Annotated in this window: 59 protein-coding genes and 1 tRNA gene (2 of these 60 cut by a window edge); 31 read left to right on the top strand and 29 right to left on the bottom strand. The window is 35.5% G+C overall.

Annotation, left to right across the window (positions count from 1 at the left end):
- A protein-coding gene (locus tag LB450_RS02025) for a DUF2254 domain-containing protein (protein ID WP_224486177.1) crosses the window boundary here: on the bottom strand, nt 1-924 show its 5' portion. The gene continues 393 nt to the left of window position 1, outside the view; only the first 924 of its 1,317 coding nucleotides appear in the window; its start codon is at nt 922-924; its stop codon lies off the left edge, out of view.
- 79 nt (nt 925-1,003) lie between these two features.
- On the opposite strand from LB450_RS02025, the gene LB450_RS02020 reads away from it, so the two are divergent.
- Complete coding sequence (locus LB450_RS02020) at nt 1,004-1,570, top strand: class I SAM-dependent methyltransferase (RefSeq protein ID WP_224486176.1); 567 nt, start codon at nt 1,004-1,006, stop codon at nt 1,568-1,570.
- A gap of 86 nt (nt 1,571-1,656) precedes the next feature.
- Here the strand turns inward: LB450_RS02020 and murA are convergent, their stop codons facing one another.
- The 3 genes from murA to LB450_RS02005 are packed head-to-tail and all read right to left on the bottom strand — an operon-like array spanning nt 1,657 to nt 3,961.
- Complete coding sequence (gene murA / locus LB450_RS02015) at nt 1,657-2,970, bottom strand: UDP-N-acetylglucosamine 1-carboxyvinyltransferase (protein WP_224486175.1); 1,314 nt, start codon at nt 2,968-2,970, stop codon at nt 1,657-1,659.
- A complete protein-coding gene (locus LB450_RS02010) occupies nt 2,971-3,612 on the bottom strand; it encodes a DUF4290 domain-containing protein (RefSeq protein WP_224486174.1) in 642 nt (213 codons plus the stop codon).
- A 52-nt stretch (nt 3,613-3,664) separates the two neighbouring features.
- A complete protein-coding gene (locus LB450_RS02005) occupies nt 3,665-3,961 on the bottom strand; it encodes a DUF493 family protein (protein WP_224486173.1) in 297 nt (98 codons plus the stop codon).
- A gap of 65 nt (nt 3,962-4,026) precedes the next feature.
- On the opposite strand from LB450_RS02005, the gene LB450_RS02000 reads away from it, so the two are divergent.
- The 5 genes from LB450_RS02000 to LB450_RS01980 all read left to right on the top strand — a co-directional run bounded on the left by LB450_RS02000 (nt 4,027) and on the right by LB450_RS01980 (nt 8,551).
- Nucleotides 4,027-4,575 (top strand): AAA family ATPase, encoded by a 549-nt coding sequence (locus LB450_RS02000; protein ID WP_224486172.1) that lies wholly within the window; start codon nt 4,027-4,029, stop codon nt 4,573-4,575.
- Nucleotides 4,575-6,491, top strand: a complete 1,917-nt coding sequence (locus LB450_RS01995) for a RecQ family ATP-dependent DNA helicase (RefSeq protein WP_224486171.1) — start codon at nt 4,575-4,577, stop codon at nt 6,489-6,491. Before LB450_RS02000 ends, LB450_RS01995 begins: the two co-directional genes overlap by 1 nt.
- The gene (gene fmt, locus LB450_RS01990; protein ID WP_224486170.1) at nt 6,488-7,441 is read left to right on the top strand and encodes a methionyl-tRNA formyltransferase; all 954 of its coding nucleotides are present in this window, start codon (nt 6,488-6,490) and stop codon (nt 7,439-7,441) included. Before LB450_RS01995 ends, fmt begins: the two co-directional genes overlap by 4 nt.
- 164 nt (nt 7,442-7,605) lie before the next feature.
- Entirely contained in the window at nt 7,606-7,878 is a 273-nt protein-coding gene (locus tag LB450_RS01985) for an HU family DNA-binding protein (protein ID WP_003438613.1), read from the top strand.
- Nucleotides 7,879-7,987: 109 nt separating this feature from the next.
- The gene (locus LB450_RS01980; protein ID WP_224486169.1) at nt 7,988-8,551 is read left to right on the top strand and encodes a YqgE/AlgH family protein; all 564 of its coding nucleotides are present in this window, start codon (nt 7,988-7,990) and stop codon (nt 8,549-8,551) included.
- On the opposite strand, the gene LB450_RS01975 is transcribed toward LB450_RS01980, so the two are convergent.
- A complete protein-coding gene (locus LB450_RS01975) occupies nt 8,548-9,402 on the bottom strand; it encodes an aminotransferase class IV (RefSeq protein WP_224486168.1) in 855 nt (284 codons plus the stop codon). The two genes, LB450_RS01980 and LB450_RS01975, sit on opposite strands and share 4 nt — an antisense overlap.
- A gap of 13 nt (nt 9,403-9,415) precedes the next feature.
- On the bottom strand, nt 9,416-9,808 hold the full coding sequence (locus LB450_RS01970) for an START-like domain-containing protein (RefSeq protein WP_224486167.1): 393 nt from the start codon (nt 9,806-9,808) through the stop codon (nt 9,416-9,418).
- A 129-nt stretch (nt 9,809-9,937) separates the two neighbouring features.
- Here LB450_RS01970 and LB450_RS01965 point away from each other — a divergent pair.
- Nucleotides 9,938-10,011, top strand: a tRNA-Met gene (locus LB450_RS01965).
- A 128-nt stretch (nt 10,012-10,139) separates the two neighbouring features.
- On the opposite strand, the gene LB450_RS01960 is transcribed toward LB450_RS01965, so the two are convergent.
- The 7 genes from LB450_RS01960 to rpsF form a co-directional block, all read right to left on the bottom strand.
- Nucleotides 10,140-10,343: a hypothetical protein gene (locus LB450_RS01960; RefSeq protein WP_224486166.1), complete on the bottom strand. Its 204-nt coding sequence runs from the start codon at nt 10,341-10,343 to the stop codon at nt 10,140-10,142.
- 73 nt (nt 10,344-10,416) lie between these two features.
- The gene (gene hisS / locus LB450_RS01955) at nt 10,417-11,793 is read right to left on the bottom strand and encodes a histidine--tRNA ligase (RefSeq protein WP_224486165.1); all 1,377 of its coding nucleotides are present in this window, start codon (nt 11,791-11,793) and stop codon (nt 10,417-10,419) included.
- A gap of 36 nt (nt 11,794-11,829) precedes the next feature.
- Nucleotides 11,830-12,303 carry a DUF6495 family protein gene (locus LB450_RS01950; RefSeq protein ID WP_224486164.1) on the bottom strand — a complete coding sequence of 158 codons (474 nt, stop codon included), beginning with the start codon at nt 12,301-12,303 and terminating at the stop codon, nt 11,830-11,832.
- 66 nt (nt 12,304-12,369) lie between these two features.
- The gene (locus tag LB450_RS01945) at nt 12,370-15,534 is read right to left on the bottom strand and encodes a TonB-dependent receptor (RefSeq protein ID WP_224486163.1); all 3,165 of its coding nucleotides are present in this window, start codon (nt 15,532-15,534) and stop codon (nt 12,370-12,372) included.
- A gap of 84 nt (nt 15,535-15,618) precedes the next feature.
- A complete protein-coding gene (gene rplI / locus LB450_RS01940; RefSeq protein ID WP_224486162.1) occupies nt 15,619-16,068 on the bottom strand; it encodes a 50S ribosomal protein L9 in 450 nt (149 codons plus the stop codon).
- 13 nt (nt 16,069-16,081) lie between these two features.
- Nucleotides 16,082-16,378 (bottom strand): 30S ribosomal protein S18, encoded by a 297-nt coding sequence (gene rpsR / locus LB450_RS01935; RefSeq protein WP_003438584.1) that lies wholly within the window; start codon nt 16,376-16,378, stop codon nt 16,082-16,084.
- A 2-nt stretch (nt 16,379-16,380) separates the two neighbouring features.
- Nucleotides 16,381-16,719 carry a 30S ribosomal protein S6 gene (gene rpsF, locus LB450_RS01930; protein ID WP_224486161.1) on the bottom strand — a complete coding sequence of 113 codons (339 nt, stop codon included), beginning with the start codon at nt 16,717-16,719 and terminating at the stop codon, nt 16,381-16,383.
- A gap of 140 nt (nt 16,720-16,859) precedes the next feature.
- Here rpsF and deoC point away from each other — a divergent pair, with 140 nt between their 5' ends.
- Genes deoC through LB450_RS01915 form a run of 3 tightly spaced genes read left to right on the top strand, consistent with a single transcriptional unit; the run spans nt 16,860 to nt 19,063 of the window.
- On the top strand, nt 16,860-17,516 hold the full coding sequence (deoC, locus tag LB450_RS01925) for a deoxyribose-phosphate aldolase (protein ID WP_224486160.1): 657 nt from the start codon (nt 16,860-16,862) through the stop codon (nt 17,514-17,516).
- A 10-nt stretch (nt 17,517-17,526) separates the two neighbouring features.
- Complete coding sequence (gene deoD, locus LB450_RS01920) at nt 17,527-18,228, top strand: purine-nucleoside phosphorylase (RefSeq protein ID WP_224486159.1); 702 nt, start codon at nt 17,527-17,529, stop codon at nt 18,226-18,228.
- Nucleotides 18,218-19,063 carry a DUF1853 family protein gene (locus LB450_RS01915; RefSeq protein ID WP_224486158.1) on the top strand — a complete coding sequence of 282 codons (846 nt, stop codon included), beginning with the start codon at nt 18,218-18,220 and terminating at the stop codon, nt 19,061-19,063. The genes deoD and LB450_RS01915 overlap by 11 nt, the downstream gene beginning before the upstream one ends.
- A 3-nt stretch (nt 19,064-19,066) precedes the next feature.
- Here LB450_RS01915 and LB450_RS01910 read toward each other — a convergent pair whose 3' ends face one another.
- Nucleotides 19,067-19,627 (bottom strand): pseudouridine synthase, encoded by a 561-nt coding sequence (locus tag LB450_RS01910; RefSeq protein WP_224486157.1) that lies wholly within the window; start codon nt 19,625-19,627, stop codon nt 19,067-19,069.
- A 48-nt stretch (nt 19,628-19,675) separates the two neighbouring features.
- Between LB450_RS01910 and LB450_RS01905 the strand changes: the two genes are divergently transcribed.
- The 5 genes from LB450_RS01905 to LB450_RS01885 all read left to right on the top strand — a co-directional run bounded on the left by LB450_RS01905 (nt 19,676) and on the right by LB450_RS01885 (nt 23,728).
- The gene (locus tag LB450_RS01905; RefSeq protein WP_224486156.1) at nt 19,676-20,314 is read left to right on the top strand and encodes a Crp/Fnr family transcriptional regulator; all 639 of its coding nucleotides are present in this window, start codon (nt 19,676-19,678) and stop codon (nt 20,312-20,314) included.
- Between the two features lie 94 nt (nt 20,315-20,408).
- Entirely contained in the window at nt 20,409-20,681 is a 273-nt protein-coding gene (locus LB450_RS01900; RefSeq protein ID WP_322962458.1) for a heavy-metal-associated domain-containing protein, read from the top strand.
- Between the two features lie 14 nt (nt 20,682-20,695).
- Nucleotides 20,696-22,039 (top strand): MBL fold metallo-hydrolase, encoded by a 1,344-nt coding sequence (locus tag LB450_RS01895; RefSeq protein ID WP_224486155.1) that lies wholly within the window; start codon nt 20,696-20,698, stop codon nt 22,037-22,039.
- 74 nt (nt 22,040-22,113) lie between these two features.
- Nucleotides 22,114-23,163 carry a thioredoxin-like domain-containing protein gene (locus LB450_RS01890; RefSeq protein ID WP_224486154.1) on the top strand — a complete coding sequence of 350 codons (1,050 nt, stop codon included), beginning with the start codon at nt 22,114-22,116 and terminating at the stop codon, nt 23,161-23,163.
- Nucleotides 23,164-23,197: 34 nt separating this feature from the next.
- Nucleotides 23,198-23,728: a porin family protein gene (locus LB450_RS01885; RefSeq protein WP_224486153.1), complete on the top strand. Its 531-nt coding sequence runs from the start codon at nt 23,198-23,200 to the stop codon at nt 23,726-23,728.
- On the opposite strand, the gene LB450_RS01880 is transcribed toward LB450_RS01885, so the two are convergent.
- A complete protein-coding gene (locus LB450_RS01880; RefSeq protein WP_224486152.1) occupies nt 23,706-24,002 on the bottom strand; it encodes a carboxypeptidase-like regulatory domain-containing protein in 297 nt (98 codons plus the stop codon). The genes LB450_RS01885 and LB450_RS01880 overlap by 23 nt on opposite strands.
- A 32-nt stretch (nt 24,003-24,034) precedes the next feature.
- On the opposite strand from LB450_RS01880, the gene LB450_RS01875 reads away from it, so the two are divergent.
- The gene (locus LB450_RS01875; protein ID WP_224486151.1) at nt 24,035-25,687 is read left to right on the top strand and encodes a M1 family metallopeptidase; all 1,653 of its coding nucleotides are present in this window, start codon (nt 24,035-24,037) and stop codon (nt 25,685-25,687) included.
- 6 nt (nt 25,688-25,693) lie between these two features.
- Here the strand turns inward: LB450_RS01875 and LB450_RS01870 are convergent, their stop codons facing one another.
- The 7 genes from LB450_RS01870 to mtaB form a co-directional block, all read right to left on the bottom strand.
- Nucleotides 25,694-26,788: an AMP-binding protein gene (locus tag LB450_RS01870; RefSeq protein ID WP_224486150.1), complete on the bottom strand. Its 1,095-nt coding sequence runs from the start codon at nt 26,786-26,788 to the stop codon at nt 25,694-25,696.
- Nucleotides 26,789-26,866: 78 nt separating this feature from the next.
- On the bottom strand, nt 26,867-27,811 hold the full coding sequence (locus LB450_RS01865) for a CPBP family intramembrane glutamic endopeptidase (RefSeq protein WP_224486149.1): 945 nt from the start codon (nt 27,809-27,811) through the stop codon (nt 26,867-26,869).
- Nucleotides 27,808-28,848, bottom strand: a complete 1,041-nt coding sequence (locus tag LB450_RS01860) for an o-succinylbenzoate synthase (RefSeq protein ID WP_224486148.1) — start codon at nt 28,846-28,848, stop codon at nt 27,808-27,810. Before LB450_RS01860 ends, LB450_RS01865 begins: the two co-directional genes overlap by 4 nt.
- Before the next feature lie 82 nt (nt 28,849-28,930).
- The gene (gene ettA / locus LB450_RS01855; RefSeq protein WP_224486147.1) at nt 28,931-30,622 is read right to left on the bottom strand and encodes an energy-dependent translational throttle protein EttA; all 1,692 of its coding nucleotides are present in this window, start codon (nt 30,620-30,622) and stop codon (nt 28,931-28,933) included.
- A 15-nt stretch (nt 30,623-30,637) separates the two neighbouring features.
- A complete protein-coding gene (locus tag LB450_RS01850) occupies nt 30,638-30,814 on the bottom strand; it encodes a CAL67264 family membrane protein (protein ID WP_224486146.1) in 177 nt (58 codons plus the stop codon).
- 920 nt (nt 30,815-31,734) lie between these two features.
- A complete protein-coding gene (locus LB450_RS01845; protein WP_224486145.1) occupies nt 31,735-32,361 on the bottom strand; it encodes a peroxiredoxin in 627 nt (208 codons plus the stop codon).
- A gap of 152 nt (nt 32,362-32,513) precedes the next feature.
- Nucleotides 32,514-33,845, bottom strand: a complete 1,332-nt coding sequence (gene mtaB / locus LB450_RS01840; protein WP_224486144.1) for a tRNA (N(6)-L-threonylcarbamoyladenosine(37)-C(2))-methylthiotransferase MtaB — start codon at nt 33,843-33,845, stop codon at nt 32,514-32,516.
- 102 nt (nt 33,846-33,947) lie between these two features.
- On the opposite strand from mtaB, the gene LB450_RS01835 reads away from it, so the two are divergent.
- The 6 genes from LB450_RS01835 (at nt 33,948) to LB450_RS01810 (ending at nt 40,491) form a co-directional block, all read left to right on the top strand.
- Entirely contained in the window at nt 33,948-35,549 is a 1,602-nt protein-coding gene (locus LB450_RS01835) for an ABC transporter substrate-binding protein (protein ID WP_224486143.1), read from the top strand.
- Nucleotides 35,550-35,609: 60 nt separating this feature from the next.
- The gene (rmuC, locus tag LB450_RS01830; RefSeq protein ID WP_224486142.1) at nt 35,610-36,935 is read left to right on the top strand and encodes a DNA recombination protein RmuC; all 1,326 of its coding nucleotides are present in this window, start codon (nt 35,610-35,612) and stop codon (nt 36,933-36,935) included.
- A gap of 10 nt (nt 36,936-36,945) precedes the next feature.
- Nucleotides 36,946-37,488, top strand: a complete 543-nt coding sequence (locus tag LB450_RS01825) for an acyl-CoA thioesterase (protein WP_224486141.1) — start codon at nt 36,946-36,948, stop codon at nt 37,486-37,488.
- A gap of 239 nt (nt 37,489-37,727) precedes the next feature.
- The gene (locus LB450_RS01820; protein ID WP_224486140.1) at nt 37,728-38,066 is read left to right on the top strand and encodes a P-II family nitrogen regulator; all 339 of its coding nucleotides are present in this window, start codon (nt 37,728-37,730) and stop codon (nt 38,064-38,066) included.
- Nucleotides 38,067-38,089: 23 nt separating this feature from the next.
- Nucleotides 38,090-39,328, top strand: a complete 1,239-nt coding sequence (locus LB450_RS01815) for an ammonium transporter (protein WP_224486139.1) — start codon at nt 38,090-38,092, stop codon at nt 39,326-39,328.
- 98 nt (nt 39,329-39,426) lie between these two features.
- Entirely contained in the window at nt 39,427-40,491 is a 1,065-nt protein-coding gene (locus tag LB450_RS01810) for an outer membrane beta-barrel protein (protein ID WP_224486138.1), read from the top strand.
- A gap of 197 nt (nt 40,492-40,688) precedes the next feature.
- Here the strand turns inward: LB450_RS01810 and LB450_RS01805 are convergent, their stop codons facing one another.
- On the bottom strand, nt 40,689-41,411 hold the full coding sequence (locus LB450_RS01805) for a DUF4294 domain-containing protein (protein ID WP_224486137.1): 723 nt from the start codon (nt 41,409-41,411) through the stop codon (nt 40,689-40,691).
- Nucleotides 41,412-41,519: 108 nt separating this feature from the next.
- On the opposite strand from LB450_RS01805, the gene LB450_RS01800 reads away from it, so the two are divergent.
- Complete coding sequence (locus LB450_RS01800) at nt 41,520-42,590, top strand: M42 family metallopeptidase (RefSeq protein WP_224486136.1); 1,071 nt, start codon at nt 41,520-41,522, stop codon at nt 42,588-42,590.
- A gap of 74 nt (nt 42,591-42,664) precedes the next feature.
- On the opposite strand, the gene LB450_RS01795 is transcribed toward LB450_RS01800, so the two are convergent.
- A complete protein-coding gene (locus LB450_RS01795) occupies nt 42,665-43,378 on the bottom strand; it encodes an SDR family oxidoreductase (RefSeq protein ID WP_224486135.1) in 714 nt (237 codons plus the stop codon).
- A gap of 131 nt (nt 43,379-43,509) precedes the next feature.
- Between LB450_RS01795 and LB450_RS01790 the strand changes: the two genes are divergently transcribed.
- Nucleotides 43,510-45,813, top strand: coding sequence for a transglycosylase domain-containing protein (locus LB450_RS01790; protein ID WP_224486134.1), 2,304 nt, complete (start codon nt 43,510-43,512; stop codon nt 45,811-45,813).
- 1 nt (nt 45,814) lies between these two features.
- Here LB450_RS01790 and LB450_RS01785 read toward each other — a convergent pair whose 3' ends face one another.
- Nucleotides 45,815-46,666, bottom strand: coding sequence for an SdiA-regulated superfamily protein (locus tag LB450_RS01785; RefSeq protein ID WP_224486133.1), 852 nt, complete (start codon nt 46,664-46,666; stop codon nt 45,815-45,817).
- A gap of 69 nt (nt 46,667-46,735) precedes the next feature.
- Between LB450_RS01785 and LB450_RS01780 the strand changes: the two genes are divergently transcribed.
- The 3 genes from LB450_RS01780 (at nt 46,736) to LB450_RS01770 (ending at nt 49,928) form a co-directional block, all read left to right on the top strand.
- A complete protein-coding gene (locus LB450_RS01780; RefSeq protein ID WP_224486132.1) occupies nt 46,736-48,022 on the top strand; it encodes a mechanosensitive ion channel family protein in 1,287 nt (428 codons plus the stop codon).
- The gene (locus LB450_RS01775) at nt 48,019-49,230 is read left to right on the top strand and encodes an MFS transporter (protein ID WP_224486131.1); all 1,212 of its coding nucleotides are present in this window, start codon (nt 48,019-48,021) and stop codon (nt 49,228-49,230) included. Before LB450_RS01780 ends, LB450_RS01775 begins: the two co-directional genes overlap by 4 nt.
- A gap of 77 nt (nt 49,231-49,307) precedes the next feature.
- On the top strand, nt 49,308-49,928 hold the full coding sequence (locus tag LB450_RS01770; RefSeq protein ID WP_224486130.1) for a YqaA family protein: 621 nt from the start codon (nt 49,308-49,310) through the stop codon (nt 49,926-49,928).
- Between the two features lie 147 nt (nt 49,929-50,075).
- On the opposite strand, the gene LB450_RS01765 is transcribed toward LB450_RS01770, so the two are convergent.
- Nucleotides 50,076-51,575, bottom strand: a complete 1,500-nt coding sequence (locus tag LB450_RS01765; protein WP_224486129.1) for a DEAD/DEAH box helicase — start codon at nt 51,573-51,575, stop codon at nt 50,076-50,078.
- A gap of 223 nt (nt 51,576-51,798) precedes the next feature.
- Here LB450_RS01765 and LB450_RS01760 point away from each other — a divergent pair, with 223 nt between their 5' ends.
- Together LB450_RS01760 and LB450_RS01755 are read left to right on the top strand one after the other, a co-directional pair.
- Nucleotides 51,799-52,182, top strand: coding sequence for a hypothetical protein (locus tag LB450_RS01760; protein ID WP_224486128.1), 384 nt, complete (start codon nt 51,799-51,801; stop codon nt 52,180-52,182).
- Nucleotides 52,183-52,190: 8 nt separating this feature from the next.
- Nucleotides 52,191-52,901 carry a YebC/PmpR family DNA-binding transcriptional regulator gene (locus LB450_RS01755; RefSeq protein ID WP_224486127.1) on the top strand — a complete coding sequence of 237 codons (711 nt, stop codon included), beginning with the start codon at nt 52,191-52,193 and terminating at the stop codon, nt 52,899-52,901.
- Between the two features lie 51 nt (nt 52,902-52,952).
- Here LB450_RS01755 and LB450_RS01750 read toward each other — a convergent pair whose 3' ends face one another.
- Together LB450_RS01750 and LB450_RS01745 are read right to left on the bottom strand one after the other, a co-directional pair.
- A complete protein-coding gene (locus LB450_RS01750; protein ID WP_224486126.1) occupies nt 52,953-53,435 on the bottom strand; it encodes an Lrp/AsnC family transcriptional regulator in 483 nt (160 codons plus the stop codon).
- An 86-nt stretch (nt 53,436-53,521) separates the two neighbouring features.
- Nucleotides 53,522-54,670, bottom strand: coding sequence for a M14 family zinc carboxypeptidase (locus tag LB450_RS01745; RefSeq protein ID WP_224486125.1), 1,149 nt, complete (start codon nt 54,668-54,670; stop codon nt 53,522-53,524).
- 296 nt (nt 54,671-54,966) lie between these two features.
- Between LB450_RS01745 and LB450_RS01740 the strand changes: the two genes are divergently transcribed.
- Together LB450_RS01740 and LB450_RS01735 are read left to right on the top strand one after the other, a co-directional pair.
- Complete coding sequence (locus LB450_RS01740; RefSeq protein WP_224486124.1) at nt 54,967-55,392, top strand: helix-turn-helix transcriptional regulator; 426 nt, start codon at nt 54,967-54,969, stop codon at nt 55,390-55,392.
- A gap of 42 nt (nt 55,393-55,434) precedes the next feature.
- Nucleotides 55,435-55,809 carry a DNA topoisomerase IV gene (locus LB450_RS01735; RefSeq protein WP_224486123.1) on the top strand — a complete coding sequence of 125 codons (375 nt, stop codon included), beginning with the start codon at nt 55,435-55,437 and terminating at the stop codon, nt 55,807-55,809.
- Here the strand turns inward: LB450_RS01735 and LB450_RS01730 are convergent.
- Nucleotides 55,806-57,671: the 3' portion of a DNA gyrase/topoisomerase IV subunit A gene (locus LB450_RS01730; protein ID WP_224486122.1), read on the bottom strand. Its footprint extends 726 nt past the window's final position; only the last 1,866 of its 2,592 coding nucleotides appear in the window; its start codon lies beyond the right edge, outside the window; the stop codon is at nt 55,806-55,808. The two genes, LB450_RS01735 and LB450_RS01730, sit on opposite strands and share 4 nt — an antisense overlap.

Raw genomic sequence — 57,671 nt, 5'->3', positions numbered from 1 at the left:
AGCTCTGCAGGCAATCTCCACCATTTGATGAATGGAATGTTCCGCATCCTGCTGAGTAGTTCTGGAACTTCCCAGAACATAATTACTTTCAAAATCTATAGAAGAATCTTCCGTAAATTCAGTTTTGGAATGAACGCTAATAATAGGCTCACCTTTTACGATGTAGCCACCTACTCTATAATGCGAAACTATTAGATACTCGTTGGCCTTAGCGGCTTCAAAAAGAGATATGTTATGAAGATACTGTAAATAGCCACTTTTAGAAGACTGTAAAGTTTTAGAATATGAAAAGTCCTTTAGATAATGGTCTAAAGGTTTAGTGTTTTTTTCAAAAGAAGGGTCCTCATCTTCTAGTTCTTCAGAAAAAATCCGCTCTATATTTTTCATTAATGTCACAGAAATATCAGAGACAACATGGTCTGCCTGTATGCTAATCGAAATCGAATGTATAAAAATGATTAAAAGAATAATATTCCCAATAGCAGCCAAAATGGCTAATAAGATCGATAAGGAGGGAATAAAAACCTGAGCTTCATTGTCTTTCACAACATTTAAAACGATAAGGCAGTAGGCATAAGTAGACACATAAGTTCCTAAAACCACCTGATTGAGGCGCTCGTGCATAAAGTTTTTAAGCAAACGCGGACCAAACTGAGACGAAGCAAGCGTTAAAGCAACAAGTGTAATGGAAAATACAGTTCCTGCTACGCCAATCATAGCGCCAGAAATAGTAGATAAAACACTTCTCGCAGAATCTGCACTTTCGGTAAGGATATAATTCAGGAATTTAACTGAACGGACGTCGACAGATCTATCTATATAAATCAACAAAGTAGCTAACCCAATAGAAGCAATAATGATAAGTATTGGTATAAACCAAAAACTTCCTGTGAGCTCCTGCCATAAAAACTTGATTTTACTCATAACTCTTTTTTAGAATTTAAATGTAAACTTTTTACCGCTTTTATGCATAGCTCTTTATAGATTGCATAAAAAATTTAAAATGTCTCTTTACAACATTATTACTCATGTAAAAGATAAGCGCCGAAATGTTTCCAAAGCAAAATTGATAGGAGATTTTTTAAATCAAACTGAAACTATTGTAGATATTGGAACAGGAAGCGGTGGATTGGCGAAGTATTTGACGCAACATCATTTTGAAGTTACCGCTGTGGATATTATAGATAAAACAGTTCATCGTGATATCAATCCAATTATCTATGACGGTCTTCATCTCCCCTTTGAGAACGAAAGTTTTGATACCTCTATGTTGATCACCATTTTGCATCATTGTTCTAACCCTGAACAGGTATTTGGTGAAGCTGTTCGCGTTTCCAAAAAGAAAATTATAGTTCTGGAAGACGTGTATTCCTCCTGGCTGATGAAACACCTAACCTGGTTTATGGATTCTCTGGTCAATATGGAATTTAAAAGCCATCCTCATTCCAATAAGTCTGAAGCTCAGTGGGAAGATTTGTTTCATGAACACAATTTAAAAGTCAGAAAAAAGACCAAAACAAAAGTTCTGGCCATTTTCACACAGGTGATGTATCATTTAGAAAAACAATAAAACAAATAACCCCGGGACTGAGCCATAGGGGTTATCTAATCTGATTTAAATTTATTATAAGGTTCGAGAAATGAAACTTTCGAGACTTAATCGTAGCGATTTATTTTTGCTCCGATTGCTTTTAGGCGACCATCGATGTTTTCGTATCCCCGATCGATTTGTTCTATGTTATGTATGGTAGAAGTCCCCTTTGCAGAAAGTGCCGCAATGAGCAATGAAATACCAGCTCTTATGTCTGGGCTTGTCATAGTGGTGGCTTTCAGTTGAGATTCAAAATCATGACCGATAACTGTAGCTCTGTGTGGGTCGCAAAGAATGATTTTTGCACCCATATCAATCAGTTTATCCACGAAGAAAAGTCTGCTTTCAAACATTTTTTGATGAATCAAAACACTTCCTCTCGCCTGGGTAGCTACCACCAACATAATGCTTAGTAAATCCGGCGTAAACCCTGGCCATGGTGCATCGCTGATGTTCATGATGGACCCGTCGATAAAACTAGCCACTTCATAACCATCGGTGTGCGCGGGGATATAAATATCATCTCCCTTTTGCTCTATTTGAATTCCTAACTTTCTGAAGGTGACAGGAATAATTCCCAGGTTTTTCCAGCTTACGTTTTTGATAGTGATTTCACTTTTGGTCATAGCAGCTAAGCCAATCCACGAACCAATTTCAATCATATCTGGTAAGACCCTGTGAGTACAACCTGTTAACTCTTTTACACCTTCTATTATCAATAAATTAGAACTGATGCCATCAATTTTAGCCCCCATGGATACCAGCATTTTACATAATTGCTGAATGTAAGGTTCGCAGGCAGCATTGTAGATTTTGGTAGTTCCTTCGGCTAGAACAGCCGCCATCAATATGTTGGCCGTTCCAGTTACCGAGGCTTCTTCAAGAAGCATATCTTTACCTTTCAGACCTTGAGGTGCTTCCACACCATAAAAACGCTCTTCTTTATTATATCTAAATTTAGCGCCAAGATCTATAAATCCACTAAAGTGAGTATCAAGACGTCTTCTGCCGATTTTATCTCCGCCAGGTCTTGGAATATAGCCTCTACCAAAACGACCTAAAAGTGGGCCAACAATCATAATTGAACCTCTTAAACTACTTCCTTCCTCTTTGAATTTTTGACTTTCGAGATAGTCTAGATTTAATTCATCAGATTTGAAAGAATAGCTTCCTTTTCCTAGTTTTTGAATTTTTACGCCAAGATTTCCTAAGATCTCAATCAGTTTATTGACGTCTCGGATATCTGGAATATTTTGGATTTTAATTTCATCTGGAGTCAGTAAAACCGCACAAAGAATTTGTAAAGCTTCATTTTTTGCTCCTTGGGGGTGGATTTCACCTTTAAGCTGGTGACCTCCTTCTATTTGGAAAGTTGCCATTTAGTATTTTCGTTTGCGGTTGCGGTTGTTGCTTTTGAAATTTTTCTTCTGGGGTTTTGAATGTTTCTTGACTTGACGAACTAAAGCATTGGCATCGCTCAATTCTTCTGTGTCTGCTTTTAAATCTAATTTTCCGTCACTCAAATCCCTTAAGTGGTCAAAAATGATTTTATCTGAAACGGAGTCTTTATTCCAGTTCAAATAGCATTTTTTCATGTGGTTGGCGATGTTAAACATCAGGCCATCCTTCAACTCACCATCTTCAATTTTAATGGCTTCATCGATCATTCTCTTGATGTTATTGCCATAAAACCTATACTTTGGAAAATTTTGAGGATAAGGCAAAGGCTCTGGTCTGGCGTAAAGTTCATCACGAGATGGTTTTGGAAATGGAGAATCGACATCCAATTCAAAATTGCTGATGATGAAAAGTTGATCCCACAACTTGTGCTGAAAATCAGGGACATCCCTCAGGTGAGGATTCATATTACCCATTACGTCTATAATATTTTTAGCCGTATTGTTCCGTTTTTCGTCATCGTCAATGGTTTTGGCGTACTCTACCATTTTCTGGATGTTTCTTCCGTATTCCGGAATCTTTAATTCGTTTCTTTCAGAATTATACTCGAGATAAGTTATCAATGGTCTTTGTTTTTAATAAGGTTTGCAAAATAAGCATTTAATTTTACTCTGGTTACAGAGATATCACATTCTCAATTTCTTCACCTACTTGTTTGTATTTTTCTATGACAATATCTGGTGATTTAAGCGTGACATTTATAGAAACGCTGGTATATTTGCCTTTTGAAGATTTTTTAGTTGAAATAACAGCTCCGAGATTGTCAAAAATGGAGATAAGCTGATCTAAATTTTTTTGATCTGAAGAGGGTATGATAAATTTATATAAATAGGCTGCTGGCCAATCGCTCGTTTTTTTGAGTCTTTTGCGCAGCGTTTTATAAAATTCATCTGATGATTTATCGGACTTCATTATCATTAGTTTTGTGCAAATATACTGTTATTACCTATTTTTATAAATTCTAGCAGCGTTAATCTATGACCAAATTAAAACACATCAAAAATCTACTTATAGGAGGTCCAAGTACTGGGAAATCTACTGTTTTGGAAGCTTTATCTGATAGAGGTCACTGGTGTTTTCCAGAAATTTCTCGTGAAGTAACTTTGGAAGCAAGGCAACTTGGGATAGAACATCTATTTTTGGATGAGCCACTAAAGTTTAGTGAAATGCTCCTAAAAGGTAGAATTAAACAGTTTGAAGAGGCTAAAACGCTGAATACAAAGCAGGTTTTTATTGATAGAGGCATTCCCGACGTAACTGCTTATATGAATCATTTTAATGAAGAATATCCTAGTGAGTTTGAAGAAGCTAATAGAACCTATAGATATGATAATGTGTTTCTGTTTCCCATTTGGAATGACATTTACACTCGGGATAACGAACGTTTCGAAGATCTAGAACTTGCCAGAAACCTTCAAGATGCATTGATAAAAACTTATCAGGACCTTGACTATAAGCTTATAGAAGTTCCAAAATCGAGAATTTATGAGCGAATTGAATTTATTTTGAACACAATTCAAGAATAATGAGATCCACTCCCCTAGACATACTCAAAACCTATTGGGGATACGAAAATTTTAAACCTCCTCAGGAACTCGCTATTGAATCTGTTTTAAAAGGGAAAGATACCTGTGTGTTTTTACCTACAGGCGGAGGTAAATCACTTTGTTTTCAAATTCCTGCGCTTGTTGAATCTGGAATTTGTATTGTCATTTCACCTTTGGTTGCGCTCATGCAGGACCAGGTCGAAAATCTGAAGTCTAGAGGAATTAAGGCTCAACTTCTGAAAAGTGGCATGCCTTACAAAGAGATTGATCAAAAACTGGATAATTGCGTTTATGGGAATTATAAGTTTCTGTATTTATCTCCAGAACGCCTTCAGCAGGATTTAGTTCAGCAGCGCATAGCCAAAATGAATGTCAATTTTATAGCTGTGGACGAAGCGCACTGCATTTCTCAGTGGGGACACGATTTTCGTCCGGCTTATCGTCAAATCTCAATCCTAAAAGAATTACATCCAAGAGTACCAGTCATAGCATTGACTGCCACAGCAACAACTCAAGTCAAAAAAGATATTGTCGAAGAACTCGAGTTAGCCGACCCAACCCTGGTTGAGAAAAGTTTTGAGCGGTCAAATATTTCTTTTCTGAATAGGTTTTCAAATGATAAAATGGATGATTTATTTAGCATGCTGAACAAATCTGAACCAAGCAGTATCGTTTATGTTCGTAATCGTTCGGCCTGTATGGAGTTGTCTGATTTTTTAAATAAAAAAGGTTTGAAATCCACTTTTTTTCACGGGGGAATTACACAAACTGAAAAGCAAAATCGATTGGCGTCCTGGTTAGCAGAAAAACATCACATTATGATAGCCACTAACGCCTTTGGAATGGGAATTGACAAAGCCAATGTAAGACAAGTGATTCATTACCATCTGCCGGAAAGTATGGAAAGCTATTACCAGGAGGCAGGTAGAGCGGGAAGAGATGGTTATCCTGCTAAAGCTACTATTTTGTATAATGAAAGTGATAAGCAACGTTTAAACAGTCAGTTTGTGAAAACCATCCCCACTTTTGAAGCAGTGCAACTGGTCTATAAAGCCTTGATGAGTAACTTTAGAGTGGCTTATGGTGAAGGTGAAAATAAAACCTTCGATTTTAATTTTCATGAGTTTTGTTTGCGATATAAGCTACACACTATACTGGCTTATAATACCTTGAATCTTTTAGACAGGCTAAGTGTCATTAGTTTAGATAAATCTTTTCATAAAAAAACTAAGTTGAAATTTTCTGTATCGAGTGAGCGACTTATTCGGTTTATAGATCACCATACTCAGTATGCTTTGCTTGTAAGAACTTTACTGAGAACCTATGGTGGCGTTTTTGAACAAGAACTGACCATCAATACTCAACTTCTTAAAAAGAAAACAGGCTTTAACGATGCTGAAGTTTATTCTCAATTGGAAGCTTTAGAAAAACACGGTCTCCTTTCTGCAGAATTTATTAAACAGGATCTTAGCATCACTTTGATTCCACCACGAGAAGATAAGTATACTTTAAATCCATTATGGAAATACATTGTTCAATATCAGGAAAACAAACTTAAGAAAGCTGAAACAGTACTGAAATACATTGAAGAGGATGCCATGTGTTTACAGAGTTTTATCCTGAAGTATTTTGGTGAAAAAAAAATCAGTGCTTGCGGAATATGTAGTAACTGTTTAAAAAATAAAGCAAAGACTATAAAAGAACCCGGCTCTAAATATTATAAAAGCATAGAGCTATTTATCTTAAAAACTTTAAGTGAATCTGATTCAAATTCAAAAGAAATTATTCAAAAGAGTGAATTTCCTAAGGAAGCTGTTCTTGAAAGTTTGCAACGACTTCTGGAAAAAAGAAAAATAAAACTGATTTCTAAAAATATTTATAGCAAAAACTTATGAACGAATTACGCGTACTTTTTATGGGAACTCCTGAGTTTGCCGTTGGAATTTTAGACCATTTGGTGACTTCAGAAATCGATGTTGTTGGCGTTGTTACCGCTCCAGATAAACCTGCAGGCCGAGGAAAGCGTCTGCATGCTTCTGCTGTAAAGCAATATGCTGAAAAACAGAACATTGAAGTTTTACAACCCACCAACCTAAAATCTGAGGAGTTCTTGGATGATTTAAAGCGGTTAAAACCAAATTTGATGGTTGTTGTAGCTTTTAGAATGTTACCAAAAGTGGTTTGGGATTTTCCTGAGCATGGAACGTTTAACCTTCATGCGTCACTTTTGCCACAATATAGGGGTGCAGCACCTATCAATTGGGCCATCATCAATGGAGAAAAAGAAACTGGAGTAACGACGTTTTTTATCGATGAAGAAATTGACACAGGTAAAATAATTGAATCCAAGCGAACCTCGATAGATGCTGAGGATGATGTAGAGAGCCTTCATGACAAACTTATGGTACGGGGAGCTGAATTGGTTCTTGAAACAGTAAAGTCTATAGAGAGTGGACAAATAAGAGCTAAATCCCAAAAGCATGAGGCGACTTTGAAACCTGCTCCGAAACTTACTAAAGCGAACACAAGAATAAACTGGAGGCAGTCCGCTCAGGATATTGTGAATTTTGTGAGAGGCCTTACTCCTTTTCCGACAGCCTGGACAGAGCTTGATATAAATGGTAAAATTCTGAAAGTTAAAGTTTATAAAGTAGTTGCCAAACCTGAAAATCATGATCAAACAATCGGTAGTTCATTTTATGATAAAGAAGAAAAAAGTATTTGCGTGGCTGTGCAGAATGGTTACGTTTACATAAAAGAACTTCAATTGCCTGGCAAAAAAAGGATGGAATCTCATGCTTTAGTAAATGGTTTTGGATGGAAGTCTGAGTATAGATTTTTTTAAGATTTAGTTTTAGAAGTCTGATTTTTTAAAATTTCAATCTCAAACACTTGTTTTTTGCCTATTCTACAAGGATTTTATGCGTATTTTCTTGCACAGTAATATTTTCCATATAAATTTGTATGTGTTAATAAAATGTTTAATCAACAAAATCTAAATTTTACATTATGAACAAAACAAATTTAATCGATGCCATGGCAGAAGATGCTGGTGTAACAAAAGCAGAAGCTAAAAAAGCATTGGAATCTTTCCTAGAAAACGTAGAAGGCGCTCTTAAGAAAGGAGATCGCGTATCTTTAGTTGGATTTGGATCTTGGTCTGTATCTAAAAGAGCTGCACGTGAAGGTAGAAACCCACAAACAGGTAAAACTATCAAAATCGCTGCTAAAAATGTAGTAAAATTCAAAGCTGGATCTGATTTGCAGAAAGCAGTCAACTAAGCTTAAAATACTTACATTTCATTAGAAATTAAAGACCTTTTACCAAAAGGTCTTTTTTTATTGTATTTTTTTATACTTTTAGTTAAATTGTTAAATCAAACTGTTGACTATGAAAAGACAACCACCTATCCGAGGGGATGTATTAGTATCTGAACCTTCTACAATTGGTGATTTAACGTTTAACCGGTCAGTTATACTTCTAGCCCACCTAGATAAGGAAGGTGCCGTTGGTTTTATAATCAACAAGCCTTTAGATTTTAATCTTGAAGAATTGATTCCTGAAATAGATGAGAATTTTAAACTATTTAATGGAGGACCTGTCGAACAAGAAAATCTGTATTTTATCCATGATGTCCCTCATCTCATTTCAGACAGCGTGGAAATTAAAGATGGGATTTACTGGGGCGGATCATTTGACACTGTTGTGAACTTGATCAATACTAAACAAATAACATCGGAGAACATAAAGTTTTTTCTAGGCTATTCTGGCTGGGATATCACCCAACTCGAATCTGAAATTGACCTTAACACATGGATTATAGACTCCAACACCAAATCCAATGATATCCTTAACTCGCTCAAGGATGGGCAGTATTGGCAGGAAAAAATGAAAAAATTTGGAGGCGAGTATCTTTTGTGGTCAAATGCTCCTGAAAATCCAAATAATAATTAAACTTCTACAAGTCTGGCTTTTGCATTGAGTTTGCCTATCAGGCTTTTAGCTAATGTGTTGGTATACCTTTTCTTTCTATACTTAGAAATAGATTGTATGCCCTGTATGGCATTGGTATAAAAAATTTCATCTGCTTTTTGCAACTCAAATGGAGAAATGGATTCCTCTTTAAGTGTATAATCCTCAGATTTTTTTAAAATCTCTATCAGTTGTTTCCGAATAATACCGTTGAGACAACCATCGGATAAGGGTGGGGTTTTAATTTCATCGCCTTTCAACATAAAAATATTTCCGTTGGTCACTTCCAGTACAGATTTTTTTTCATTGATGAGAAAACAATTATCAAAATCGTTTTCCTTTGCATAAATGCCCGCCAATATATTTACCAGCTTATTATTGGACTTGATGGTAGAAAGCATACCCGACTGGATATAATGATCTTTGAAGAGTTCCACTTCGTAAGCTTGGTCATTTAGAGTAAAAAAAGCCTCATCTAGTGATTTGGTAGAAATGATAAAACCAATAGAATTATCTTCCGGTGTATAAAAGCCACCTTCGTTTCTATGGATATTGATTTTAACTCTCACTGAAGCTTTTTCTAAATCGTTGGCCTTAATAAGTTCAATGATTTTTTCTTCTAAATATTCTGGTGAAAACTCCATAGGAATCGTCATTCTCAGAATTCTCATAGAAGACATCAATCTAAAATAATGAGATTCCCAAAACATAATTTTGGAATTAATCACTCTCAAGGTTTCAAATAATCCGTCTCCATAATTGTAACCTCTGTTATTGAGGTTAAGAGATGAATGTTCAATGGATTTTATTTCACCGTTTATGAAAACGTTCATAGTCACTGTATGTTTATGATGATCCTAAAATTTGCTTTAAATCTGAAACTGTATTCTCCCATAGCATCTTTCCTTCATCTACTTCATCTTCCTCAGCAAAGTCTGTGATCATAAGCGATACATCTTTTGTAATTTCATCGACCTGAATCTTCATTTCAAAATAATAATTCAAACCCTCTTCATCGTCTGCAGTCCATCTGAGCTTTATACGGTCGTCTGCTTTCTTCGAAAGCAACTTAGCCTCCTCTTCACTTCCTTCCCAAATAAACGTAAATAGTTCTCCTCTGGAGTTCACGTTATCGGCAAACCATTCGCTAAGACCAGAAGGTGTGGATATATATTGATAGAGTAAGGATGGAGATGCCTGAATTGGAAATTCTAATTCATATTTAATTTTATCGCTCATTTTAATCAATTTTCTATTGAAAAGCAATATATGGATAAATGGGTGAAGAATAAAAATTTTAATTGAAATTATTCCATAAACAAATTTGCGAAAGCAAAAGATAATATTATCTTTGCAATCCTTTAAAAAGGCGTGGTAGCTCAGTTGGTTAGAGCGTCGGATTCATAACCCGGAGGTCACGAGTTCAACTCTCGTCCACGCTACAAAAAAACCCTGCATCCGCAGGGTTTTGTCGTCTAAAAACGCCTGAACCATCTACCCTGCAGCTAATTATTTTGACTTTGAATAAGTAACTATAGTAGATTTAAAATTCAAAAACCTCTGAAATGAATCAAAGTTTTTTCTGATTATTCTTCTTTTTTTGCGCTTTTTCTGCCTTCTCTTTAGCAATTTGTCGGTTGCGTTTAGCTTTAGCGTGGAGTTCTCTGTTAAAATGAACACCGTCACCGTGCATATCTGCTAAAAACACCTGATTATCACTTTTACCCGCATCCTCAAAAAAATCTACCTTTTTGTTTTCTTTATTAGAATTCATAAACTATTTTTATTTAAATGTAAAGCAAAAGAGGGGTTTACACTATATAAAGAAGCGTTAAAGACTTGAATTCTTAGAGGGTTGATAGCTTTTTAATTAAATCTTCCAAAGTAAAAGATTCCTGCTCACCAGTTTTCATAGTCTTTAAATTGTAAACTTTAGACTGCATTTCACTTCCCCCGGCTAAAACAACATAAGGTATATTTCTTCTATCGGCATAGGTCATTTGCTTTTTCATCTTAGCTGCATCTGGATATAATTCGGCTGAAACAGATGATGATCTTAATTGTGTAACTGCTTTAAGAGCATAAAAAGCTTCATCTTCTCCAAAATTGATGAATAAGACTTTAGTCGTTTCCTTAATTTCTTCTGGAAATAGACCTAGCTCTTCCAGTACGAGATAAATTCTGTCTAAACCGAAAGATATACCCACACCACTCATGTTTTTCAATCCAAAAATGCCTGTCAAATCATCATAACGACCACCACCACCAACGGAGCCCATTTTTACATTTGGTGGTGCTGAAATTTCAAATATAGCACCGGTATAATAATTAAGTCCGCGTGCAAGAGTGACATCTAGGTCGACTTTTGCCGTTTTAAGGGGTAATCCCTGCAAGGCTTTCTGAATAAATTCTAGTTCTTCTATTCCTTTTTGACCGATTTCAGAATTGGATAACAAAGATTTTAAAAGATTGATTTTAGCTCCAAAATCGCCTTCAAAATTGAAGATAGGTTTTATGTTTTCGATGGCGGATTCAGAAATCCCTTTTTCAAGCATTTCTTTTTTGACGCCCTCCTCACCTATTTTGTCCAGTTTATCTAAAGCTACTGTAAAATCGATAAGTTTATCGCTTTCTCCAATCACTTCAGCAAGACCAGAAAGAATTTTTCTGTTATTCATTTTGATAGTGACACCCTCAAGTTTTAAACTCGAAAAAACAGCATCATATAACTGAATAAACTCTACTTCCTGCCATAAACTATCGCTGCCTATGACGTCTGCATCGCATTGAGTAAACTCTCTAAACCTTCCTTTCTGTGGACGATCTGCTCTGTAAACATTTTGAATCTGATAGCGTTTAAAGGGGAAATCAATTTCGTTTTGATGCTGAACTACATACCTGGCAAATGGGACGGTTAGATCGTATTTCAAAGCTTTTTCTGAAATTGATGAAGACAGCTTCAGACTGTCTTTTTGGTCGTAAACAGCAGTATCAACTTTTTTTAAAAAGTCTCCGGAATTTAAAATTTTAAAAATTAGCCGATCTCCCTCATCTCCATATTTTCCCATCAAGGTATCTGAATTTTCAAATGTTGGCGTTTCAATAGGCTGGAAACCAAAGTCTTTGAAATGCTCTTGAATTGTGGAAATGATATAGTGTCGTTTACTGACTTCTAGTGGTGAAAAATCACGTGTTCCCTTGGGTATTGACGCTTTACTTGCCATGCTGAATTTTAAAATTATAAAAACGCTAAAATAAATTTACTTTTCTACCATACCATTAAAATACTGGTAAAGTTTGCCTTTGGTGATATGTGCCCCTTGTTTTATGAGAGCAAAAATATCTTTATTTCTGTCTTCACTCAAGGCTTTTCTAGACGTGTAGATTTGAATATCATCATTTAGAAGATTATCTCTCAGCCATTGGAAACCTTCTTTGGTGTTGATGTCCACCGCTTCGTTTTCAATTTTGATTCCAATCAGATTAATATGTTGATCTGTAAATTCAAAAAGAAATAACTGCTGTGGTGAAAAATGTTCTAGGTAATTTACGTTGTTAAGAACACCTTCCCATACCAAATCGCTAAAGACGTCGAGCTCATCTTCGGCCACTTTTGGCTTATTGGTTTTAATATCTTCCCACTCTTCATTTGTAATGGATTGACTTGCCAAAAAATTTATGAATTCTTTGTGCATTTCTTTAAGCTGTTCCTGTGTAAGTCTTTCGTATTTCATAAGTGCAAAAATAAAAAAAGATCGGTAGAAGCCCTACCGATCTTAAAATTGTAATGTATAATAAGTTTAGAAAATATATCTCAAACCAACTTGCATTCTCCAGCGAGATATCAAACTCGTGTTGACTGCAAATGAATCCGTTCTATTTGTATTAAACGTATACGTAGGTTCATTGGTTTGAGGATCAACAGAAACACCTATTGGTTGCTGATTAAATGGCTCCTGAACGATGCCCCAGTCTGAATTGATTAAGTTTCCAAAATTAAGAATATCCAAACTCAACTGAATCGTATTGGTCTTGTCATCAGAAACTTTGAAGTTATAATCTTGCAACACTTTAAGGTCTACAGTGCTTCTCCAAGGTGCTAAAGCGCCATATCTTTCAAAATAACTACCTCTGTTTTCACTCATGTAGTCGTTGTTTTCAATAAAAGCATTGAAAGCATCAGCTTGCCCCGGACCAGAAAATTGCATTAGAAGCAATTCTTGTTCTGTTGGTATGTATAAAAGGTCATTAATGTTGGAACCATCGTTGTTAATATCACCACCGTAGGTATAGTTATAACGTCCACCTTTAGCGTATTCTATGAAACTGGACACTGTGGTTTGCCATTGTTTTTGAGAGCCATACTGCCAGTTTTTAGAAACAACCGCAATAAAACGATGAGTATCTCCATATTTAGAAAATCCTAAAACATCAGTATTTGCGTTTCCAACGGTTGGGTTGAATGTAAAAGCATCACCAGTGATTTCAGCTTCTATGGAATTGACATCTTTAGCATTTAAGTAGCTATACGAAGCGCTCACATAAAGTCCATTATCAAAGTATTTCTTTAAGGTTCCAACGGCGTTGAAAATTCTTCCCTTATCTGAGTTTGTAAATACATAAGCATTGTTAGCGCCTTTATCAGCAGCGGCATAAGTTGCTCTATTATCTACACCAGCAAGAGTTTGAGACGGCTCTTTTAATCCCCAGTTTTGAACGTGAGCTGCATTGATATCTTCAGTATAAGAAATATCAGTTGAAGCGATAATACCATTTTCAAATTTGTAATCTACACCAAGGTTAGATCTCCATACCTGAGGGAATTTGAAGTCTGGATCAACGATTTGAAAAAATCCTTGATCTGCACCACTTACTTGGTTACCAATCCATACAAAAGGCAATCTGCCTGTAAATACTCCAGATCCTCCTCTTATTTGAAATGTTTTATCATTGCGAACATCCCAGTTAAAACCAAGTCTTGGAGAAATCAAAAATTCATCTGTTGGGAGCTGAGTGGAGTTTAAAGTTGTTTCTGAATTAGTTTCAGGATCGTAATAAACAGTAGTTGGATCTACTGTAGCTCCATTATCTGTATCTATAAATTCCTGAATTTTTTCGTCAGTATCGAAATACATAGGCTTGTCGAAACGTATTCCATACGTCAGTTTGAAATTATTTGTCATGCTCCATTCATCCTGAGCATAAAACGATAACTGACCCACATTGGTTTCAGAAAGTCTCCATCCTCCATCGTTACCAACACCATTGGCATTTCTGGATTCAAATACACCCTGGGCATAGGTGAGGTTTCTGGCGATTGCACTTTGACTTCCTGCATTAGCATCGGTTAAAAAGGCTTCAACAGATGGGTATGCTCTGAAAGTCCCGTAGTATCCGTTCGGATTACCAAAGTTATCATAACCAGCTAAGTTGAATGAATTATCAAATTCAAAGCGTTCAAATGCAGCTCCAATAGTTATGGAGTGATCCCCAACAAAAATGTTGAAGTTATTGGTTACCTGAAAAACCTTTTGCTGTAGTTCATTGTTGATTGAAAAAGGTTCATGTCCCGCAATGATATAGTTCGAACCACTTCCATCCTGAATAGTAATAGGGGGAGCTGGAGTAGAGAACGGGTTTCTAAAATCATCAAAATAGGTATAGCCTGCCTGAAATTTATTAGAGTATTTATTACCAAAACTTGAATTTAATTCGAATTGGACTGAATTCAGGTTGTTGTTAATCTCGTAACCAGAATTTTCAAACTGAATTACAGAAGGACTAGGCCCTCTAAACCCTAAAGCTGTTCTATTGGCGGGATTATCTTTGGAAGCTCTCAGGAAATTGTAAATAAGAGCTGCTTTATGATTTTGATTGATGTTCCAGTCTAGCTTTATAATACCCTTAGTAGATTCAGAATTATAATTAAAGTTTTCAAATCTTCCAGTATCATAACCCAAATCAGCAAGTGCATTTGACACGGCACTCATGTCTGATGCCAAAACTCTGGACTCATTGATAGCTCCAGTACCTCTATTTGGTGCAAACGGAGAACCCAGATCTGTTCTATCGTCCTTTTCGAAATTGGCAAAAAAGAACAATTTATTTTCAACAATAGGGCCACCAACACTTACTCCATACTGAACTTGCTCTAAATCGTTTCTTGGGACATCCTGTCCTTCAATTTGACCACCGGTCAGATTTTCATTTCTGAAAAAGCTGTAAGCAGTAGCATTAAATGTGTTGTCTCCGCTTTTTGTGACTGCGTTTACTGAAGCACCCGTAAAACCGGATAAAGTCACGTCGTAAGGCGCTGTTGTCACTTTGATTTGTTCTATAGCATCTAAAGAAATTGGCTGCGCACCAGTTTGACCCCCAGGAGTTGGAGAATCCAGACCGAAAGGGTTATTGAAAACGGCACCATCTAAGCTGAAATTATTAAACTGATCATTTCTACCACCAAACGAATTTCCACTGGCCGAAGGTTCCAGTCTCGTAAAGTCCTGTGCTGACCTGGAAATAGTAGGTAACCGTTTTAAATCTTTACTTGTGATTTGGGTAGCTGCTCCAGTTCTTTCGCTAGAAAATGTAGGATTATCTGAAACAGTGATTAAAACTTCATCCAACGCATTGGAAGTAGTCATTAAAGTCACTTCAATATTGTAAGTTTCACCCAGATCCAGATTGATGTTTTCTATGGTTTTGGTTTCAAAGCCTACATAAGATATCTCAACCTTGTAGGGTCCACCAATTCTCATGTTATTCAATCTAAACCTACCGTCCATATTAGTCATGGCACCATAAACAGAACCCGTAGGTGTGTGAGTTGCGACTACATTCGCACCTGGCAGTGTTATTCCCTGATCATCTTTTACAAGGCCGGACATAGTTGAAGTTGTCACTTGAGCCATAGCTGTAGATAACCCGAATAAAAAAAGGAAAATTAAAAAATAATTTTTTTTCATGTTGTGAATTGTTTAATGGAAAAATCAAAAAAAGCTAACCCGATAAGGTTAGCTTTTGTCTAAAGGTATAATTATATACATGATTTAGTTATCTGCAATAACTTCAAATGTAAAATCCAAAATCACATCCCTGTGAAATCTCAATTTTGCTTCATATTGACCTAAACGCTTGATGTTTCCACCAAGAATCGTAATGTATTTTTTGTCAATATCAACTTCATGCTTTGCAAGCTCATCCTTAAGATCTGCTGTAGTGATACTTCCAAAAAGTTTATCTCCAGCTCCTGTCTTAGAAGGAATTTTAATTTCAAGATCTTTTGCTTTTTCAGCTAAAGTTTTAGCTTCGTCAACAATTTTCTTTTCTTTATATGCACGCTGCTTTAAGTTCTCTGCCAATACTTTCTTTGCTGAAGGTGTTGCTAAAACAGCAAGACCTTGAGGTATTAAAAAGTTACGACCGTATCCATTTTTCACAGACACAAGGTCATCGGCAAAACCAAGTTTATCAACGTCTTTTTTAAGTATAATTTCCATTTTTTCTGCCTTTTTATTTTAATAAATCACCTACGTATGGCATCAAAGCTAAGTGGCGAGAACGCTTAATAGCCTGAGATACTTTTCTTTGGTATTTTAAAGAGGTTCCTGTTAAACGTCTAGGTAAAATTTTACCTTGTTCGTTCACAAATTCCATCAAGAAGTCAGCATTTTTGTAATCAACATACTTGATGCCAGCTCGTTTAAAACGACAAAAACGGGTCTTACTTTTGGTTTCAATGTCTAACGGGGTTAGATATCTAATCTCACCGTCATTTTTTCCTTTCGATTGTTCTTCAATTGTTGCCATAATTACGCGCCAGTTTTAATTCGTTTAACTCGTTCTTTAGCCCAATCAATAGCATGTTTATCTAATTTAACGGTCAAATAACGCATCATTCTCTCGTCTCTTCTAAACATGACTTCTAAAGGCTCGATGGTAGTTCCATCTACTTTGTACTCAAACAAGTGGTAAAATCCACTCTTTTTGTGCTGGATTGGGTAAGCCAATTTTTTTAGGCCCCAATCTTCTTTGTTTACCATCTCTGCACCTTTCGAAACAAGAAAATCTTCGTATTTCTTTACTGTTTCCTTTATCTGGTCTTCAGATAAAACGGGATTCAAGATGAAAACAGTTTCATAATGATTCATAAATATGTGTTTTATTTTAATGTTTGCAAAAGTACAATATATTCTTAATATTGCAAACCCCTGTTAATGATATATTTTAGCTATTAAACTAAATATCAATTTCAAACTTTTATCTTTACTGAAAATTCATCTAAACACCCATGAACACTTATATCGACCACACCTTATTAAATGCTGATGCTACTCTTAAACAGATACATAACCTGTGCGAAGAAGCAATTGCTTATAAATTTGCTTCGGTTTGCATCAACTCCAGTTACGTTAAATCTGCAGCTGAAATTCTTAAAGATTCTGAAGTAAAAGTTTGTACTGTTGTTGGATTTCCGCTTGGAGCTTCGTCGACAAAAGCAAAAACTGAAGAAGCAAAACAAGCCATCGCAGATGGAGCTTCAGAAATCGATATGGTACTTCACCAAGGAAAACTGAAGTCTAAAGACTTTGCTTATGTGAAAGAAGATATTCAGGCTGTTAAAAATGCCATCGGAAATCATACCTTAAAGGTTATACTTGAAATTTGCAATCTAACCGATGAAGAAGTGGCTAAAGCTTGTCAAATTTCAGAACAGGCAGGTGCTGATTTTGTAAAAACATCCACAGGATTTGGTAGTCACGGAGCAACTTTGGAAGCCGTCAAAATCATGAAAAACAACAGTTCAGATAAAGTAAAAATAAAAGCATCTGGTGGAATAAGAGATACTGAAACTGCAAAAAAATATATTGATCTTGGTGTTTCCAGAATCGGCGCTTCTGCAGGAATCGCTATAGTAGAGGGGACTTCATCAAATTCAACCTATTAAATTAAAAAAAATGAGTGTACACATAAATGCTAAAAAAGGCGATGTCGCCGAAACTATACTTTTACCTGGTGATCCACTGAGAGCTAAGTGGATAGCCAACACTTTTCTTAAAAATCCTATTTGCTATAATGAAGTTCGCGGTATGCTTGGATATACAGGTACCTTTAAGGGCAAAAAAATATCAGTACAAGGCACAGGAATGGGAATTCCTTCCATCAGCATTTATGCACATGAATTGATTACTGAGTTTGGTGTAAAAAACCTTATAAGAGTTGGAAGTGCAGGTGCTATCAAAGAAGAGGTAAAAATGCGTGATGTGATCATAGCGATGTCGGCATCTTCTAATTCGTCTTTGAATAGAAATAGATTTAAAGGCGGTGACTTTGCCCCTACTGCAAGCTTCAAATTGTTTGATAAGGCAGTGCAAACCTCCAGAGATTTGGAGATTTCTTTTAAAGCAGGTAATGTGCTTTCTTCAGATTTATTTTATACAGATGATCCAAAAGATCATGAAATGTGGGCTGCTTATAACGTTTTATGTGTAGAAATGGAAGCCGCGGGCTTATATTCTATAGCCGCCAAACATAGTGTTAATGCTCTGGCAATATTGACGATTTCTGACTCCTTAATCACTGGTGAGAAAACTTCTGCAGGAGAACGAGAAAGCACGTTTAATCAAATGATTAAAATCGCCCTAGAGCTTGCAGACTAAAGATTCTGATCTTCAGATTTTAAAACAATCTAAAGGCTTTATGAATACGAAGTTGATGATAGACCAACTTCCAGATACAAATATCTCTGCTTTTGAATTTGAACCACTTGGAGAGGTCAGTCAAATTCAAAGTCTTCCTTATGAGGAGGCAAGAATCTTTAATTTTGTAGGAAAAAGAGCTGAGGTCTTTTTTAAAAATTATTTAAAATTATCTCCTAGATATGAAGAGATGGCTTATAGTCTGCAAATCATTGATGATAAAACAACTATCGGGGAATTCGATTTTATTTGTCGGGATGTTATTCAGGAAAAAATCATTCATACGGAGTTAATCAACAAGATTTATCTTTACGATGACAGCCTGCATGAAAATCCAGATTACTGCTGGATTGGACCCAATAGGCGAGATCGATTTATAGATAAGCTTGAAAAATTAAGATCACAACAGTTTCCTCTGCTCTATCATCCCAAAGGAGAAAATACTTTGAAAAAACTCAAGATTGACCCCTGGAAGGTCAAGCAGAAATTATGCTTTAAGGCCATTTTGTTTTTGCCAGAACACTGTAACACAAGATTTTTTGCCACCAATTTAGAAGCTGTCGCTGGCTATTTTTATACGCTTGAGGAATTTTTAAATAAAAAATGGAAACACCAATCCTTTTTTATTCCGAAGAAAATCAACTGGTTTACAGATGAAACCCAACATACCAAATGGTATTCATACTCCAAAGTTTTGCTTCAACTACAAGAATTTATGGAAAACAAGCAATCGGTGATGCTATTCCGAAGAAATAAAACCGGAGAGACTTATAAGTTTTTTGTGGTATGGTGGTGATTTTTAAGACAAAACCCTCACCTCTTCAACCTCCATATTTTCAATCGTCTCCTCTCCTATTCTATAGCGGATCAATCTCAAAGTTGGCAAACCTACTTTTGCCGTCATTTTTCGTACTTGCCTGTATTTTCCTTCTGTAAGCGTAATTGAAAGCCAGGAGGTAGCCCCGTGTTCATCTTCATTTCTGATATCTTTGGCTCGTTTAGGCAAATGGTCGGGTGGATCCATTAAGCTGACTTTGCAGGGTTTGGTCTGATAAGGCTTGCCGTAAATACTGATTTCAACTCCTTCTGAAAGTTGGTCTACATGTTCTTTTGTAGCCATGCCATCCACCTGCGCCCAATATTCTTTTTCTATTCCTGTTGATGTGATTTTATGACTGAATTTTCCATCAGTTGTCAAAAATAATAAGCCCTCAGAATCTTGATCCAGGCGACCAACAGACATGATGCCTTCAGGAAAATTACCGAGTTCGCCAAGTAGTCGTTTGTTTCGACGTCTTTTTTGGTTATTTACAAACTGACTCAGCATTCCATAAGGCTTAAAAACTTTGAATTTTTCCATTTAAATAAGTCTTAGGTTTTATATTTATGCAAAAATACAATTAAGAATATGCTGGATGAAATTAAAATAAATTACGGACATCTTTTTGAAGAAGGTCTGCTTGAGGAAATCAATGACATAGGAATAATCAAAACAGTGAAAGCTGGGGATGAACTGATACGTACAGGTCAGTATCTATCTGCAATGCCTTTACTAATTAATGGTGTCATAAAAGTGATGAGAGAGGACGAAGACGGCTTTGAACTCATGCTCTACTTTTTGGAAAAAGGAGATACTTGTGCTATGACATTTTCTTGCTGCACGGGTTCTGCAGTTAGTGAAATTAGAGCTGTGGCAGAAACAGACTCTACTTTAGTGATGATACCTGTTGAAAAAATGGAAGAATGGCTTGGAAAGTATAAATCCTGGAGGAGTTTTATCTTTGACAGTTATCACCAGCGCCTAATGGAAGTTTTAGCAACAATAGATAATATTGCCTTTAAAAAAATGGACGAAAGGTTATTAGAATATTTAAGGAACAAATCTAAGTACTATAATGATTCAGAAATTAAAGTTACCCATCAGGACATAGCTTTTGATCTTCATACCAGTCGAGTAGTTATTTCCAGACTTTTAAAGCAACTTGAAAAAACCAATCGCATAAAATTAAATAGAAATTCAATCAGATTAATTGACATTAATGCGTAACTTATGTTACTGTTGAAATTGATTAAATTATCTTCTTTTGTAATGAATTTAATGAACAACAAGGTCTTAATTTAAATACCTTACAATTAAAAAAATGATGCAAACAAAAATAATAGTACAAAACTTAAAATGTGGTGGCTGTGCCAACACTATCACTAAACATCTAAGTTCTTTTGAAGACATAAGGGATATAAATGTTGAAGCAGAACTTTCATCGGTTTCATTTTCTTATGAAAATGAAACAACACTACAGGAAGTAGAACATAAATTAAAACAACTTGGATATCCTGTTGTTGGCGACGCAAATTCTTATATGAATAAAGCAAAGTCGTTCATAAGTTGTGCTACAGGAAAAATGAATCAATAATCTAAACTATTACTATGACAATTAAGCAATATAACGATAAACCCTTGTCTCATCTTTCTTATGCGATTGTAAGCAACGGTAAGATGGCAATTGTTGATCCTGCAAGAAATCCACAGCCTTATTATGAATTTGCCGAAGAAAACAAGGCTAAAATCGTTGCTGTGTTCGAATCTCATCCACATGCTGATTTCGTAAGTAGCCATTTGCAAATTCACAAAGAAACAGGTGCTACAATTTTTGTAAGTCAACTGGTGGGTGCCGATTACCCACATAAAGCTTTTGATGAAGGTGATGAAATAAAAATGGAAGAAATCACTTTCAAATGCATACATACGCCAGGACATTCTCCAGACGGCATCACTATTCATGCTGTAGATGACGCAACAACAAAAGAAGCTATTTTTACTGGCGATACGTTGTTTATTGGTGATGTTGGTCGTCCAGATTTAAGAGAAAAAGCTGGAAACATGACTGCTAAACGAAAGGAATTGGCACAGGCGATGTATAAAACGATGACAACAAAATTTAATCATCTGTCTGATAATGTTTGGGTCTATCCTGCTCATGGTGCTGGAAGTTTATGTGGTAAAAACATGAGTGATGACACCACAAGTACTTTAGGTAATGAACGTATTGGAAACTGGGCGTTTCAAGAACAAACTGAGGAGGAGTTTGTAGAAGAAATTCTTGAAGGACAGCCATTTATACCTTCCTATTTTGGACATAATGTTGACATCAATAAAACCGGAGCAGATAATTTTAAAACTTCAGTTTCTGATATTCCAGTTCAGTTGACTGTTGAATCTTTTGATACAGATGCCCCCATAATCGATACAAGACCTCAAGAGGCTTTTAAAGCCAATCATATTTCAGGAAGTATCAATATTATGGCAAGATCTGAAAAAGACAAAATTGAAACTTGGATTGGTGCTATTATTCAACCTGAAGAAAAGTTTTATGTGGTGTTAGAATCTATTTCAGACTACAATGAAATCGTTTCAAGAATAGCAAAAGTTGGGTATGAATCTCAAATAAAAGCTGTTTTGACTCTAGGTCAAACTCAATTTAAATCTTTTGATAATTTTGATTATACCGATTTTAAACAAAATCCAGATCATTACACTATCATCGATATCAGAAATGTAAGTGAGTTTGAAGATTCTAAAAAGTTTGATTCAGCGATAAATCACCCTTTGAATGAATTAAGGGAAACTGCAAATGAAATTCCAACAGATAAACCAATATTAGTTCACTGCGCTGGTGGATACAGAAGTGCAGCTGGAAGCAGTATTATTAAGAGAATTTTACCTGAGGCTAAGGTTCACGATTTAAGTGAAAAAATTAATGATTTCAATTGATCTTTACCGTTTTTAACTACTTAAAAGACCGATGAAATCTCATCGGTCTTTTGTTTTTAGTTTAATTTGTACCTATGAAAAAAATAATATTGATCATACTTGGCTTGACCATGTTTTCCTGCATGCAGCCTTTAGAAAAAACATCTACAAAACAGAATTATGTAGTTAAGGGAACCATTAACGGTAAATTTGATGATGTTATAAAGATTGAATATGATGAACAGACAGATAGCGTAGAAATCATTAACAATACTTTTCTGTTCGAAGGCGAAGTGTCCTCCCCTAAGGCATTTCACTTTGTATTTGACTCCATTACTTCTTCTGAAGTGTTTTATCTTGAGAATGACACTTTATTATTTGACATCATCATTGATAAAGTAAGTGTTGAGGATGATTACTCCAATAGTTTTATTATCAGTCATTTAATTGGTGGAGAAACACAAAATATGAAAGCAGAAATAAGCTCTTTTTTGAAAGCAACTCCAAAATCAAAGAAAAACAGAGACCTTATCTTTAATAAGATGGATAGCTTGATTAAAGTTTATCCTAATCACGATTACCTGGGAAAAGTACTTACAGAATTAAGTATGAAACAAGACTTATTGTACCATGAAGTGAGAGGTTTGGTTTCAAAAATGAACGTTGATGAGTTAAACGCTCAGGATGTTGATATTCTAGAAAAGTACCAAGAAAAGAGACGAAATTTCCAGATTGGAAGTATAATTCCTGATTATGAGTTGATTTCCATTACTTCTGAAACTGAATACCTAAAATCTGAATTAGCAGCATATACCCTTATTCAATTCTGGAACAGCTGGTGCAAGCAATGTAAATCAGAACAAAGAGAATTATTGGAAATCTATAAAAGGTTCAATTCTGAAGGTTTTGAAATTATCGGTATTTCCTTAGATGCTAATCAAGAAGATTGGTTCACTGCGGTAAATCAGACATCTATGCCCTGGAAATCATTAAGAGTTCGAAATGGATTTACAGGAAAAATGCCAACGGAAATGGGTATATTAGATTTTCCTCAATATTATTTACTCGATCAAAATGGAAGAATTATTGAAATTAATCTGAATCTTAATGAGCTTAATAGTATTTTATTAACTTTATTTAACTAAATTTATTTTATAAATTCATCAACAAGAAAACATTATGAAACATCTTATCACATTTTTAGCTTTTGGTTTTTTCTTTTTTAGTGTAACAAATTCAAACTCTCAAAGCTTAAATCTTGGAATTAAAGCGGGAATAAACTACGCTTCTATTTCTGGCTTAGAGAGCGATAGCAGAGTAGGCTTAACAGGTGGAGCTTTTGTTGGAGCACGATTCAACGCTTTTGCTGTTCAGGCAGAAGTTCTGTTTTCTCAACAAGGGGGAGAATTTAATGAAAAAGACGTAGAAATGGATTATGCCCTGGTTCCTGTAATGTTAAAACTTCATTTCTTAAGAATTTTTAACATACAAGCTGGTCCTCAGTTCAGTTTTTTGGTCAATGAATCCGACCTTTTAAATTCTGAAAAAACAAGTAGCATTTCTGGTGCTGCTGGTATTGGCTTGAACTTAGGCTCAAAATTTATTATAGACGCAAGGTATAATTTCGGATTTAGCGATACTTATACTTTTAATGGAGCTCAAGGAAAAGATGAGTTTATTTCCGTGTCTATTGGTTATTCCTTTTTATAAGCTTAACCGAATACTGCGACTCATCGCTAAGGTTTATTCTGCGCATTTCGTAATCTGAATGTGTAAAAATGAGTTCATCTCCTCTATTTCTGGTGTTGATTTTAAATTCACCTTTGGCATTTGTCCTCGAATTCAAATCGGTTCCCATCACCTGAACCAGAACGTTTTCGACAGGAATTCCATTGGTGTTTGAAACGTTTCCTGTTATGAGGTTGCTATCTTTCCCACAAGAAAGAAAAGAGATAGTCAGCATCAATAAAATAACTTTTTTCATAGTATTATTGTAATAAATAGTTATTGGATTTTATGACACGAATATACAGTTTACTTTTCATCTTCTGCGTTTGTTTCAGTATGCAGTCTCAATTGTTGTCCGGTGAAAAGAATCAATTTAGCAGAGCAGATACCTTACGCGGTAGTCTTCGTCCAGAGCGCACAAGTTTTGACGTCTTGTCCTATAATTTGGACATCAAACTCAATCCAGAAGAACGATTCATAAGTGGTTTTAATAAAATTGAATTTCAGGTTTTAAAGAAAACGCCTAGAATTCAACTGGATTTGTTTCAAAATATGAAAATTGACTCTATCGTATTCAACTCGGAAAATCTGACTTACGAAAGAGATGAAAATGCAGTTTTTATAGACTTTAAAAACCCCTTGAAGAAAGGAACAACAGCGAGTCTAACTTTTTTCTATTCAGGTTATCCGGTTGTTGCTAAGAATGCTCCCTGGGATGGCGGGTTTGTCTTTTCTGAAGATAAAAGTGGAAAGCCTTTTATTGCAGTTGCTGTCCAAGGAACAGGAGCTAGTCTTTGGTATCCCAATAAAGACCACCAGAGCGATGAACCAGACTCTGCAGATATCAAAGTGAGTGTTCCCAACGGACTTATGAATGTGTCTAACGGAAGACTTATAGAGGACATCCCATTAAAAAATGGCTATACCAAATGGCACTGGAGGGTAGAACATCCTATCAATAATTACAATATCACTCTAAATGTAGCTGATTACGCCCATTTTGAGGATAAATACGAAGAGCTCACATTAGATTATTATGTTTTAAAAGAAAATTTCGAAAAGGCTAAAAAGCAATTCCAGCAGGTCAAGCCTATGATGGAATGTTTCTATGCAAAATTTGGTGAGTATCCCTTTCAGGAAGACGGTTTCAAACTTGTTGAAACCCCATATTTAGGTATGGAACACCAAAGTGCAGTTGCTTATGGAAATGGATATCAAAATGGGTATCTGGGCAATGATATGTCAAATACTGGTGTTGGTTTAAAATGGGACTTTATCATCATTCATGAATCTGCTCATGAATGGTTTGGCAACTCAGTCTCTGCTGCAGATATTGCAGATATGTGGATTCATGAGAGTTTTACAGCCTATGCAGAATCCGTGTATGTGGAATGTCAATATGGAAAAAAAGAAGCTATTACTTATCTTTATGGCTTAAGAAATATCATCGCTAATGATAGACCTGTTATTGGAGAGTATGGGATGAATCATGAAGGATCTGGAGATATGTATTACAAAGGAGCTAATATGCTGAATACATTGAGAAGCACGATTAATGACGACCAAAAATGGTGGTCACTTTTGAAAGGGTTTCACGAAACTTTCAAATATAAAACCATAAGTGCAGGTGATGTGATTGAGTTTTATAATAAAAGCACTGAGCTTAATCTAGAGCCTATTTTTCATCAGTATCTCAACTATGCTGACATTCCAGAATTACAACTTAAATTTGATGAGAGCAATCGGTTATTCATGCGCTGGGAAACCGATGTTGAAAATTTTGTAATGCCTATTGAATTTCAAAATTCATCAAAGAAAAATATTAGAAGAGAAAATATTACAAATCAATGGAAATTAATCAATATTGAATTGATAAATATTGAAGAATTGGCTATCAATAAGTTTGGGTACTACATCAATATCAAGAAAATAAATGAGTGAGTAAATCTAACTCATCAATTTTGATAAAGTTTTCTTTCTATTAATTTTTCCTGAATCAGTTTCTTCAAATTTGTTAACCAGGTAGATATGTTTTGGTTTTTCGTACTTATCAAAGCTGGATAAGTTATCTACGGCCTCTCTTATATCGCTCAAAAATTTTTCGCTTTGAGGCGCTTCAATAAATAAGACTACCTGTTCTCCTAAAGAGTCGTGAGCCAGTCCAGCAATAAAAAACCTATGAGTTATAAGTTTCTGCAGTTTTTCCTCAACCGTTTCTGGAAATATTTTGACACCACCAGAATTAATCACATTGTCTAATCTGCCTTTCCAAAAAAACTTTTTATAGGTCAGTACGTCTACAATATCGTTAGTCACCAATTCATGTTCCAATATTTTTGGCGCTTTAATAACTAAACAATTGTCCTCATTCTGCGATACACTCACGTTAGGTAAAGCTTTGAAAGGTCTTTTGTCGTTATGATTCGTTTTAGGATTTAATTTTCTGGCTGCTATGTGTGAAATAGTTTCCGTCATACCGTAAACCTCATAAATTTTGGTTGGTATGCCTTGAATTATCCCGATTAGGTTTTCAGGAAAAGCAGCACCACCAACTATTAATTTCTTTACCAAATGAAGTCTTCCTAAAGAATTATCTACCTGAAAAGGAGTCATCGCACAAAAATCGTAAGTTTTAAAAAGATCATCCAGTGGATTTGATTTTGGTTCTACAATGTCCAAATCCCAACCCAGTACCATAGCTCTTACAAGCATCATACGACCTCCAATATAATCTGCAGGTAAACAAAGCAATGCTTTTGTTCCTTCGTTCACTTTGAAAAACTTACCTGTAGCCAAAGCACTGTTTACCATTTTTTGTTTGTCGATAAAGTAGGTTTTAGGATTTCCCGTAGAGCCAGAGGTTCGAACTTTTATACTGTCATAGTCATCATTGAGCCAATCCAGTAAGAAGTTACCTATCTGCTCTTCAAAAGGCTCACCCTCTTTTACATAACTGTAAGCCACTGAATACAATTCAGTTTTATTAAAATGATGCCCGTTAATTTTAAAAAGGGGATGTATTTCAAGTGAATGATCAATCATAAGTTATTGTTTAACTATAGGTATATCAATACTAAATATTAAAAAAATAAAAATCAATATTAATATGTTAAATTATCATTATGAGATAGTATCTGCTACTTCAACTTTACCAAATAGCTTCGATTTCCAGTTTTTCCAGTTGTAAGCCTTGGCCATGATGAATAAATAAATGGGATAGATGATAAGAACGGGAATCAGGACATCAAAACCAACAGAAGGTTCTGCTATGTAAATCAATATTGATTCTGTCTGAAAAGCAGTCCAATCTGCAGTCACCAACAAGGCTGTTATTAAGTTATTTCCAGCATGAAAACCTATTGACAACTCTAATCCTTCATCCATCAACGCCATAATACCAAGCAAAAATCCTGTGCCGATATAACTTACCATAATCACATAACCCAGTTTTCCTACCTCTGGATTACCTAAGTGTAAAAGTCCAAAGCCTACTGATGTGAAAATAAGAGGTATCCATCTGTTTTTGAAAATTATACCTAAACCTTGCATGAAATAACCTCTAAAATATAGCTCTTCAAAAGTGGTTTGAATAGGTACCATGATAATACCAATAGCTGCTAAAATCAAAAACTGATTCCAGTTCAGATTCCATAAATAGGCTTCTGAATTTAATTCGTAATCTATAATAGTCATTGCTATGATAAAAAAACCTACGATACTAAATCCTACCAATACGCGTTTCCAATCAAACTTTGCACGAGTAGTCAACAAATCTTTAAATTTTTGATTATGAAAAAATTTTACAATGAGCCAGACGCCAAAAAAGCCTGCTACAAAAGACAACAACATCAGAAAAAAAGTAAGATTGGAATCTAAAGTTCCCATCAAAGTTTTATAATTTCCTAGACTAGATAAATCTCCACCATCCACAGCTATTTTGTAACTGACTGCGCCTATAAACGGAATGGTTCCCACTTGCCAAATGATAAATATTAAAAAAGCTCCGACAACATACCTCCACCATTCATGATGACCTTTTGCTGCTAATGCTATGTAATCTCTCATAAATTAAATTTGTTTTCCCAGTTGAGTTTAGGATGATACATGATTTTCTCACCTTCGATAGTGAGCGGACTTTCAACATTATTGGTATAAAGTCCTCCGGTGCCAAGCCCTTGTGGCATTTCGTTATTTTGAATAAAGGTAAACTGAGCTATGGCATTAAGCCCTATGTTGCTTTCTAAAGCACTTGTGATCCACCAATCAATTTTATGCTGTTTTGCCAAATCAATCCACTCTTTAGACCCCTGAAATCCACCAATAAGGCTGGGCTTTAAAATAATGTACTGTGGTTTTATGGTTAGTAGGGCTTCGGTCTTATTTGTTACCTCTTTAAGACCGATTAATTCTTCATCCAGAGCTATAGGCAAAGGTGTTTGTTCACAAAGCCTTGCCATGTCAAGCCATTGCCCTTGAGCGATAGGCTGTTCTATGCTATGCAAATCAAATTTGCTCAGGCGTTCAAGCTTATCTAAAGCATTGTCAGGAGAAAAAGCGCCATTGGCATCTACACGTAATTCTATATCAGAAGCTGGAAATTCGCTGCGGATATAACTGAGTAATTCCAATTCTGATTCAAAATCAATAGCTCCTATTTTGAGTTTAATACAGCTAAATCCTTGTTTAATTTTATCCTGAATCTGACTTTTCATAAAGGCTTTCTCTCCCATCCAGATCAATCCGTTGATGACCATTCCTTTTTTCCCATCGGTAAATTCTGAAGGAAATAAAACATAAGGATGAGCTGAAGTGAAGGATTGAAAAGCCATTTCCAATCCAAATTGAATAGAAGGGAACTCTTTTAATTTTGAGTAGAGCGTTTCAAGTCCTAAATGTATGTTTTCGCAGGTCCACTTTAGAGTTTTTTCATAGTCTTCCCTATCATCTATGCTTAAGCCTTTGAGAAGACCGCACTCACCTATTCCTAGGCTCTCTTTTGTCTCAAGTTTAATGAACCAGGATTCCTTAGTTTTTAAAACGCCTCGAGAAGTTCCGCTAGGTCGCTTAAATTCTAAAGTATGCTTAAAATAAGATGCTTTCATTTTGAAATTTTGGTGAAAAATTAAAAAAGCCAATCTACTAGGAGTGGCTTTTTTAAATATTAAGTTTCGATAGGTTTGTAATCTATCTAACCAGTTTTTTATACTTAATTCGTTTTGGCATCGTATCTCCGCCAAGACGTTTTTTCTTGTTTTCTTCGTAATCACTAAAGCTCCCTTCGAAGAAATAAACTTCAGAATTTCCTTCAAAAGCCAGAATGTGAGTACAAATCCTATCTAAGAACCATCTGTCGTGAGAAATCACAACTGCACATCCTGCAAAATTTTCCAAACCTTCTTCCAAAGCCCGAAGTGTGTTCACATCTAGGTCATTGGTTGGCTCATCCAGTAAAAGCACGTTTCCTTCTTCTTTCAAGGTCATTGCCAGATGAAGTCTGTTTCGCTCTCCGCCAGAAAGCTTATCCACTTTTTTGTTTTGTTCACTTCCATTGAAATTAAATCGGCTTAAATAGGCTCGAGAGTTGACCTTCTTTCCGCCCATCATTACTAAATCCTGACCTTCACTGAAGTTTTCCCAAATGGACTTGCTTGGATCAATATTAGAGTGCGCCTGATCGACGTAAGCGATTTTAGCGGTTTCTCCAACGATAAATTCGCCTTTGTCTGGCTCGATTTCACCCATAATCATTTTGAAAATCGTGGTTTTACCAGCTCCATTAGGACCGATAACTCCAACAATTCCAGCTTGTGGTAAATTGAAATTTAAATTCTCATACAAAAGCTTATCATCAAATGCTTTGCTAACGCCCCTGGCATCGATGACGTTTGTTCCCAGGCGCGGACCGTTAGGAATATAGATTTCGAGCTTTTCATCAAGTTTATCCTGATCCTGACTCATCAATTTGTCGTAGTTATTCAGCCTTGCTTTTTGTTTGGACTGACGCCCTTTTGGAGCCATCTTCACCCATTCTAATTCGCGTTCCAGAGTCTTCTGACGTTTACTGGCTTGTTTTTGCTCCTGAGCCATTCGCTTAGATTTTTGGTCTAACCATGAGGAATAATTTCCTTTCCAAGGTATGCCTTCACCTCTATCCAATTCCAAAATCCAGCCTGCTACATTGTCAAGGAAATATCTATCGTGAGTTACAGCGATTACGGTTCCTTTGTACTGTTGCAGGTGATGTTCCAGCCAGTGTACAGATTCTGCATCCAAGTGGTTGGTAGGCTCATCCAGTAAAAGAACGTCTGGTTCCTGTAATAATAAACGACAAAGTGCTACTCTACGTTTTTCACCACCAGAAAGACTTTCTATTTTCTGGTCAGAAGGTGGAGTTCTAAGCGCATCCATGGCCACTTCCAGTTTGTTATCAAGCTCCCATGCATTGGTCGCATCAATTTTATCTTGAAGGATGGCTTGTCTGTCCATGAGTTTCTGCATTTTATCTGCATCCTCATAAACTTCTGGCAATCCAAAATCATCATTGATTTTGTTGTATTCGTCCAAAATAGCCACGACATCAGAGACCCCTTCCTTAACGATGTCAAGAACGGTTTTTTCTGGATCTAACTCTGGCTCCTGTTCCAGATAACCAACAGAATAATCTTGTGAAAACACAACATCCCCCTGGTAATTTTTTTCTATTCCGGCAATAATTTTCATCAAAGTGGATTTCCCCGAACCATTAAGTCCAAGAATACCAATCTTTGCACCGTAGAAAAAACTAAGGTATATGTTTTTTAGTACAGGCTTATCTTCACCTGGATACGTTTTGGATACTCCCGACATGGAGAATATCACTTTTTTATCGTCTGCCATTAATTTTATTTTAAATTAAACTCTTCCTTTTAGCGCGTTAAATACCCAGGCAATTGCAAAGAAACCAATACCTACCGACACAAAACCCCAGCCAGCAATCTCGTTATATCTAAAAGCACCAAGGGCTATAAGCCCCAAACCTACAATCACCATAATGAAAGTCGCCCACGCTAAAACTGTATTTTTATTCATTAATCTCGTTTTTGTTATTTACAAAATTACGAAAACGATTTTTAATGTTGCTTACCTATTAAATCTTTATGCTTAACTTGAATATGAAAACGTTTCAGTTGTCTTTACAAAATGGATTTAAGCCTCAGTTTAAAATGACACTTTAATTATCTATCCTTTTATTACAAGATAAACCTTGTCACTTTTTCATATAAGCCATTTCAATGAAAATTGTCAAATTTCTTTCCTTCCTCGTTTTAGTTGTTTTAACTCGCTCCTGTGGCTCAAGAAAACTGCCAGAGCATTGGTTAAAATCTATGAAAATCAACTGAGTTTGGTAAATGAAAATTATTAAATCAATGCTTACGACAATCCCTCTATGTCCTTACACACGAAGGCATAGATCAGTTTTTGATATTCATATACCACTTTCCGTAACTTACGTAAATCTAAAGTTAATAGATAAAGAGATATTGTAGTTAAGCTATAAGATTGATGACGTCTTATTCAAAGACGATTTAAGGGAAAGCATAAAAACGGTGCGTTTTACTTTTCTAATGAATGCGGTTTAAATGGCATTCCATTTATTATTCTATCTAGAGTTAACCAATTTGAGCGTTTGATGATGGGAAGTGATGATAATCTAATTTTAGAACATTTCGATGAAAAAAGTGTCAAGTCTACTGAGTTCTGTTGAAGAAATCTGTTTTTGGGAGTCTTACTATTATGAACGCTTATACAAAGGTGTCCATATCGGTAAGGAAGGGAACATAATTGAATAAAAAACTGTCTCAAAAACATTAAATTGCCTTCCTGAACCTGCCTAACTGCATCAAGCAGTCAGGTTTATTTCAGAATCTAACTTAAGATAGACACTGAAACAAGTTCAGTGTGACAAAATTTTGGTTTTGAGACAATTTCTAAATTTATTTCGATAAAGCTTAATAAGAAGTCGTTCTTAAGTAAGGCTTGATTTCTTTATAATCAGGAAACTTTTCTTTTGCTTCTTCATCGCTTACAGATGGAGAAATAATAGCATCATCCCCTTGTTTCCAATCTGCCGGAGTGGCCAGTTTATGATCGGCTGTTAATTGTAAACTATCGATAACTCTCAACAATTCATTGAAATTTCTACCCGTTGAAGGTGGGTACGTCAATGTCAACTTTATTTTTTTATCAGGTCCAATCACAAAAACCGATCGCACTGTCGCTTTTTCAGAGGCATTAGGATGAATCATGTCGTATAACTCCGCTACTTTTCTATCCTCATCGGCAATAATTGGAAAATTGACAGTTGTATTCTGTGTTTCGTTGATGTCTTTAATCCATTCGTGATGATCTTTTACAGAATCGACACTCAAGGCAATCACTTTCACGCCTCTCCTGTCAAATTCATCTTTCAATTGAGCAGTTCTGCCCAATTCTGTCGTACAAACTGGTGTAAAGTCTGCAGGATGAGAATAGATAATTCCCCAACTATCACCTAACCAATCGTGAAATGAAATTTCCCCTTCTGAGGTTTGTTGTGTGAAATCTGGAGCTGTATCTCCTAATCTTAAATGTGCCATAATTAGAATATTTATTTTATTAATAATCAATGATTAAATTATAAAACTCAATCAGGCTTAAAATTAAGGAATGAATCGCTGGTCTACAGGCTTTATTTCAACTTTAGCGTTTTATTTAGACTTGGTTATGTGGGCTGAGTTCCAATCAACTGTCAGGCATGAATAACTTCATTTATAAAGTCCACTTTTACCAGACCATCTTCATCTATTTCATTTAGAAGAACTTGATGCTTGGTGTTGACCAAGTCAGGATTCCAAAAGGTTTTCACTTTGACGTAATTTTCGGTGAAACCAGTTATGTAACCAGATTTATTTTCACCTTCAAACAAGACTTCGTGAGTAGATTCCAACTGACTTTCATAAAAAGCACGTCTTTTTTTGGCAGAAAGCCCTCTCAGCATTTTACTGCGTTTTTTTCTGACTTTCGAAGGCACCACATCTTCCATCTCAGCAGCTGGTGTATTATCCCTTTCAGAAAAGGTAAACACGTGCAAGTACGAAATATCCAATTCGTTTAAAAAATTGTAGGTTTCTAAAAACAAGTCATCGGTTTCACCAGGAAAACCAACGATGACATCCACACCAATGCAGGCTTCTGGCATTTTTTCCTTAATGTGTTCAACGCGATCCACGTATAGTTCTCTCATGTAACGTCGGCGCATTTTTTTCAAAAGCGCATTGCTCCCACTTTGTAAGGGAATATGAAAATGTGGCACGAAACAATTGCTATTAGAGACAAAATCTATGGTTTCATCTTTAAGTAAATTCGGTTCGATAGAAGAAATCCGAACTCTGTCGATTCCTTCGACATGGTCAAGTGCTTTTACAAGGTCTAGAAAGGTGTGCTCGTGTTTTTTATTTCCGAACTCGCCTTTACCATAATCTCCAATATTGACGCCAGTTAACACAATTTCTTTGATGCCTTGCTCAGAAATTTCTTTCGCATTTTGAAGCACATTTTCCAGCTTATCAGACCTTGAAACACCTCGTGCCAAAGGAATCGTACAATAAGTACATTTGTAATCACAGCCATCCTGAACTTTAAGAAAAGCCCGAGTCCTGTCGCCTATAGAATAAGAACCCACATAGAAATCGGCTTCATCGATCTCGCAGGAATGCACTTCGCCAAAGTCATTTTTGGTCAGATCTGTTATATAATCTGTCACTTTAAATTTCTCAGTGGCTCCAAGCACCAAATCAACGCCATTGACTTCTGCAAGTTCTTCTGGCTTTAATTGTGCATAACAGCCAATTCCTATGATAAATGCATCAGGATTTGATTTTTGAGCTTGCTTAACGATGGTTTTAAAACGCTTATCAGCATTTTCGGTGACGCTACACGTATTGATGACCACCACATCAGGATCGCTCTCGAATTCGACACGCTCGTAACCTTCTTCCTGAAAATTTCTTGCTATAGTGGAAGTTTCAGAAAAATTTAATTTACAGCCTAAGGTATAAAATGCAACTTTGGGTGTGGACATAATTTAGTTTTGGAAGATTTTTCTTAACGAAAACAAATTCAGAAGAAACCTCTATATTCGCAATTGTTTGCAAAGATACCAACTAAAATTTATTCCCGAAAATTGAACTCCTACTCTATTTTTTCTTTGTTATTTCTACTGAATTGGTTAGTGCTGACTTCATGTTCCAACTCTGAACTGAAGAATCGCGATCACTTGGTCTTTAGATACAACGAACATGCAAACATTACCTCATTAGATCCCGCTTTTGCGAAAGATCAACGCAACATCTGGCCTTCGCATCAGCTATATAACACCCTGGTGAAACTCGATGAAAACCTGGCCATTGAAGGTGATATTGCTCAAGCCTGGTCAATTTCTGAAGATGGTTTGACTTATACTTTTAAATTGAAAGACGATGTGTTCTTTCATAAACACCAGATTTTTGGCAGAGATTCGACACGACAGGTTCTCGCTTCGGATGTGGAATACAGTCTAAAGCGCTTAACTGATCCGGACGTAGCTTCGCCAGGAAGCTGGGTGATGTCGGATGTAAAGCGTATTAAAGCTCTCAATGATTCCATTATAGAAATAGAACTCAGTCAAAAATTTCCAGCCTTTCTAGGGTTATTAAGCTCAAAATTCTGTTCTGTTCTTCCTGTTGAGATGGATCAACTGGATTTTCAAACTTCACCTATTGGCACAGGCCCTTTTAAATTCAAGCGCTGGGAAATTGGAGAAAAACTGGTGTTGCGAAAAAACAATCTTTATTTCAAAACAGATGCTGAAGGCAATCCGTTGCCTTATTTGGAAGCTGTAGCCATCACTTTTTTACCAGACAAACAAAGTGAATTCTTAGCATTTGTACAAGGTAAATTAGATTTTCTAAGCGGTTTAGACCCGTCTTATAAGGACGAGCTCATCACTGTAACCGGTGAACTCAATTCCAAGTTTGAAACCGATATTGCTATGGAAAAAAGTCCATACCTTAACACAGAATACCTGGGGTTTTATTTAGATTCTGATTCTGAAGAAATGAAATCTAAAGCCTTTCGCAGAGCAATCAATTACGCCTTCGATAGAGATAAAATGATAAAATACTTAAGGAATAACATTGGAATTCCTGCTCATAAAGGCTTTATCCCCGAAGGACTTTCGGGTCGTGCAAAAATTCGGGGCTTCACCTACCAGCCTGAAAAAGCCAGGCAACTAATTCAAGAATTTAAGGAAGAAACAGGTATAAAAGCCCCGACACTTATCATCAGTACTAACCCATCTTATATTGACCTGGTGGAATTTATTCAAAAGGAAGTTCAGAGAATTGGTGTTCAAGTGGCGATAGATGTCATGCCGCCTTCTACCATAAGGCAAAAGCGTTCTGCAGGGCAGCTGGAAACGTTTAGAGCGAGTTGGATTGCAGATTATCCCGATGCTATCAATTATCTGTCTTTGTTTTACAGCGAGAACTTTTCTCCCAATGGCCCTAATTACACGCATTTCAAAAATGAAACTTACGATCAGCTTTACGAAGAGGCTTTAAGCCTTACCAAAGATTCTTTGAGGTATGAATTGTATGCTCAAATGGATTCATTATTGATTGAAGAAGCGCCAGTGGTTCCTTTATATTATGACGAGGTGGTCAGGTTTAGGTCTAAAGCTGTGGAAGGCCTGGGTATTAATCCATTTAATCTTCTGGATCTTTCTGGAGTAAAAAAAACTAAGTAGAGCTCCTCTTTATTTAACTATTCTAAGTTTTCCTTTTCTATATTTGAAAAAAACCGTCTTATGGAAATTTCAAGTATAATCATCGGTGGTGTCATAGCCTCTATTTTGGGGTTTGTCATCGCGAGACTTATAGATCGCTCTTCCATTTTAAAATGGAAAACCACCTCTTCGCATTTTGAAAAACTTTATACTGAATCGCTTCAGCGTGAGGAAAAAGCCAAAGACGAGTATTTGAAAGCTATCGACAAGCTTCAAACTGAATTGAAATCGGAAGTAAGTGAACGCTATCAAATTCAGAATAAATTGACCCAAAAAGAAACTGAGCTTGAAGGATTACAAAGACAATGGGCTGAGCAAAAAACAGAGATGCAAGCCTTACAAAAGAAATTTGGAGAAGAGTTCGAAAACTTAGCCCAGCGCATTTTGGAGCAGAAATCAGAAAAGTTCACTTTGGAAAACAAAAAGAATATCTCTCATATTTTGGAACCTTTGAAAGAAAGACTTAATTCTTTTGAAACCAAAATTGAAAAAACGAATACCGATTTCTTGAGGGGACATTCACAACTTGGAGAGCAACTGAAGCATTTGAACGAACAGAATTTGAGAATTTCTGAAGAAGCTAATAACCTTACCAAAGCTTTGAAAGGCGATAACAAAACCCAGGGCAACTGGGGGGAAATGATTTTGGAAAAGGTTTTGCAGAAGTCTGGCCTGGAAAGGGGAAGAGAGTATGACATTCAGCAGCATTATAAAGATGAAAATGGGGTAAGTAAGCTGCCTGATGTTGTCGTATATCTGCCTAATGAAAAGCTGATGGTGATTGATTCCAAAGTAAGTTTAAAGTCCTATGAAAACTATGTAAATACTGAAAATAAGCAGGAAAAACAGATGTATCTGAAAGCGCATGTAAAGTCTCTGGAAAATCATCTCAAAGGCTTAAAAGAAAAGCAGTATGATTTATTGGGTGGTGAAGCTTCGCCGGATTTTATACTGATGTTTATTCCTGTGGAACCGGCTTTATTCCTGGCGCAAAGTGAAAACTCGAATTTTTTCTATACTGCTTTTCAGGATAACATTTTGATGGTAAGTCCTACAACTTTACTTTCTACACTGAGAACGGTGGATATGGTGTGGAGTAATGAGAAACAGCAGCAAAATGCGCTCGAAATTGCGAAACATGCCGGGGATCTATACGATAAGTTTGTGAATCTGATTGAAGGACTGGATGCCGTTGGAAACAGGATAGACTCTACAAAATCTACCTACGATCAAGCCATGAAAAAGCTAACAGGACAACAAAACCTCATAAAAGATGTGGAAGCCCTTAAAGAATTTGGGGTCACTTCCAAAAAATCAATTAATTCAAAATGGATATCCAACACATAAAACCAAACCCATGATCAAAAAATTTAAACATAGTTCAGAATCTGCTGTCATACTTAGCCAATTGATGCTTCCCTCCCATTCCAACTTTGGAGGTAAGATTCATGGCGGCTTTATTCTATCATTACTTGATCAAGTGGCTTTTGCCTGCGCTTCCAAACATTCAGAAAATTACTGCGTCACAGCAAGTGTAGATCGAGTTGATTTTTTAAACCCTGTTGAAGTTGGAGAACTACTGACTTTAAAATCCACAGTTAACTATGTGGGGAGAACGTCTATGGTAGTAGGTGTGCGAGTAGAAGCTGAGCATATACAGGATGGATCCAAAAAACATTGCAACTCTTCATATTTCACAATGGTTGCTAAAGATGAAAAAGGCAAATCCATAGAAGTCCCAGGTTTAGAACTAAGCTCTGAAGATGACTATAGACGATTCATTAAAAACATTAAGCGAATGGAAAATAGAAAAAAGCACGATGAAATTTTCTCAAATTTTGCTTTTAATAAGCAAGAATTTCATCAGGTCTTAAAAGATTATAATGTTATTATGAAATAATTTTGATATATTATCATAATTTATATTAAATATAAATAGATACCATAATTTGAGATTTATTTAATTTAAAAAGATTTTTTTAAGATATAGAAAATTAATGCTTGTAAAATAGTTTGATTATTTATATAATCAAAATTAAATTTTTACTATAAAAAATACAGCACCCCCTAAAATTTAGGGGGTGCTGTATTTTATAATACACTTTATTGTAGTTTAGACCCATTAAATATAAAAAACTTATGAAAAAAATCGAAGCAATCATTAGAAAATCAAAATTTGATGATGTGAAAGAGGCACTACATCAGGTTGAAGTTAATTTTTTCAGTTACTGGGATGTAACTGGAGTTGGTAACGAGAAACAAGGTCATGTTTATCGTGGTATTTCTTATAGTACAACAGATATTCAAAGACTTCATTTGTCCATTGTGGTTTCAGACGAGTTTTTAGGTCGTACTGTAGATGCAATCCTGGAAACTGCCTATTCTGGTAAAGTTGGTGATGGTAAAATATTCATCTCCGATATAATAGAAGCGTATCGAATAAGGACCAAAGAAAACGGAAAAGAAGGCATCAAATAATAACCAATTAAAAACTATAACTTATGGATTCAGGATTATTTACAGCAAACAATATATGGATGATGTTGGCTACGGCTTTAGTATTTTTCATGCATACTGGTTTTGCATTCTTAGAAATAGGACTAACAAGACAGAAAAATACAATAAACATATTATTCAAAAATGTATTTATTATCACGGGAGGCTTACTCCTTTATTACGCATTTGGTTTTAATCTCATGTACCCAGGTTTTGCTGAAGGAGATATGGGAATATTGAACTTTGCAGGATTTGGTATCGATGCACCCGAAGGTGGTATGACCCCTGCTTATGCAGATGGAGGGTATACCTGGTGGACAGACTTTTTATTTCAAGGGATGTTTGCAGCAACAGCAGCGACTATAGTTTCTGGAGCTGTCGCCGAACGCATTAAAATAGGTTCTTTTATGATTTTTACTATTATCTATGTCGGTTTGATTTATCCAATAGTAGGTTCCTGGAAATGGGGCGGCGGTTTTCTTGATTCCTGGGGATTTTATGATTTTGCAGGCTCTACCTTGGTACATTCTGTAGGTGGCTGGGCAGCTCTTGTAGCTATAGCCCTTTTAGGAGGCAGAATAGGAAAATTCACTAAAGACGGAAAACCTAAAGCTATCCCTGGGCACAGTATTCCGCTAGCGACAGCAGGAGTTTTAGTACTTTGGTTAGGCTGGTTCGGTTTCAACGGAGGCTCTGTTTTATCTGCAGATCCTGAACTCACTTCTTTAGTATTGGTTACCACTAGTCTTGCAGCAGCTGCTGGTGGATTTGGAGCAATGATATTTTCTACACTTCTCTATAAAAATCTAGATTTAACTATGTTCTTGAATGGTATCCTGGGAGGTCTTGTTGGTATTACAGCAGGTGCTGATCTCATGTCTCCAAATGAAGCCGTCGTTATTGGTTTAATCGCTGGATTAATAGTGGTTGGAGGAATAGCTTTGATAGACAGACTGAAATTGGATGACCCTGTAGGTGCTGTAACCGTACATTTAATCTGTGGAATATGGGGAACCTTAGCTGTAGGTATTTTTGGATCTTTAGCAAGTGGAGAACAATTACTTCTTCAACTCTACGGGGTCCTTATCATTGGTGCCTTTTGTGCATCTACATCAGCAATTATTTTAGTTATTATCAAATCAACAATTGGCTTACGAGTGTCAAGAGAAGAAGAATTAGAAGGCTTAGATATTCATGAACATGGTATGGATGCCTATTCAGATTTTCAAATACATGAAAGTTAAATAAAAAACGGAGCGTTTTGCAGAACGCTCCGTCACTACTACTTTCAAAATCATTTTAAATTAATATATCAACGCAAATTGTATAAAACCTAAAAAATATGAAAGCAATATTATTTACAAAATACACGAAAATTATCCTATTCACCAAACTAATGTTATTAAGTTTATTGGTGTCAGCCCAGGAAGAAACTGAAACTCCTAAGCTTGAGTTTAGTGGCTCTATAGATGTGTATTACAGAGCAAATATAAATGGAGATAATTCAGCTCCAAACGGGATTCCCAATGCCGCCCCAGGCAGCTCTTTTGCGAATTTACCAGGTTTTGCATTAGGTATGGCCAATATTATAGCTTCATACCAGGGAGAAAAAGTGGGGTTCGTGGCCGACTTGGTTTACGGACCAAGAGGTACTGATGCTATCTTTGCATCTCCAATATATTCAGCAACTGGTAATATTATCAATCAAATGTATGCGTATTGGAACGTTAGTGAAAATGTGACCTTAACGATGGGTAATTTCAATACATTTTTAGGTTACGAGGTCATTTCACCTTCTGCCAATTTCAATTATAGTACCTCTTACCTCTTTTCTTATGGTCCATTTTCTCATACTGGCTTAAGAGCGGATTTCACCCTTTCTGAAGATTTCAGTTTAATGTTAGCCATTATGAACCCTACCGATGTGACTGAGTTGAATTTGGATGGTAATTATGCCTATGGTGCTCAATTAGGTTACAGCGGTCAATTTTTGAATTTCCTTCTAGATGACGGGGCTTTTGAAATTGATTATACAGGGGGGTTCGATTTTTCTGATAACTTTTTCTTCGGCATTAACGCGGCTTATTATGACGGGGGTGACAACAATCCAGGTTTTGCTGGTGTAGCACTTTACCCACAATTAGATACGTCTGAAAATTTCACTTTGGGCTTAAGAGGTGAATATTTTGTAGAAGATGGAAGTTTTGGTGCTATAGGGACAAGTGTTGCAGATTCCAGTGTTTTTGCAGTTACCTTAACAGGAAGTGCCAACATTGGCAGTTTGACGATAAAACCTGAGTTGAGATTGGACAGTGCGACAGATGATTCTGCTTATTTCCTAGATAACGATTTAGTTCCACAAAAGAGTTTGTCATCGTTTTTACTGGCTGCTATATATTCTTTCTAGTATTGTAGTAAAACCGAAGTGATGTTTTAAAATTTTAAGTTTGTTTATGTTTGTATTGATGACTTCATTGTACCGTCTCTTTCAAAAGAGACGGTTTTTATTACGAATTTGAGTCAGAATATATTTAATAAACTAAGAACAAGCTTGATTTACTCATCCCAAAACCAAATAATAAGGGTCTTTTAACTGAATTAGTACTAATACCTGGTGTAATAACTTCTAGCTGAAGGAGGCTGGACTGAATCTTTCTGCCATTTGTTTAAAAGCTCCATAAACTTAATGTCAATTTTAGGTGCCTGAGATTCCAGACTTCCAGATTGGAATTCTCTTTGTAAAATGTCTTCAACGTAAAAGTCTTCCTTAACTGCTGACGGGTTATATTCTTCTTTAAGTGATATATTGAAAAAATTAGCAGTCGTATTGTACCAAAAAGCCCTCCAACCAGACCTTAAATCTTTAACTAAATCAAAGGTTGTTTCACCGGTTTGACGATGAATTAATTTCACTAAGATTTGACCTTCGGTCTTGGTTAATTTTTTCAACTCTTCTGTAAACTCCTCCTCAACATAGCGTTGAATTATCTTGGTGTATTTATGCTTACCTCTCTCAGATTCAATATTTTCTAGACGCTGGTTCAAGGTTTCGAAGCGTTCTGAAGCTAATTTAGCGTAAGGCCAGACTTTTTTAGTTTTTCGTTTAAGTATGAGGTAACTCCTGAAATCATCCCTGCTTTCAAATCTCAGTTTAGGCAAAATAATCACTTCATCAAGCTCAACTTCTGTAACCCAAGTCGAATCCTGGTCCATAATCATATATTCTCTTTGAACTTGAACAGAATCAATTGAGATTTTCTTGTATTTATAGTCTTGAGCACTTATGGATAGAACCACAAACAAACAAAAACAAGCACTAATTTTCACGATAATTTTATTTAACATCATACAATCCAAAATCATTCCAAAATTAAGATTTCGTTTTCAACTATATCTCAATACTTTGCTAAATTAGCACATCAAAAACATAGACATATGAACGATAATTCGCTAAATTTTTTAGAAAAATATTTAAATAACGCAGCTCCTACCGGATATGAATGGGAAGGACAGAAATTATGGATGGAATACCTAAAACCTTATGTAGATGAGTTCATTACAGACACTTACGGAACTGCTGTCGGTGTTATTAACCCAGATGCTGATTTTAAGGTGGTGATTGAAGGTCATGCTGATGAGATTTCATGGTATGTGAATTATATCACCGATGAAGGTTTGATTTACGTGATTAGAAACGGTGGAAGCGATCATCAAATTGCAACTTCAAAACGTGTAAACATCCATACCAAAAAAGGAATTGTAAAAGGTGTTTTTGGCTGGCCTGCGATTCATACTCGTGACAAGTCAAAAGAGGAAACGCCAAAAATCGAAAATATATGCATCGATGTAGGTTGTTCAACTAAAGAAGAAGTTGAACAACTTGGTGTTCACGTAGGTTGTGTCATCACTTATCCAGATGAATTTTTCATACTGAATAATGACAAATTCGTTTGCAGAGGTTTAGATAATAGAATGGGTGGCTTTATGATTGCTGAAGTAGCCAGAATGCTGAAAGAAAACAAGGTAGAATTACCTTTTGGGCTTTACATCACCAACTCTGTTCAGGAAGAAATAGGCTTACGCGGGGCAGAAATGATAAGCAATACGATCAAACCAAACGTTGCCATTGTGACTGATGTCTGCCATGACACCACGACTCCAATGATAGACAAAAAGAAAGAAGGTTTAACCAAAATTGGTGCAGGCCCCGTCATCAGTTATGCGCCGGCAGTTCAGAATAAATTACGTGAATTGCTCATCGATACCGCAGAAAAACATAAGATACCTTTTCAGCGCTTAGCCGCAAGCAGAATGACTGGTACAGATACAGATGCTTTTGCTTACAGTAACGGCGGAGTAGCCTCAGCTTTGATTTCTCTGCCACTCAGGTACATGCACACCACCGTAGAAATGGTACATAAAGATGATGTGGAAAATGTAATTCAACTGATTTATAATTCTTTATTAGAAATTAAAGAAGGTGAAAACTTTAGTTATTTTAAGTAAGACTTGATTAGAGATAAAAAACCTGTCTCAGTTTAAAAAATTGAGACAGGTTTTATAGATTATGGAATTATCCCTTACTTCTTTGAAGGCTGAGATGGTCTTACTTCCACTTTGCTTGGTAATGTTCTTGGATTCATTTTGAACAAATCAACTACAAGCTCACCTAAATCTTCAGGTTGAATTTTCCAGGCATCGCTTTCATCTGGTGTGTTCCCGTTAAAATGAGTGGCGACAGAGCCAGGCATTATGGTGGAAACATTTACCCCATAATTTCTTAAGTCCAGCATCACCGCTTGAGTAAATCCAGTTAGACCAAATTTACTGGCATTGTATGCAGAACCTTTGGCGAAGAAGTTGGTTCCAGCAAGACTGGATATCGTTATAAAATAACCTTTGCTTTTCTTTAAAGCGTCTACACTAGCTTTGATGGTAAAAAACACACCTGTAAGGTTTGTGTCTATGGTTTCATTCCACTGTTCTTCGGTTAGATCTTCTATGCTGTGATAGTGCCCTAAACCAGCATTGGCAATCACATAATCGAGTTGACCGAATTCTTTCAAAATCTTATCAACCGCATTTTTCTGAGATGCCAATTGTCTTACATCAGCTTCAATTCCAATAGCTTTTGCAGCTGGATTTGAACTTTTTAGCAATTCTACAGCTTCATCAGCAGAAGATTGAGAACGACTTGTTATAGCTACATTTACGCCTTGTTTCATCAGTGCATCTGCAACTCCAAACCCTATTCCTTTACTTCCTCCGGTAATATATGCTACTTTATTTTTCATTTGTATTATAATTTGTGATTCGATTTAAAGTTACAGTCTATATGATAAGACCATCTTCATTTTAAATAGTTTTAACGTCATCAATGCTACTTTTCTACTTTTACAATTACTTTTGAATCAAATTCCAGTTCATGTCTAAACCAAAGCCTAAAAAAACTAAGTTCAATAAAGTTATAAAGATTTCATTCGTAGGGATAGCTTCTGCTCTGCTCCTTTTCTTGTTATTTTTTGGAAGCATTTACTTTGGCTTATGGGGTAAAGTCCAAAATGAAAAAGACCTGGCTAATATTCAACAATCTGAAGCTACTGAAATTCTTGACCATAAAGGGGAGATCATTGATAAGCTCTACAAATACAATCGCCAGTCTATTTCTTATTCTGAAATTCCAAAACATCTCATTGAAGCTTTGGTAGCAACTGAAGATGTCAGGTTTTATGAGCATGACGGTGTCGATAACTATAGTTTATTACGTGTGTTTTTCAAAACGATTTTATCTGGAGATAAATCATCTGGTGGAGGAAGCACCATCACTCAACAGCTAGTCAAAAACATTTATGGCCGGAAATCGTATGGGATATTTAGTTTACCAGTCAATAAACTTAAAGAAAGTATCATCGCCAAGCGTATTGAAGACATGTATTCAAAAGAAGAGATTTTAGAATTGTATCTAAATACTGTTCCATTTAGCGGAAACACCTATGGAATAGAAAGTGCAGCTCAGTTATTCTTCAGCAAAACCACATCTGAATTAAACTTACAGGAATCGGCCACCATGGTGGGAACTTTAAAAGCCAATCACTCCTACAATCCCAGGTTATTTCCAGAACGAAGTCAGTTGAGACGAGACGTGGTCATCTCACAAATGGAAAAATATGGGTATTTATCTTCCAGTCAGGCGAATACTGCAATGACAGAGCCAATTCAACTGAACATTTCAGAAACAAACACCTTTCAAAGGCAATATTTTATTGATCTGGTGAGATCTGAAGCTGAAACTGTTTTGAGTGAATTTAAAAAACCAGATGGAACCGCTTATAGCATCGAAGAGGACGGTTTACAAATTCATACCACGCTAGACTTAGATCAACAAAAGCTATTAGAAAATTCAGTAAGAACCCACATAAAATACCTACAGCCTCTTTTTGAAGCTGAATATGGTACCAATTCACCCTGGAAGGATGAAGAGCTTCTTTTAAAGTTAGCAGAGAGGACAGCAGCATATCAAAACTGGAAAGCTCAGAAATTATCCTCTGAGCAAATTCTGGACAGCTTAAAAAAAATCAACCCAAGAGAAGTGATTATAAACGGCAAAACAACTGTTTTACAGTTATCTAAATTAGATAGCTTAAGCCATAGCTTGAAACAAATAAACGCTGCTAGTTTAAGTGTAAATCCTGTAACTGGTGAGATTTTGGCCTACGTTGGTGGAGCAGATTATCGATTATCAAAATATGACATTATAAAAAATGCAAGACGTCAGGTTGGCTCTACTTTTAAACCGGTGGTTTATGCAAGTGCACTCAAAAATGGCTTAGAGCCCTGTGATTACATTTCTGCTAAAGAGATAACTTACACCAATTTAGACAACTGGAGTCCACAAAATTCATCGGGAGATGATGAAGATGACCCCTATCTCAATTATTCATTGAAATATGCGCTGACCAACTCTATCAATACCGTGAGTGTAAAGGTTTTGGAGCAGGCCCGTATTTACAATACCATAACCATGGCTAAGAGCATGGGAATCACTTCAGAATTAGTTGATAAGCCTTCTTTGGCCCTTGGAGTAGCCGAATTAAATATGAAAGAACTAGCTAAGGTCTATTCAAGTATTGCAAACCAAAGTAAGGTTCCAGAACTCTATTTCATCACCAAAATAACCTCCAAGACGGGTGAAGTAATTGCTGAATTTGATACCAAATCGCCTCAGCTTTCAGATTTAAGCCCTAAAGATAGTCGGCTATTACTTGCTATGCTGGAAAACGTGGTGGATGAAGGGACAGCAAAACGACTGAGAACCACTTACGGTTTAACTCAAGATATTGCTGGTAAAACTGGAACGACGCAAGACAATAAAGACGGTTGGTTTGTGGCGATTACTCCTAAAATGGTCAATATTACCTGGGTAGGCAATAACAACCAAAGTATAGGTTTTAAAACGACAAGGCTCGGACAGGGCGCAAATACGGCTTTACCTATATTTGGAAAATTGTATCAGGAAATGAGCAGAGACTCTCAATTTAACGCCATAACCAACGCCAGTTTCTCTAACCTAAGTGCTCAACAGCAAGCAGCTTTAGATTGTGAGGACCAAAAAAGGGATGGTTTTTTCAAACGTTTGTTTTCCAAAGATGAAATAGAAAAGGAGTTTAAGAAAAAGGAAAAAGAAAAAAGAGGATTCTTTAGTCGATTATTTGGAAAAAATAAAAATTAGTCTACTTCCACTCTACTAGCTGTATGTTTTGCTTCAGGAAATCACTTTCTTCATTAGAGATATACATTTTTCCTAGAGAGTCGAACGATAAGCCTTCAGGCTGTTGAAAATTTTTAGGATTGAGCATATATAGTTGTTTGGGAAAGCCGTCAGAACGAAGAATCATAAGCTTAGGAACTTTCGAATCCAAAAGAAAGATCTCACCTGTTTGTGGGTGTATGGTCAATTCAGAAGCAGAAAAGCCACGCTTTATAAATTTAGGCTTTTCGACTTTAACTATCGAGTCACCATAACTTAAAGACGTAAAGGGTTCTTTTCTTTTAGTAAAATCCTCTGGATTCAGCTTATAAATAATAAGGTTATCTCCGTTTTCTGTTAGGTTATTTTCTTTTGGAATTGTTAAAAAAGTATTTGTTCTAGAATGAAAATCCAGGCTCTCCATGTCATTTGAAGAATTAAATTCTGTTTTATAAGTTTCGATTTTTCTTGTATCCGATTTAAAATCGATGACTTTGTAAATATTACCGTTGCTTTCCATGATAAAGGCTGTGGAATCTATAATACGGATAGATTCATAATCACCCTTCGGACCAAATTCAATTTCCTTAGTGATTTGCTTAAGCCCTAAATCATAAATAAAAATGATACCATCTTCATCCTGAATACAGGCAATTTTGGTATCATCCACATGACTAATACCAGACACTTCCTTTAATATAGGTGGAAGCTCCCAGGTTTTTAAAACGTTGAGACCATCTGTATAGTCGTCATCTGATTTTGAAACTAGATAAACCAACCCGGAACTGATTAGTATTACTCCAATAATCAAAAATGCAATTAAATTTTGTTTCATGCTTTTTAATAGAGTAAAATAGAGTTCTAAAGATGCCACATAATATGTAAATTTGCAAAAATTTCACCCATGGATAAGACTTCATTAGCTAGGTATTTTTATAATTTGTTTATATCTAACGATTATGTTGGTGAAACAGCAGCCATCTACCTGAATGCATTAATAAATATTATCATTCTATCATTTTTTAGTTTCATTGCGTTCAAATTACTAAGATATGTTGCAAAAAGCCTTTTATATAGGTTATCATCAAAAACAAAAACGCAATTCGATGATTTTCTTGTTAAGAATAAAGTTTTTGTTTATATCTCTAACTTGATTATACTTTTTATTTTATATGAATTCATTCCTGTAATTCTTATCGACTTTCCAGATTTTGAAATCTATTTAGAAAAAGTATTCGAAGTTGTGATCATTTTTGTTGCTATCTGGATTCTGAGGTCCATTTTAATGACTTTTAAAGATTACCTGAGAACTTTTGCGTCATTTAAGGACAAACCAATTGAAAGTTATATCCAGGTTTTTATGATCATTATTTGGATTGTGGGTATCATCATTGTCTTTTCAGCAATTACAGGAAAACCACTTGTTAAATTCTTAGCGGCACTTGGGGCTTTTTCAGCGGTCTTACTTTTGATTTTTAAGGATACTATCTTAGGCTTTGTAGCAAGTATACAGGTAACTGTTAATGATACCGTAAGACTTGGTGACTGGATTACTATGGAAAAATATGGTGCTGATGGAGATGTTTATGAAATCAATTTGGCTTCTGTGAAAGTGCGGAATTTTGATAACACCATTACTACAATTCCAACTTATTATTTGATTTCAGATTCTTTCAAGAATTGGCGTGGGATGAGTATTTCTGGCGGAAGACGAATTAAACGTTCTATCTTGATAAAGGCAAACAGCATCAAGTTCCTTTCTGAAAGCGATATAGAAGAGTTGAAAAAAATCAAACTTATTTCAACATATATTCAGAATAAACAACAGGAAGTCAATGAATATAATTTAAAGCATAAAGTTGACAAAACTGTTCAAATCAACGGAAGAAATCAAACCAATTTTGGTGCTTTCAGAATTTACATAGATCATTATTTGGATCAACATCCAGATATAAATAAGGACATGATGATGATGACGAGACAGCTTGCTCCTACTGCCGAGGGTATTCCACTAGAACTTTATGCGTTTTCAAAAGACAAAATCTGGGCAAATTATGAACGTGTCATGGCTGGGATTTTCGATCATCTCTTAGCTGCTATTCCGTATTTTGAATTGGAATGTTTTGAATATCCATCGGGTAAAGACCTTAAGTCGCTGTCTTCAACTTTTGAACCTTCTAAAGATACATGAGAGATTTTATTTATTTCATAAAAGAAAATTTTAGAAAATTAAGCTTTGGATGGACACTTACTTTTTTATCTAGTTTTGGTCAAACCTATTTGATTTCGCTATATGTAACAGAAATCTCTTCTGAATTTGCCATAACCGAAGGAACTTTTGGAGCTATTTATGCCATTTGCACTGTGTTAGCATCTTTCATCATGCTTACTGTTGGGCATACAGTCGATCACATTTCTGTAAAAAAAGTTACTGCATTCACCGTTACTTGTTTGGCATTTTCTTCCATATTGATGGGGATTTCTTATCATATAGCTTTTGTATTCATAAGTCTCGTAGGCTTGCGCTTAACTGGTCAAGGTATGCTCAGTCATATTAGCATGACCATTCTTTCGAAATTTTATGATAAGAACCGTGGTAAAGCTTTAAGCTTTTCTACCCTTGGCTTTTCTTCTGGAGAAATTGTCTTGCCATTACTTCTTGCCTTTTTCATTGCCTGGTTCGATTGGCGTTGGGCAATGATAGGTTCAGGAATTTTTCTGCTTCTCTATTTATTAAGACTGTATTTTACAGATTTAGACCATTTCAATAAGCAACTCAGCGTTGGAAGGCCATCCTCTTTAAGTTTAGTTAAGGATTTTGGAAGTATTATCAATGACAGACGATTTTTAATCCTAATGCCTACAAGCTTTGCCATCAGTTTTACAGCAACTGCTGTCATTTTTTATCAATATGTATTTGTGGAGCAAAAAGGGTGGTCACCCCAGTTATATGCTGCTTTTTTTACAGGTTATGCCATTACCAGACTGATTTTTTCACTTGCCGGGGGACTTTGGGTTGATAAGTTTACGGCCAAAAAAATGTTTAGGTTTTATCTCATTCCTATAAGCTTAGGCTTATTGGCATTTGCTCTTATAGATAGCATTTTTGGAGCGCTTACGTTTTTGTTGATGATGGGAATAACCGTGGGCATGTCTGGAACTATAAAATCCTCCATACTGGCAGAAGTCTATGGTATTGAAAAACTAGGAGCCATAAGAAGTTTATTCACCATGTTTATGGTGGTAAGTACAGCTCTAGGCCCTTTAATTGTGGGGTGGATGATAGATGGAGGTTTAAGTATAGAAACGATTATGCTTAGTTTGTTTGCTTTTTTAGTATTATGTGCTTTAAATGCTCAGCGTATTAAAGAGGTCCCTACTATTTCTCCGGATCGGTAATTTAACAAATACTTAATTCATTTGTTGGGTTAAAAATGTGGTGAAATTCAGCTTTACCCTTATTTTTGCTACTTGTTATGAGTAAGAAAAAGAAAAATCCAAATCGTAAATCTCATCTGAGGTTATTACATCAATATTATACCTATACAGGCTTTTACAGCTTCTTAGGTAGGAGTTTGATTAAGGCTGCTCCTCCAATCCTTATTTTTGTTGCTATTCTACTTGGAATACACTTTTTTGTAATCGATGTAAATACGATGCTGGTATATATTACAGAAAACTTCCCTCCAGTAGCCGTTTTCGCTATATTTTTCGCTTCAGAATCTATTTTAGGACTTATTCCTCCAGAAATTTTTATCGCATGGTGTGGTAAATCTGTTTCACCATGGGGTTTTCTAAGCATCTTAGCCATGTTGTCATATATGGGAGGCATTATTTCTTATTTTGTAGGAAGAGGTATAGCTAGTATTCCTTCAGTATTCGTTTTTCTTGAGGTAAAAATGGCTAAGCATATTAAAAACATGAGAAAGTGGGGAGGAATACTCATTATTGCCGGGGCACTACTCCCCTTACCTTTTGCTGTTGCCAGTATTTCTGCTGGAGTTATAAAATTTCCTTTTGGCAGCTATTTGCTTTACGGCATTTTGAGATTTGCTCGATTTGCTATTTATGGAGCATTGATTTTTGGTGCGTTGTAAGAAATACACTCTACTTTTTAATTGCTTCAACAGACCAAGGTTTATGAGCCCAGGCATCATACCACAGAAAGAGTCTTTGTTCTTTATTCAATTCTAAATAAACAAAAAAAAGGGCCATTTGAAAATAGCCCTTAGTTCTTATCTGAATTAATCCATAAAGTGATCGTTGATTTTAACTCTAAGTTTTCTGACATAGTCTTCATAAAGCCAGTCTCTGTAATTTTTAGTATTGTTGATGATACAATTGGAATAGCGCTTTATTCTGTCTTTTATATCATCTTTAAGTTCCCGGGCTAGAATTCTGGCGTCAAAAACATCTTCAGAATTTTCTGCACACATTTTGGCGTGTTGCGCTATAGACTCTTCCAATACGAGTTTTGATTTTTCACCATTGTTGACGGTTTCATTATAGCGTCTTCTGATGTCAAACTCGGTATCGTCTGAATTTTTAAACATTTCTTTAACTTCATCTGGCATTTCATACTTGAAGTTGAGTTCAATTTCTTCATCAGAAACCATGTTATCCAGGAAGTAATCTGGATTTTCGAAAATCATTTGCCAATCTACAGAAGCATTCCAGGGGCCAAACCTGGCGATATTGTTACCAAGGTCAATCACATTAAACGTATCTTTATCAGGAAGTTTACGGGATCCTCTTCCAATCATCTGAAAGTAAAGCGTTAAGGATTTAGTCGCTCTGTTTAAAATTATATTTTTGACAGTTGGCTCATCAAAACCTGTCGTAAGAATACTTACAGAAGTAAGAATGGCATCAGGTTTTTCTCTGAACCACTTTAGTATAGCTTTTCTCTCTTTTTTATTATGAGTATTGTCAAGGTGTTTTATATCGTAACCGGCATCCTTAAAGGTCTGGTATACATACCAGGAGGTATTAATACCATTATTAAAAATTAAGGTTTTTTCGCCCTTGCACTTTTCTTCATAAGCTTGAATTAGCTTTTCCTGCATATCCAAGTTAGTGTACAAATCTTCAGAAGATTTTACGGTGTAATCTCCGGTAATTCCTACCTGAAGCGTACCAAGACCTACATCATAACTGAACATTTTGGCCTCTGCTAAAAATCCTTTTTCTATCAAAGACGATATGGAATTCCCAACGATAAGTTCCTCATAATTTCTGTGCATAGGAAGCTTTATGTTAGAACTTAATGGTGTTGCGGTTACACCAAGTATAAAGGCTTTGTCCAGGTATCCAAAAAGTTTTGTAAAAGAGTTATAGTGGGCTTCATCGATAATTGCTAAGCCAACATTTTTCATATTCAGCTTTTCTTCATTCAATCTATTGTTCAAGGTTTCAACCATTGCCACAAAACACATGTACTCATTATCATCCGGAAGCTCTTTTACTTTGGAATTAATGATTTTGTTTCGCACGCCAAAGCCTTCGAGCATATCTGAAGTTTGTTTACAAAGCTCGATCCTATGGGTAAGTACGATAACCTTTTTCCCTGTTTTTTCGATATATCGTCTTACGATTTCAGAAAAAACAACAGTCTTACCCCCTCCGGTTGGTAGTTGATATAAAAGATTAAAATTATCTGGAGAATTCTCAATCTTATCAAAAATCTTTACTAAATCTTTTTCTTGATAATCGTAGAGGCTCTTTTCTGCAGTGTTTTCAGGCATAAACTTCCTAGAGTTGAATTAAAATTTACTATAATAAGATTTGCAAAAATACGCAGATTAAAGGGTTTATTGAAATTATTTAGCAAATTATAAATCAAAATCTAAGCATAGCAGGCAACATGTTAAATATTGATACATGCATATTTTTTAAAAATAGTAGAAACAACTACCAATATATATAAACTAAAAATTATTTTTGCATAACATCTAAAATATAAAACCCTTGGAAAATAAAAAAGCATTAAAGCTAATAGATTCTATTGTCAAAACTCTTGAGTCAAACGAAATAGTAACTGATGATGTGGTAGAAATGGTAAAAGAATTACGCCCTTACGCAGTAGAAGAAAGCTTACCTGTCGTGGCTAAAACCTTAAGATTGGTCACTGAACATGTAGAAGAAAATGAAGTTTTTGCGATTCCAATTCCACAGGACGAGCCGCTTGTTGATGAAGAAACTGGTGATGAAATAGAGTCAGAAAATTCTGAAATCATCACAGGTTCTGAAAGTCTTTTATATTTAATCAATTTGATTAAAAAGTCAGAAAACCCTATAAATAAGGCTGAAATAAGAGAATATAATCGCAAAATGGAAGCTTTTGCCGAATAGTAAATAGTATGGGAAGAGCATTCGAATTTAGAAAAGCAAGAAAAATGAAGCGCTGGTCTGCGATGGCCAAAACCTTTACAAGACTTGGAAAGGATATTGTTATGGCTGTGAAAGAAGGCGGTCCAGATCCAGAAACCAATGCTAAGCTGAGAGCCGTTATTCAAAATGCGAAAACGGCAAATATGCCTAAAGACAATGTGGAGAGAGCTATCAAAAGAGCTTCCGACAAAAGTCTTGGCGATTACAAAATTGTTTTATATGAAGGTTATGCTCCTCATGGGATTGCTATACTTGTGGAAACCGCTACAGATAATACCAACCGAACAGTGGCCAACATAAGATCTTATTTTAATAAAAGTGATGGGAACTTAGGCACATCCGGTTCTGTGGAATTCATGTTTGACCATACTTGCAATTTCAGAATTGCTTCAGAAGGAATAGATGTTGAAGAATTGGAGTTAGAAATGATTGACTTTGGGGCTGAAGAAGTATTTGAAGATGAAGATGGAATTATGATTTATGCACCTTTTCAAAATTTTGGAGCAATCCAAAAATATTTAGAAGAACGTCATATCAAAATCGAGTCTTCTGGGTTTGATAGAATTCCTCAGGTAACTAAAACGCTTTCTGAAGAACACAAAGAAGATGTTGAAAAACTTTTAGAGAAAATTGAAGAAGATGATGATGTTCAAAACGTCTATCATACGATGAATGAATAAATTAAAAAGGCTGGATGTTTATCCAGCCTTTTTAATTGTAGAAAATAACCATTACATATTTTCAAAAATCGATTTCATCAATCGAGTCTTATCATTAAGACTTTCTTCCATAGAAATCATGGTTTCTGTTCTGCTTACACCCTCAATGTCATCGATAAGAAAAATAATGTTTTTAGCGTGCTCTGTGTTTTTAGCTCTTATTTTGCAAAACAGATTGAATTTACCAGTGGTAACATGAGCTACGGTAATGTTTGGAATTTCTTCTATTCTATTGAGAACAAACTGAGTTTGAGATGTCTTTTCTAGAAAAATTCCTACATAAGCTATAAACGTATAGCCCAATTTTTTATAGTTTAAAGTAAGTGATGAACCGATAATGATACCACTTTCTTCCATTTTCTTAACACGTACATGAACAGTACCCGCAGAAATGTCTAATTTCTTAGCAATATCTGTAAACGGAGTTCTAGTATTGTCGATGAGCATATTTAGAATCTGATGGTCTGTCTCGTCAAGCTTGAGTTTTCCTTTCATATGTAAAATCTTATATTATTAAATAAAATGCAATATTAATCAATAATTATGATTAATAAAGAAAGATTCGACTAAATATTTATCAATTATATAACGAAAACGTTATTGTTGAGTATAAACGATGATAAAACCTGTCCTTCTTCAAATTGTACTGGTTTTTTAAATCGTAAAACCTGATTCTTAACATCTAACTCTCGATGTCCATAATAACCAGCCGGTATATCAATTTTATCAATGACAGGAATAAACTCTATTTTATTTTCACTTAAGGTTTCTTTGAATTGAATTGCTACATCTATTGACTTATTAGTATGACTTACATTCCTTAAGATAACGTCATAAAAAAGTTTTTTATTTTCAGGAATTTCAAAGTATTTTTCTACTGAATTTGATTTTTTATCATTTGCAACATCAATAATCATCTTTAACAAAGCGATAAAGATATACTTTCGAGTTTCATCTCGATCATAATCGTTGTAAAAATGACCCGCTTCAAACAAAACAGTAGGTGTTCCTTTTTTCTGAAAATAATCACCGACACAATTAATGTTGAAACCATCATCGTACCTACCAACCTGATCTGGAATAAATTCTTGCAGGAGTTGATTTGCAGAAGAAATTAAGCTCATGGATTTTGATCTCGTATCATCAATCTCCCGCTCTTCGTTGAAGGATGGCGATAGAAATGAAACTGTAGCAGGTTTATCTGTATTTCCTGCACTAAAAATAGTCCGTTGATCATGCATATTAAAACACACATCAGGTTCAAATTCAACATAAATGCTTTGTAATATTTTACTTTCAGACTGAGTCTTTAAATAAGCATCTCTGTTTAAATCAACTCCATTGGAATTCACCCGGGTGAAATTAACTGCACCATCAGGATTTAAAACGGGAACAATAATTAAACTGCAGTTCTCTAATATATTCCTTGAAATTTCTGGATAAACCAAAAAATAATTCAATAAATCCAGGACCGATTTTGTAGTTGTGCTTTCATTTCCATGCATCTGAGACCAAATCAAAATCTTACGAGATCCTTTTCCTACACGAAATGAAGAAATGATTCGACCTTCCTCAGAATGGCCTTCATTTTTGATTTTTAACTTGTTTGACAAGGTTTTATAAACATATAAAATATCTTCTTCCTTTATATACCTTCCCTGAAGAGAGTTTATTTTGAATTCTGAATAAGTTCTTATTATCTCAGAAAAATTAAGTTGCTTTAAATCCATGTTTACAAAAGTATAAAAATAAGAATATACAATTGTAAACAATTAGGGTTATTAATTTTGTTACATTTGTAAACTAAGTGATTAGAGGAATTATTCATTATCCTTGTCTAGGATGGAATTTTTCCGATCCATTATAATATTTACGTTAAAATGCTTGTTTAGAGTTATTTAGTACGCTTTACATCTAGTAAAGATTTAATATAAGTACCGCTTATTTTAATAATTACATGTCAATTCATTAGAATTGTTTACATTAGTAATCTTATAAGTTTAATGTTTTCTTTTTATAATTTACAATGGTAAACAGTGAGGATTTTTCAAGACGTCTTAAAGATATTTTCGATTACTACGAGTTATCTGCATCTTCCTTTGCAGATAAAATTGATGTAGGCAGGGCTTCCATTTCACATATTCTTTCTGGAAGAAATAAACCTAGTTTAGATTTTGTGATGAAAGTAGTTTCTACTTTTGAGGAAGTTGAACTCTATTGGCTTTTAAATGGAAAAGGACACTTTCCCCCTTCTGCCGGGAAAGAAGAGAACAAAGCTGAAAGGGCAACTGAAGCATCCAGTGATCCTCAGGAAGTTAATTCTGATAGAGATTTAGTTGAAAATGATATAGACACTCAACCCATTGAAACATCTAGAAAAAAAATTAAAAAGGTGATTATTTTCTATGCAGATGGGAGCTTTGAGTCTTACGAAAATTATCCCAAAATCTAAGCCAGTCAGTTGATTTAAACTAATTTTGCACAAAAAAATCAAATGCGTCATCTTATTTTACTTACGAGTTTAAGTTTATGTCTAGCCTCCTGTTATAATCCTGAGCGTGAGTGTAAAGATTTCAAAACTGGCAAATTTGAATTTGAAACTTACCTAGATGGTGATTTGGTAAAGACTACCTTTATAAGAAACGATTCCATAGAAATTGAAATCTATGAAAATAAAAAAGACACAGCCTCCATTCGATGGATCAACGACTGTGAGTACGTCTTGAAATCATTAAACCCTAAAAATATGGCTGAGGAAAAACCTATCCATATGAAAATACTTTCCACCTCAAAGAATTCTTACACCTTTGAATATAGCATTGTTGGAAAGGATAAAAAACAAAAAGGACGTGTGACTAAAGTTAACTAATCAAACAAAGATGATTGATTAGAGCTAGACTTCTCCTCATTTGTATCTTCTTCTTCAAGTTCATCAATATCTTCCTTGTAAGGTAGAGGATCCAGCAAATCTATTTGCTTAATATTTTCTGATGTCAGCTGGTTTCCCTGGGCTTTAATCCCTTTTACAGCAATAAATTCTTCAATATTTACGGTGTCATTCTCTTTTCTATCCTTACCTCTGGCCTTTTTATATTCAATTTCTATCCTTGGAATATAATCTGTTGACACCACCTCGAGTTGGGAATTTGGATGGTCGGTAATGATTAACTCTTCTTTATCGGGCTGATCTATTAAAAAACGTTTCACATAATAGCGTTCTTTCTCTCCTTCCCAATAGATAACAGAAATCGGTTTTTTGGGATTCCATTTTTCAATGACTATCACATCATTTTCAAAGCGGGTTGTCAATTCTGGGATTATAGTTTTTGCAATTCCATTTTGTCGGATAATCAACAACCTGTCTTCACCTCTGAAGGCTCCAAGCAGTTCTCCTCGGTCATCGACATTAAGACGTCTAACAGTTTCATCGAACCAGATTTTGCGAGGTTTTAGCGTTGAAACTCCTTCTTCTTTCATTTCTACACTTTTAATCGGCATTTTGGAAACTAAATTTCCTTTTACGTTTCTGCCTTTTATAGCTAGTTCAGAAAAATCAATATCAAATTTTAGACGTTTCAAGCCTTTTTTCTGTCTCAGAAAAACTGTAACCAACTCGGCTTCACCATTAGGATTTGCAGAAAAATATAAAACTTTAGTACCAGGTTTATCTTTACCAACACTATAAGCTCGATCTCTGGTAATGGAAGTCACAGCAAATCTTTTCATATAGTTATACCCCGCTTTACCATCCCTGTAAATCAAGTTGTAGATAGTTCGTTTATCTTTTTTCTTAAAAATCCCAACGTAGATAATATTCTTACCTATAAAGGTTTTGTTTTCTACTTTGGTCACCATCATAGTGCCATCTTCAGTAAAACATATGATGTCGTCAATATCGCTACAGTCGGTAACATATTCATCCTTCTTCATAGAAGTCCCTACAAAACCTTCACTTCTGTTCACATAAAGCTTCGTATTTCTAATAATGACCTTGGTGGCTTCAATGTCTTCAAAAAGCTGAATCCTTGTTTTACGCTCCTTTCCTGCGCCGTACTTATCTTTTAAATTTTTAAAATAATTGATGGAATAATCAATCAAATGCTCCAGATCGTGTTTTACACTTTCTATATCTCCTTCTAAAGCTTCAATTTTTTGCTCAGCTTTATCAAGATCAAATTTGGAGATCCTTTTGATTTTAATTTCAGTTAATCTGGTAATATCATCTCTTGTGATATCGCGTTTGAGATGTTTGATGTGTGGCTGCAAACCTAGATTAATGGCTTCTATAACGCCTTCCCAGGTTTCTTCTTCCTCAATATCTCGATATATCCGTTTTTCAATAAATATCTTTTCTAATGATGCAAAATGCCACTGTTCCTCTAATTCACCTAGCTTTATTTCCAGTTCAGATTTAAGTAAACGAACCGTATTATCTGTGCTTCTTCTCAAAAGTTCTGAAACCCCAAGAAAGTGTGGCTTGTCATCAATAATTACACAACTTAAAGGAGATATAGAGACTTCACAATTGGTAAACGCAAACAAGGCGTCTATCGTCTTATCCGGCGAAATATTATTGGGTAAATGAATTAATATTTCAACTTCAGAAGAGGTGTTGTCTTCAATTTTTTTGATTTTGATTTTTCCCTTGTCATTTGCTTTCAGAATAGAGTCTATAAGGGTTGAGGTATTGGTAGAATAAGGGATTTCATTAACAATTAGCAAATTCTTATC

It is taken from the genome of Psychroflexus curvus (genome assembly GCF_020164585.1).
In the GTDB taxonomy this organism is placed as follows: Bacteria; Bacteroidota; Bacteroidia; order Flavobacteriales; family Flavobacteriaceae; genus Psychroflexus; species Psychroflexus curvus.
Note: the sequence above shows the minus strand (reverse complement) of the source record. Positions and strands in the feature narration are given on the sequence as shown.

Bases quoted from the DNA above. Each gene is read 5' to 3' on its own strand.
- deoD (WP_224486159.1), top strand. From the start codon at position 17,527: ATGAGTGTACACATAAATGCTAAAAAAGGCGATGTCGCCGAAACTATA.
- LB450_RS01860 (WP_224486148.1), bottom strand. From the start codon at position 28,848: ATGAAAGCATCTTATTTTAAGCATACTTTAGAATTTAAGCGACCTAGC.
- LB450_RS02020 (WP_224486176.1), top strand. From the start codon at position 1,004: ATGTCTCTTTACAACATTATTACTCATGTAAAAGATAAGCGCCGAAAT.
- LB450_RS01735 (WP_224486123.1), top strand. From the start codon at position 55,435: ATGCGTCATCTTATTTTACTTACGAGTTTAAGTTTATGTCTAGCCTCC.
- fmt (WP_224486170.1), top strand. From the start codon at position 6,488: ATGAACGAATTACGCGTACTTTTTATGGGAACTCCTGAGTTTGCCGTT.
- LB450_RS01950 (WP_224486164.1), bottom strand. From the start codon at position 12,303: ATGAAATACGAAAGACTTACACAGGAACAGCTTAAAGAAATGCACAAA.
- LB450_RS01980 (WP_224486169.1), top strand. From the start codon at position 7,988: ATGAAAAGACAACCACCTATCCGAGGGGATGTATTAGTATCTGAACCT.
- LB450_RS01765 (WP_224486129.1), bottom strand. From the start codon at position 51,575: ATGCCTGAAAACACTGCAGAAAAGAGCCTCTACGATTATCAAGAAAAA.
- deoC (WP_224486160.1), top strand. From the start codon at position 16,860: ATGAACACTTATATCGACCACACCTTATTAAATGCTGATGCTACTCTT.
- ettA (WP_224486147.1), bottom strand. From the start codon at position 30,622: ATGGCAGACGATAAAAAAGTGATATTCTCCATGTCGGGAGTATCCAAA.
- rmuC (WP_224486142.1), top strand. From the start codon at position 35,610: ATGGAAATTTCAAGTATAATCATCGGTGGTGTCATAGCCTCTATTTTG.
- LB450_RS02000 (WP_224486172.1), top strand. From the start codon at position 4,027: ATGACCAAATTAAAACACATCAAAAATCTACTTATAGGAGGTCCAAGT.
- rpsR (WP_003438584.1), bottom strand. From the start codon at position 16,378: ATGGCAACAATTGAAGAACAATCGAAAGGAAAAAATGACGGTGAGATT.
- LB450_RS01870 (WP_224486150.1), bottom strand. From the start codon at position 26,788: ATGATTGATCATTCACTTGAAATACATCCCCTTTTTAAAATTAACGGG.
- LB450_RS01780 (WP_224486132.1), top strand. From the start codon at position 46,736: ATGGATAAGACTTCATTAGCTAGGTATTTTTATAATTTGTTTATATCT.
- LB450_RS01880 (WP_224486152.1), bottom strand. From the start codon at position 24,002: ATGAAAAAAGTTATTTTATTGATGCTGACTATCTCTTTTCTTTCTTGT.
- LB450_RS02005 (WP_224486173.1), bottom strand. From the start codon at position 3,961: ATGAAGTCCGATAAATCATCAGATGAATTTTATAAAACGCTGCGCAAA.
- LB450_RS01885 (WP_224486153.1), top strand. From the start codon at position 23,198: ATGAAACATCTTATCACATTTTTAGCTTTTGGTTTTTTCTTTTTTAGT.
- LB450_RS01800 (WP_224486136.1), top strand. From the start codon at position 41,520: ATGAACGATAATTCGCTAAATTTTTTAGAAAAATATTTAAATAACGCA.
- rpsF (WP_224486161.1), bottom strand. From the start codon at position 16,719: ATGAATCATTATGAAACTGTTTTCATCTTGAATCCCGTTTTATCTGAA.
- LB450_RS01775 (WP_224486131.1), top strand. From the start codon at position 48,019: ATGAGAGATTTTATTTATTTCATAAAAGAAAATTTTAGAAAATTAAGC.
- LB450_RS01850 (WP_224486146.1), bottom strand. From the start codon at position 30,814: ATGAATAAAAATACAGTTTTAGCGTGGGCGACTTTCATTATGGTGATT.
- LB450_RS01785 (WP_224486133.1), bottom strand. From the start codon at position 46,666: ATGAAACAAAATTTAATTGCATTTTTGATTATTGGAGTAATACTAATC.
- LB450_RS01985 (WP_003438613.1), top strand. From the start codon at position 7,606: ATGAACAAAACAAATTTAATCGATGCCATGGCAGAAGATGCTGGTGTA.
- murA (WP_224486175.1), bottom strand. From the start codon at position 2,970: ATGGCAACTTTCCAAATAGAAGGAGGTCACCAGCTTAAAGGTGAAATC.
- LB450_RS01755 (WP_224486127.1), top strand. From the start codon at position 52,191: ATGGGAAGAGCATTCGAATTTAGAAAAGCAAGAAAAATGAAGCGCTGG.
- LB450_RS01845 (WP_224486145.1), bottom strand. From the start codon at position 32,361: ATGGCACATTTAAGATTAGGAGATACAGCTCCAGATTTCACACAACAA.
- LB450_RS01820 (WP_224486140.1), top strand. From the start codon at position 37,728: ATGAAAAAAATCGAAGCAATCATTAGAAAATCAAAATTTGATGATGTG.
- LB450_RS01865 (WP_224486149.1), bottom strand. From the start codon at position 27,811: ATGAGAGATTACATAGCATTAGCAGCAAAAGGTCATCATGAATGGTGG.
- rplI (WP_224486162.1), bottom strand. From the start codon at position 16,068: ATGGAAATTATACTTAAAAAAGACGTTGATAAACTTGGTTTTGCCGAT.
- LB450_RS01825 (WP_224486141.1), top strand. From the start codon at position 36,946: ATGATCAAAAAATTTAAACATAGTTCAGAATCTGCTGTCATACTTAGC.
- LB450_RS01815 (WP_224486139.1), top strand. From the start codon at position 38,090: ATGGATTCAGGATTATTTACAGCAAACAATATATGGATGATGTTGGCT.
- LB450_RS01995 (WP_224486171.1), top strand. From the start codon at position 4,575: ATGAGATCCACTCCCCTAGACATACTCAAAACCTATTGGGGATACGAA.
- LB450_RS01900 (WP_322962458.1), top strand. From the start codon at position 20,409: ATGATGCAAACAAAAATAATAGTACAAAACTTAAAATGTGGTGGCTGT.
- LB450_RS01790 (WP_224486134.1), top strand. From the start codon at position 43,510: ATGTCTAAACCAAAGCCTAAAAAAACTAAGTTCAATAAAGTTATAAAG.
- LB450_RS01905 (WP_224486156.1), top strand. From the start codon at position 19,676: ATGCTGGATGAAATTAAAATAAATTACGGACATCTTTTTGAAGAAGGT.
- LB450_RS01890 (WP_224486154.1), top strand. From the start codon at position 22,114: ATGAAAAAAATAATATTGATCATACTTGGCTTGACCATGTTTTCCTGC.
- LB450_RS01895 (WP_224486155.1), top strand. From the start codon at position 20,696: ATGACAATTAAGCAATATAACGATAAACCCTTGTCTCATCTTTCTTAT.
- LB450_RS01770 (WP_224486130.1), top strand. From the start codon at position 49,308: ATGAGTAAGAAAAAGAAAAATCCAAATCGTAAATCTCATCTGAGGTTA.
- LB450_RS01910 (WP_224486157.1), bottom strand. From the start codon at position 19,627: ATGGAAAAATTCAAAGTTTTTAAGCCTTATGGAATGCTGAGTCAGTTT.
- LB450_RS01970 (WP_224486167.1), bottom strand. From the start codon at position 9,808: ATGAGCGATAAAATTAAATATGAATTAGAATTTCCAATTCAGGCATCT.
- LB450_RS01875 (WP_224486151.1), top strand. From the start codon at position 24,035: ATGACACGAATATACAGTTTACTTTTCATCTTCTGCGTTTGTTTCAGT.
- LB450_RS01810 (WP_224486138.1), top strand. From the start codon at position 39,427: ATGAAAGCAATATTATTTACAAAATACACGAAAATTATCCTATTCACC.
- hisS (WP_224486165.1), bottom strand. From the start codon at position 11,793: ATGGCAAGTAAAGCGTCAATACCCAAGGGAACACGTGATTTTTCACCA.
- mtaB (WP_224486144.1), bottom strand. From the start codon at position 33,845: ATGTCCACACCCAAAGTTGCATTTTATACCTTAGGCTGTAAATTAAAT.
- LB450_RS01740 (WP_224486124.1), top strand. From the start codon at position 54,967: ATGGTAAACAGTGAGGATTTTTCAAGACGTCTTAAAGATATTTTCGAT.
- LB450_RS01745 (WP_224486125.1), bottom strand. From the start codon at position 54,670: ATGGATTTAAAGCAACTTAATTTTTCTGAGATAATAAGAACTTATTCA.
- LB450_RS01960 (WP_224486166.1), bottom strand. From the start codon at position 10,343: ATGAATTCTAATAAAGAAAACAAAAAGGTAGATTTTTTTGAGGATGCG.
- LB450_RS01975 (WP_224486168.1), bottom strand. From the start codon at position 9,402: ATGAACGTTTTCATAAACGGTGAAATAAAATCCATTGAACATTCATCT.
- LB450_RS01945 (WP_224486163.1), bottom strand. From the start codon at position 15,534: ATGAAAAAAAATTATTTTTTAATTTTCCTTTTTTTATTCGGGTTATCT.
- LB450_RS01795 (WP_224486135.1), bottom strand. From the start codon at position 43,378: ATGAAAAATAAAGTAGCATATATTACCGGAGGAAGTAAAGGAATAGGG.
- LB450_RS01750 (WP_224486126.1), bottom strand. From the start codon at position 53,435: ATGAAAGGAAAACTCAAGCTTGACGAGACAGACCATCAGATTCTAAAT.